Here is a 49,120-nt window from a genome sequence, read left to right as displayed (position 1 = left end):
CAATACAGCAGCGGGGGAAAGTCGAAACTCGGCAGGATCACAAAAGCCGGTGATTCGTATCTGCGAACGCTTCTGGTTCAGGGGGCTCGTTCAGTGCTTATTGGCGCCGGGAAAAGGACTGACTCATTCAGCCGTTGGGTTTGTATGTTGGTTGAGCGCAGAGGGTACTGGCGGGCTGTTGTGGCCATCGCCGCCAAAAATGCGCGGCTGTGTTGGGCATCACTACATTACGGTGATGATTTCCGGCTGTACTCAGTCAACTAAAGCTCGAAGCTGTATAACCATCTGACCTGCAATTCGTTGATGATAAAGGGTTAGACCCCGTGAGGCCTATCTGGCTATTGTACAGGATATACGTATCCGCTTAACGAACAAGAACCTCACGCGCGTCTTTCATCAGGGCCCGAATCGATGACGATTCATCATGGCCGTTTATAGTACCGCAGTCTCTCCCCTTTATTTTTACTGAAGAGCAGACAGAAACCATAAATACCGGCTTTGACATGCCGGGGAAGTCCTTATAGTACAATAATTTTCGATATCCAAACTGACCCCAAGTAAGGACGGTCGCGCCTGTGGTGGTTTTATCTCCGTGGAGCGCCTGGCCCCGGCCATAATTGTTAGTTCGATACCCCATGAGTCACGCCTCCGGGTATTGCCAGAAAGTCGGGGGCTTCAGCCATACCTTTGCGCGATAACAGCACTAATCTGTCCTGCGGGGTCGAGACAATTTCATCCCCGTTATCCAGTACGCTGCCCACCAGCGCGAGCCCTTTCTCGAAGTGTGTAGCTTTCTGGCCAGCGCTTGAAACAATCCGTGCAGATGAACCATCGGTATAAGTGACTGCATCACCCTCCACTGCGATTTTGACCATTTGACCGTTGCCTAGATCCATAACCCTGGCGCTATCAACAGCGGTTACGACACCACCTCGCGCAGTCAGGCTTCCCTCGACCGCAACACGCCAGATTGCTGTTACCGGGTGTTGGCGATCCCTTTCAGCGTTCTGCTCAATAATTTGTCGAGCATCCACATCCATTGCGGCCAGATCAGCGTCAGAGAAAGGGGATTTGTCAAAGTCGGCCAGCATTTGTTGAGTTGCTTCATTTGTAAACTGCTTCATCGTTATTACTCCTTATAAAATGTACGGATAAATTCCGAATTGTATACGAAGTAAGCACGAGTAAATTCTGAAAATGAACTGAGGAATCATATGGTTGCAATTTGTTATGTGCAGTTACCCACTTCTGGACAAGTGATAAGAAAAACCTGAAGAGTGATAGCGGAAAATAACTTTCGGAAAAGGAGGTGCGAAAATTCCTGGCTCCTGTCTATAATACTGTATGAATATACAGCACCACGAAGAGCAGAGCATTATGAAACTTATCCCAGTGACACAACAATCACCAGGCCAATTCCCGTTGTTCGTTGAGCCTGTCAGCGCAGGTTTCCCTTCAGTCGCTTCCGATTATGTTGATGAATTTATTGATCTAAATACTCACCTCATCAAACATCCATCTGCAACCTACTTCTTACGAGTAACAGGTTCATCGATGGTAGAGGCACGTATTCACGAAGGCGATCTGGTCATCGTGGATAGCTCACTTGAGGCGAAAGAGGGGGATATTGTGATTGCGACCGTTGATGGTGATTTCACCATTAAGCGGTTGCAGCTAAGCCCGGCTCCCGCGCTACTGCCAATGAATAGCCGGATGTCACCGATCTATCTGAAAGAAGGCGAAGAACTGGCCATTTTTGGCGTGGTGACCTTCATCGTGTACAAGGCCTTGTGATGTTCTGCCTGGTGGATTGCAACTCATTTTACGCCTCCTGCGAGAGAGTCTTTCGGCCCGATCTGGTGAACAAGCCAATTGTATGCCTTTCGAACAATGATGGCATGGTCGTGGCACGTTCAGCGGAAGCTAAAAAATTAGGTATCCAGAATGGTGACGTGTACTTCCAGAAGAAAGCATTCTTTGAAGCTAACGGTGTACATGTTTTCAGTTCTAACTATGCCTTGTACGCGGAGATCTCCCGTAGGGTGTGTGAGACATTATTTAAATTCTCCAGTAATACTGAGGTCTACAGTATTGATGAAGTTTTCCTTTCGTTTGAAGGAATGCAGAAAAATTATAATTTTGATGACTATGGAAGAGAAATAAAGAAAACCGTATTAAAGAGCACCCATATACCCGTGGGGGTGGGCATATCGACAACTAAAACTTTGGCAAAACTAGCAAATAAAGCTGCAAAAACATGGACTAAAACAGGCGGAGTGGTTGATCTCAGCAGTCCAGAAAGACAACGTAAATTATTGCCATATATTGACGTAAGCGATGTCTGGGGGGTGGGCCGGAGATATGCCACCAGACTGAACAGCATGGGCATCAGGACTGCTCTCGATCTGGCCAATGCGCCAACATCGCTTATCCGTAACACATTTGGAGTCGTACTGGAGCGAACGCAGCGCGAATTGAATGGCGAGTCCTGCATAGCCCTGGAAGAGGTGAGGAAGGTTAAGCAGCAGATCATCAGCTCGCGTTCATTCGGCCAGAAAATAGAGCACTACGAAGCAATGCACCAGGCGGTGTGTGAGTATGCCGAACGTGCAGGCGAGAAGCTGCGCGAAGAGAAGCAATACTGTCGCTGCATAACGGTTTTTATTGGCACAAGTTACTATTCGAAAACGGCCCCTTACAGTGGCCAGCAGACAGTCAAGCTGGAAAACCCCACCGCCGATACCCGGGAAATCATTGCGGCTGCGGTCGCAGGGCTCCGGCATATCTGGCAGGAGGGATACCGATACCATAAAGCCGGAGTGATGCTATCTGACTTTTATGATAGCGCCACCAGCCAGCTCGATTTGTTTGGTGAGAACCGACTCTTTGCCAATGGTGAAGCGTTGATGGGCGTGATGGATAGAATTAACCGGTCAGGTCGGGGGAAATTATGGTTTGCGGGCCAGGGCATCGACAAAGACTGGACGATGCGGCGGGAGTTATTGTCACCATCCTATCTCACTAACATTAATGAAATCCCTCGCGTCAGGATTGGCTAATCAGCAGTGAAAACTTCATTCGTCATCGATAAAATTCGTCTGTAAACAAAACGAACTTGATATACTCGGTTTCGCTTGTTATGAGTATGTATGTACATACAGTCCTCCGTGCAGCGGAGGGAGTTTAGAGCCCTTTTTCGGGGATAGAAATGAATATCTCAACAACTTTCCAGACGCTGGAGAGCGAGATCACACAACTTCGTGGAGTGCTGGGTTCCCGGCTTCCGCTCAAGGCGAGTGTCTGCGTCCTGCCAGCCGTTGCTGATGGCGAAGAAGATATGGCCATCGAACACATCATGCCTGAGCTGAAACAGGGACACGATGCTGTCCATGCTGCCTGCGCGGCATACGCTGACCTGCATATCAGGGATGGCTATTCGCAGAAGTCCGCTCGGCGCACTACCGGCGTATTATGGTACGACAATACAGATGCGGAATTCTCTCAGCTGGTTACCCGTTTGGTGACATCCATCAACCAGCATAAAGAGAGCATTCAACGCCACATCATCGAAAACTACGGTGGTGATCGCCGACCGGAATACATGCGCTTCAACGCGCTGCATAGCGCCTGCCCTGGTGTCATGACCCTGCATCTCTATCGGCAGCTGCGTATGTTTGATAATGCTAACGTCAATCTGGTCAGTTTCGGCTGGAGGCAAAAGACGCTTTTTAGCAGGGTTAACAAAATCGAGTTGCTCCAGAAGATGGGCAAGGACATCGAGGAAGATGAAGATAAATCAGTCAGACTCAACTCGTTGATTAAGGCTATTGCGCGTGTACCGGAAGAAAAGCTTCGCTTACGCCGTCCGGTTAAAGTGCATCCAGCTGCAAACATCGCGATGGCTGATCCTGAACACCCCGACCAGATACTGCGTCTTTCTGCCGCTTCATCTATGCCGTTCATTATCATTCAGGATGAGCACGTGAAAATTCGGCCATTGCCAGAGTTCGTGGCCAATGAAGTAAAGCCGAGGAGTAACCGCCTCAAGACAGATGTGATCGGTATATTCCACGGCGAAAGTATCGAAATGATTCTCTGACCACACCGGCCAAAGGACTGGCCGTATTCCCCCCTCATAATTTCGTCACTCGCCGTCCATGCCATACCCTGAAACTAATATTGAAAATTCATTATGTTCAGCAAGGAATGTGGCGTGAAATACTTTGAATGTGCGCTCAGGTTCAGAATCGCCCCAGGTGACGTGTATGGGATCCACCAGCAACTGGATAAGGTAGTCCAGGAACGTTCTGGGTCGCGACTCCCATACACCTTCTACTCTCGCAAACAAAGTGCCTCCGACACCCAGGTTGTTCTGAGAACGGCTGTTGCACTCGGGCTCCCTGGCGAAGTCATGAAGGAAATCATGTTTGTGTCTGGCCAGAAAATTCGAATCTGCGGCTCGCTGGCCACTATTCGACGCGAGGAAGCTGGAGGCCGGAAAAGAGAGATTTGTCCACCTGCCCATGAACTCCCGGATTATATCCACTATCACCTGGAACGGGCCGGAGTGATCTGTGGACGGTTACGTATCGTTCGAAGCACCAAGTTCCATATTATTAAGCCCGGGAGCGTTGGCCGTACATCCCACAAGATCATTGTACCGATGAGCCAGTACGATGCTGAATGCGTGATTGAAGATGTCGGCGCACTTGAACAGGCATACGCTTTCGGGATCGGCAGAAAGCGGATATTCGGCTTTGGCTATATGAACAGCATCGAAGTGCTTTCCTGAACAGGCCATTAAGCATAGTTATTATCTGAATTTCAAACCGACTCGCAAACTTACGGCATTAACACTTCTGATACACCCTTTAAATGCTGTAAACTGTTGTAGCCCTTACTAAATCGTAAGAGTGGGGATTTGCAGCCCCGACTAATGACACGCCGTTCATGTACTTGAACGGTTCGCACTCGCTCGCCTGTTTTTTGTCAATGGTGGGTCGGGGCGTGGGAGCCTTACGGCTCGCCAGTCGTCATTAGCTGGTACTGCAAACCATGTTCCGATTCACCACCAAAGGAAATGGAGATGGAAAAACAGGACTGGCATAAGGCAGACATCATAGCTGCGCTACATAAGAAAGGTTTGTCACTTGCCTCACTGAGTAGGGCTAACGGTCTTTCAAGCAGCACTCTGGCAAATGCACTGACACGTGACTGGCCTAGAGGCGAGATCATCATCGCTAATGCAATTGGTGAAGAACCTCAAGAAATATGGCCAACCCGATATTTTGATAAGGCAGGAATGCCGATCAAGAGAATCATAAGAAAACCGGTTTAAATGAAAAAGGCTGGCATTTTTGCTGGCCTTATATACCTCCTGGCTCTGCTACTGAAACCACTAACACCGATCAAATGGTCATCAGCGAAATACCCCGTTCATTTCTATTGACCTCTTTACCTCCATGTAATCAAATTGATGGAATAATAACGGTTACGAGAGACAAACTGATGACGGTGTTATCTGCCCCTGAAATGCGCTTTGGAACCAAACAGGATGTTCCCTTTATCATAGCGGTGATTCGCGACGGTATGCGGGATGGGTATTTTAACTTTGATGATGATGACGGACTGTCTCAGTTCGAAAGTCAGATCTCAGAAGCCATTGCCAGGCGGGAACGGGGAGAGAATTGCGCCGATTTCTTGTTTGTCTTTGATGCTCAACATAATGGCGCAGCGATAGGTTTTGCCCTACTGACGGGCAAAAATGGTGCAAATGGACTTGCTTCACATCTGGAAATCAGGATGTTTGGTGTTACCAGGAGTCAAAGACAAAAAGGATTTGGGCGCTCCATGTTGCAAAGTATTCTGGATGCTACTCCCGGCCATAAAGTGGAGGCATCCTGTCTTCCTGCATCAGTTGTCATGGCCAGGATGCTGACTAATGCGGGTTTTCACGTCAAAGAGATAAGCCCGTTTGGAAAGCGTACTTTCAGACGCTAATGTAAAATTCAGATAAAAAAACCGGCTGACGAATTCAGTCGGTTTAGTAATCCTGCAAAAGGATGCTGGACAGCGACGGACGACTTCAGAGCTGTGGCAATGGCCCCTGGTTATCTTCAGTCGCAGCCTGGTCTTTATCCGGGGTGGCCGTTGCAGTCCGCGAGGCATCAAATGAGACCGTTGGGTCGCTGAGAGTCAGGATGCCAGTGTCTTCAACTTCTCGCGTTGTCAGCGTAAGCTCAGATTTACTGTCATCACACTTATTCGTTTTCTCCGCCAGTGCCTTGCACCAGATATAACGACCTCTCTGGGCATCAGAGACTGAAGGCTCTCCATATTTCTCGATCGCCGACTTCAGTAAGAGATCAGGGTTGCTGAATGAAAAGCGGATTTTGTAAGCCACCGGCTCAATGGGGTCAACTGCCGTATCGGGGATAAAATAGACCACCGTCTCCTGGTGAGCATCTCCCCAGAAAATACTATTCAATGAGTTGTTACTGTAGCGCTTTTGAATTTCTTCACCAGCAGACTGGCCAAGTTTGTCAGTGATAGCAGTGATCGCTTCAGAAGCTGTCATCCGCAGGCTTACCGGCCCTATAGAAAAAGACATAACATCAAAGCTATTCAGGGGGGTAATGGTGCTTTCTGGAGCGGTAGATGAATCGGGTACGTCATCACTGTACAGACTGTCATCCCCCGGAGAAGGCGTTACAGGTGCTGAATTTTGGATGTCAGGTGTGTAGCTGGGATCGGGAGCGTATAGGCCCATTGTATCATTCTGTACAGCAGAATATACCGAAGCGGTCGGCAGGACGGTAAGGAGCGCAAGGGCGCAGTATCCAAGGTATCTGGTCATATTCACCTCGTCAGTAGCAGTTGTCCTACTGTAACAGCGCGAGGTTTGAGAACATCATGGAAATGGGGTCAAAGCGGGGCGAAAAACAAGCCTGATTCACATGGCTTACGTAGCAGCATGGAGATCTCCTGAAGTCGGAGAAAATGAGTCAGATAACGCGAATATCGAAAATGGAACGAAGTACTTAATTACCTAACAGGAGGTACATGTTAACCTGACGAACATTGCTTACTGCCTATTTGTAGATTCAGGCTACAGGGAGAATCCAAGTGCCAAACTGCATACCCCTTAATCCGGTATTACCTAAAAACTTCGACGATACACCTAATGAAAAGCGCTCAAAGTCTCAGCTTGATGCCTGGTGGGATCATCCATATGGCATTACTTGCCCGGACGGGAAAATCACTGTTCGATGCCTGAATGGAGGAGCTTGGGATCGTTCGACAGTGCTGGGAGTAGCGGACAATTACGAAGAAGCCTGCGAGCTCGCAGAGCGCGAGCAATCAGCATGGGTCAAACGCCGTGCGGAGCCAATATTCTACTATAGCGGTGAAGCTCCATTCAGAGCGATAAGGGATGCACAACGTCCTGATCAGGAGCAGACCTTTGTCGCGTCTTTTGACACGCAAGATGAGCTAATCAGCTGGCTTAATAGTCAGAAAACCAGTTAATACCAAGTCTGGAAGTCTGCTTCTCAACAAACTTCCACATTTGATTATCAAGCTCCCCATAATTTGGGTTCAGTATAAACATTCCATTACGTTCTATTCCCCTCATTACATTCATCTATCCGTAAATTTCGTTAGCCAGCACATCGGGGTGATACTGATGTCAGGTAAACAAAACGGATGCAAAAATGCAGACATGTTCGGAAGTCCTGGCGGTTGAAATATTCAATCAAGTTGGACGTGAGGCAGCTATTGCTCAATATAACTTAATTTGTGAAATAGCCCAGCGACGTTACGAAGACAGCCTGGCCAAATATGGTTCCGTGCCAGCTGGTTTCACCGCGCTCAATTTCCTCCATCCGGCAGAACTTCAGGAGCGTTACATCCTGGGGTTGGGAATTCAGCTTTGTATCGATGAGCAGCATGAAGCCAGGGAACGGGTTTTAGCTCGCTGCCTGGCAAGAAAAAGGGCCGCATAAACAGGTGATAAAACAACTCAGCTATAGCTGAACACGCACTAATTGGCTATGTTAACAAAACGAACAAGGTGGCGATTATGTACAGTGAATCTATCGATCGTGCTATCAGTATCCTCAAGGACGCGGGCGAAAAAATCGGTATGGAACTGGGTAGTAATGTGACATCTCAGGAATCAGAACTGCTTGAGGATGCGCTGGTGGGCCTGACTAAAGTTAAAGGGCAACTCTGCGGTAATCACTCCTTAACTGATGTAAAAGCGGACGTCGTGCCTTTTAGTCTCAGTTCGACGAAGAACGTCGATAGCCCGCATTAATTAACAACCACCAACTGGACGGAAGGGATATGACTGAAGACAACGCCGGTAGTGTTTCTGGAAAAGCACAGAACGCCCCAAAAGCAAATGCCCACCTGGACAGGCTCTTTGATTTCATTGTGACAGAAATCAAAGAGCAGGGTGCAGCACCGTCTTACGAGCAGATCTGTTCTTCTCTGGGGTATTCAAAAGGGCTCGTTTCCCGGCGTATCCGGCAGTTGCATGACCAGGGACGAATCATTATCGATGGTGAAAGAAAGTCTATGACGCTGCGCGTAGCGAAAGGACAAGGTCATGATGACATTGCCGAACTCCCGGACATGACCAGTGACAGGAAAGCAATCATCACGTATGTCAAAAAATACATGAACAGAAATGGTGGCCGTGGGCCATCAGTTCACGCAATAGGGAAAGCGCTCGGCTTCTCGAATAACAAGGCGCGTAGACATGTGGACTATCTCGACGAAGTAGAGAGGGTACGTTACAGCCCTCATCTTAATGAAGTAATCGTTATCAATCAGGGTGATTACGTTAAAATTACCCAGGACAACGATGAACCACCGAGCCCGGCAGAAGGTTAGCCATGATTCGCATATGGAGAGAAGTTGTAAACGTAAAGGTTCAGGACGGGAGCCGTAACGGACGAATCTGGTTTCTTGAACTTTCGTGTGGCCATCATGCTGTCAGACGTATACCTCGATTACGTCTGCATAATCTGACGCAATTCGAACGACTTGAGCCACCAGCTAAATGTCACTGTGTATTGTGTGAAATAGATGCTATTGCAGGACAAAAATAGCAATAAACACAACATAAAAGCCCTCAATTTGTCCCCATTGTTTTTAGCCTGACAGCATTGGTACTGATAGCCTAATCATATTTAAACGCATAACCCTATGGTGGACATATGAAAAAAGCTGTTTTTGGCCTTTTAGCACTATTGCCCTTCATAACCAGCGCAGAATCGATCGATCCGAACGATTTCTATGCTCAGCAGCCTTCTCAAAACTACCAACAACCTGCTGCCAGCGAGCAACAGGACGATGCTGACAATTCCAGTGACCAGACAGCTGCGATCGTATTGAACCTGGAAAGTTACAAACCGCTGGGGAATTTTGTAGTCCCCCAGGGAGTAGAACGCCCATTCATTGGTCTTATTAACAGCAAAATTTTCATACTGTCTGAGCAACCAGATAAACGCTTGGCTGGCCTATGGATAGGTCGTAGTCAGGATGGTCGTGAAGCACTTTGTGGTTACCTGAACAACAGTATGCAGGTCAGAAAATGTTATTACATCTTATATCGTGAGTAAAAAATGGGGCCGTAGCCCCATTTATTTTAATGTTTGAATGAGGGTATAAAGGGTATTACTGGATTTGTTCCTAGCGAAGCTAATTCGTTAGGCGCAAGATAACGTCGCAGTTCAGTAATCAATATATCAACTGATTTATCCCAGCCATCTCTCACAATGTTTAGAATGTGCCGAGCTGGATAATGTGTTAGAAAAGGATGGTTGGGGCCAAATTTATTAAGGTGTTCAATAGTACCTATTGCATCGAGATAATCTGTAACAAGATGGTGTTCTGACTCAAAAATAGCGACAAATTTATAACCATCAGCAGCGTTTACCCACTGGCAAGTACAGTCATTAAGCTGAAATTGATTAGAACGTTTTTCCCCCTTGGGTTTAGGATTGACTCCAATACCAAAAGACAAATACAAACCTTTCCTTCCCCAGAAGGCCGGTCTCTTCAAGTCCTGACCATTGTTTCCTTCGACCTCTCCAAGAATGCCAAACAAAGTAGCTGATTCTTGGTTAGGATTCGTTCTCATACGGAAAAGAATGCATAGATCTGCAAACTTTAAGCTATTATAAACTGAATTATAAAAGACATTCTCATGGCCAAGTAGATAAGGATTATGCTCTACCGCAAAATTAGTGCCACTTCTAAAGTCACGGCAGCTAATGAATACACCAAACTGGCTCATATTAGCGAGGATATCGACATTGCGATAATCAGACAAATTAATAAGTATAGTATTTAAGACTTCTCTACCTTCATAACTCATCAGATAGTGGCAGAGCAAATTTTGTAGACCGAAGTTTCTGAACTGATCTTTAATTAAAGAAAAATATCCTTCACCAGCTAATGAAACTAGGTTTCTCATTGTTGGTGTATGTTTCCCCATGAGAGGGGAATTAAAACGTACCTTCATCCGGTTATTATCATAAAGGGTTTCAATAATTGAGCAAAAGTGCATCGCCCAATACGCGTTGTTATCACCAATTAAACCGGGTTTCACTACAGTAGTTTTAGAAAAATCCATTCTGTCTCCAAAGCAGTAATCAGTCACTCATAACACGATATTTGCAGTGAAAGTTATATCTGTAAGCAAATTTCGTCAGCTGTTAGCGTCGTATTAGGCTTAGTAAAAAGCCGGAGGTAGATATGCCTAAAGACGATGTTGCAACAATCATAATCCAGAATGGGTTGACGCATAAAGTAAATGTGATCTGCAAATTCAGCGCACAAATCGACAATCAAATGTTCTCATTCATCATCCATCGCACATTAAGCGTATGTCGATATGCGCTTGTCTGTAAGGCAACAGGCCAAAGAATTGCAGTTCTTGATACCAGTCGAGTAAAGGCACTTGGTATGGAAGCAGCAGGTAAACTAGCGCTATCAGATCTGGCCTCATCATTAGGCGAGACTAGACTTGCTGCGATTCTGACAAATTCACTTCAGAGCAGGAGCGCGGCAAGTGAGTGATTTAATCGACGATAACTTTATTATTCCTGCACTGAGTAGCATAGCAGGCATCACCACGCCACTATCAGGACAAACGTACAGGAACGCTCCAGATATCGACATATCTTGCTATGACGTGATAATCATTTGCCTTAGCGGCGGAAAAGACTCCATAGCCTGCCTTCTCCACTTAATTGACATCGGGGTCGATCTGTCCAGGGTGGAACTCTGGCATCACGATGTTGATGGCCGCGAGGGAAGTACTTTAATGGACTGGCCATTTATGGCCGACTACAACCGCAAAATAGCTTCAACATTTCAGATACCGTTGATGTTCTCCTGGCTTCAGGGAGGAATGGAAGGTGAGATGCTGAAAGAGAATGGCTACAGTCGCCCGCAATGTATCGAAACCCCAGATGGATTAATAATCGCGGAACGTGATATCCAGCGAAGCACTCCCGCCACGCGACTTCGGTTCCCTCAGCAATCACCAAGCCTTAAAACACGTTGGTGCTCATCAGCACTAAAAATTGATGTTGGTCGGCGAGCACTCACAAATCAGAGACGCTTTGACGGAAAAAAGGTGCTTTTTATTACGGGGGAAAGGAGAGCGGAAAGCTCTAATAGATTCAATTACTTACAACTGGAGCCACATACCAGCAGTTGCAAAAAAAGACAAGTTGATGCCTGGAGGCCAGTACTTGAATGGTCTGAAGAACAAGTCTGGGAGATTTTAGCAAAACATCGTGTTACAGCCCCAGTACCGTATCGTCTTGGATGGGGTCGCAGTTCATGCTTAACGTGTATATACAACAGTGCTCGCATATGGGCAACCATCAAACATTATTTCCCCGAGCGTATTCACGCAATGGCCAACTATGAAAACCGCTTTGGGGTCACTATCAGTCGTAAACGAATAAATGTTCTGGATCTAAGCCAGAATATTTCTCCTATTAATATCACGGATGAGGAAGCGCTGCTGCAAGCGGTAAATCCGGTCTATACATTGCCCGTCATTAACATGTCAAAAGAATGGGTGCTACCTGGTGGGGCGTACAACCGGGAGAAATGCGGGTCAGACTAATTAGCCATCAGCGATTTATAGCTGAGATTTCGTCACCTGAATATTACGTGGAAAATAGATATCAAATAGCAACATTGATACAGGCTTAACCGCCTCTGAAGGAAATATTATGACGATGGTAACGGCCAGAAATTGTACTGAAACACGGTTCAACCAGTTATGGGATGCTCTGCATGAAAAAAGCAGTGCGGAAAACGAATCCTTGTTTCAGCAAGAATTGCATCGCTGCCGCAGTAAACGTCAGCGAAGTAAACTGGCCGGGCGATTCGCCGGTGCCTGGCAAACCTTATTCGATGCCTTCTGTGAAGGTCGGGTCTTCTGCTCACTTCTGGACTCGGTTATCCACCAGGAGAGTATCAGCGAATGGCAGGTTGAAGAGTTAATCTCATTCACTTCTGCCCAGATGTCGACTCTATACAAAGGGTAGAGGTAGATATGGGACAAAGAAAATGTGCAGCAGCGTTCCTGCTCGCTGAAGAAATGTACCAGATACCAGCGACCAAATCGGTGATACTTGCCCGGGACCTGGAAGAAAGAGGGTTGTATCTCCGCGCTGCCAGGCAATGGGGAGAGGTCATGTTTGAACATACCCAGTGTACTGAGTACATTGTTGAACAACGGGAACGTTGCATTCGGTTATCCAATTCTCGCCATGAAGACCGTATCAGACAGCATGAGCAGGCAAGTGATCTTCAATATATTCACAAGCATATTAATGATGTATACACACGGATGGGACTAAAAGACGATGGTGTCTTTAATACCGCCTGATTTGTCGACCTTTTCCGTTCATTAAAAAATGAAACTGAGGAGAATGAGCGCACTCTTGACTGATTTTGACGGAGGATTACGTAAGTGGTTAAACAAAGTTTATTTGACCTTATAGGAGCTACCACGGGCCCAGAGCGAGATCTGTTGATCGTAAGCCTTCAGTCTCTACATCGTGAACGAGTAAGCTCATACAATGCATTGTGTACAGCCTGCTCAATCTCTGGAGATAAAGTCCCGCCAATGTCTTTATTCGGCATAGACGAGGTTACTGATGCACTACGCCGGTTAGGTGCATTACCGATCAGATAGTTCTTCAAGTAGTCAGGGTGAACAGGTTTGAATTGATACAAACGGCCTATGCTGAAGAGGAACAGAGATAACTGATGAAAACAAACGAAAACCTGCTGAACAGCATTGGAAAAAGTATTCGAATGTGGCGAGATAACTGCTTCCCTCCATTTCAGCGAGCGTATGGAACATGGTTATTGGTTCTGGTTTCGGTTAATGCCGGGATATGGTTTTACATAACCTCTGACTGGTCTGTACAGTTCGTCGGCAATATAGCAGGGCTCTTGGTTTTCCCAATGCTGGGTCGAAAGGTTTTTACAAAACGCGCCAGATCTTGGCAAGAAGAACTGGATATTAAGCTGGCAAAATACAAACCGCATAACATAGCTGCATGGAGGGAGTTGCAGGCTTATGCCTTGGAATCCAATACGCTATCTTCACAAATTGTTGAACGGTGGTATTTCAAAGAGCGGGAATTTATCAAGACGGCCCAAAAAGGGAAGCCGGGTAGTTCTGAACTCAAATTTCTCAAGAATAATACTGGATCAAAGCCTTAAGGAATCTGAGAGCCGGTGCGTAATGCAGAACCCACAGCCGAAGGGTTTTGGGAGTTAAACTGATACAGCTTTTACCGTGAGGTGGGATTTATGTCGAATGTCTTGCAGAAAGAAAACATCATCATGTCTCTGCCTCATCGTGACTGGAGTTGTGAAGTCATCGAGTGCCGATTAAAAGTGTGCCCCGTACCTGACGAACTCGACAGGGGGAATAACATCTTTTTCATCGTGGAAGACCTTTACCAGCTACGCGAGAACAGTGAATCACTTAACGTGCTTGGACAAATTCTGGCGAAACGTTTCCCACACATACCACCAAAAAGAATGCACCTTGTGCTGCACCGACGTGATGTGCAGAAAGCTCATGGAGTAGCCATCCACCTCTACCGCTTCATGCGTAGCGAGAAAGAAAATAACCGTAGTATTTTCATTGGTCGTAACCCTACTGAAGTTTCCCAGAAGACGGCATACGCCTCGATGTGCATTTTCTGACCACCAGCTGTTGAATCGTCACAATAGCCGACATAGTCGGCTATTTTTTTACGCTAAGAAAAACCATTTATGCCCACAAATTGCGGTTGAAAAAGCTATTTATTTTTGGGTGCAAAACGTCCTCATTCTCACTGTAACAATAAATTTCAACATGTGATTATAGTGAGAGTCGAAGCTGAAACATGAATGGTGGCTACATATGCATGATCTCCAGAATTCGTTAACTAGCAAAAATACCAACATTATCCGTGCTGAATTTGAAAATATGCTTTCTGCGCGTGGAACATCTATCGTGCGTTTTGATACCAACGCAGGGGCGAACAGCGGCGAGTATATAGGAAAAGGAATTCAACGTGAGTGGGTTGGGTATTTGCTAAACCATACGAGTTCTGGCCATACGGTCAAGGCATTTGAACCGGTGTATTCTATTCCTTTAAAAATCAGGCCAGACCTTCAATCCAGAAATATTGCAGACCACCAGACTAAAGTAAAAAAGTTATTTGAAAGTTATGATGAAGCGTATCTTACAGCCGCTATAGACTCAGAAGAGTATTGCAAGCCATTCTGGGTTTATCAGAATGCAGATGACGGTCATTACTCGATCAGTACTCGCGGTTTCAAAAATGCAAATGCACCTGCAAGCATTCCGAGCGATAATCGCATTGATATCGCTCAGATGAAAATGGGATATCCCATGCTCGATTATTGCCATAACATTATACCGTCCTCAGTCGTGCGATTAGGATTTAATGGGCGAGTGTTTACGCAAGGTAAGTATTATTACACCAATGAAGAGGTTTTCAGTTGGTTGTCCCGGAACCCGGATAGCGCAGTTTTCATTACGTTCCCAAAAGTTAACCAGACTGATAGATCTGAATTGATGTCAATTATGAAACGAGAATTCCTGAATTCGTGGGGTTTATTCTCATATTATCGCTGGCTGGGACGCAGCACCGCATTACTGGCATTGAGCCCGGTCAGTTCTAATGCTTCTGTTAAGTTAAGAAGTAGCAATGCACACTTCTTCAAAAATGCAATGCTGGCTGTTAACACGATCATTCCTAAAGGTAACGGAATTTCGTAATCGGAATAGTTACCGTTAGAGTGATTTAAAGATCGATTCATTCTGGAAATTGAACGAAGAAAATTTAATGGGAGTAACTATGACTGCACTACGCCGTATCTCAACAGAACCAAGCTGGACTCCAGTTGGCATCCGGGGCGAAGGGTTACCGACTAAAGCAGGTGTATACCGTTTTATTGTTCCCCGGGAAGCCGATAGCTCAGAACATATTGAGTTTCTGGCGTTAGTGCGCTGGCGTAAACACGGTGTTCATCAACTGTTATTTCCCACCTTTGAATACATCGTATGCGACGAGAATATCGTGCTCCCAGAAGGCACATGCTGGCGTGAACGCGAACCGTGGGATCCAGATACGCTGGGGGAAACCGAGTTCATCATCGTTCCTGAAATGAGCGCGGGTGCTCAACGCTGTCCGTTCTGCAAAGAAGTTCCGCGCATCGTTGGTGATAAATACAACTTTGAGTATAAGGAAAACTACATCACGAAAATGCCTCACCGGTTTAACCGCCTGTGGTTCAGCTGCTGTAAATGGGTTGCTCCTGTGCCCACTTCTGGGATTCAGTCACTGATTACGGCCTGGAACAAAATGCTCGGGTCATCCCGGTAGGAGTAATGATGAAATGTGCGTACCTACGAAAGTTTCTGATCATTGCTTTCATAACCGGCATTAGCGGATGCCAGAGTCTCGGAATAGGGTTAAGCCTGGATGAGCGCTACCAGAAGGCTTATCAGAAAGTACTGGCTGACCCTAATGACGATAACATTAAGACTTTCATGAAACTCAGCCAGGAAAAAGGCGAAAGAGACATGCAAGAGGCAAATTCGAAAGCCGCAGCCGACACTCGTGAAAGCGATAAGGGGTTTACTGAGTATTTTAAATCATATGGCAACGATGGATTTAAGCGGGCCAGACAATAAGAAAGAGGTTATATGTCATTACAGCAATCGCATGAAAATCTGGAGTTCCTGAAGGGGGCGGTCTGGTGCGCCGCAAAACTCGTTCAGGAAATTGGCGATTCAAAAGGTGCAGCTATTCTTATCACAAACTTGCCGGTTGGAATTTTCCCTCAATGTAGCGAAAGGGATTTATTTGTTCTGAGGCAATATGTCAGGAAAGATCTGCCACTTGGTATTGATGCCGAATATAGCGATATCAGGCCGGTCTTAATTGATTATCTGGGAGAGCCAGTAGACCTTCCTGAGTGTGAACTGGATAATTATGAACCGGCTCCTGGTGAAATGCTCCGCTGGGGAGTAACTGGAGATCTCAGTTCCGGGACACGATGTGTGCTGGTGGATAATCTTGCTTATCTCGCTGAAGCAATTGGTATCAGCAACGCACTAAGGCAACAGGCCGCAGAGTCAATCCAGCGCACCCTGTGATTAGTGAGTCGCCCCGAATTTCGTAAGCAGCATAAATGCCCTTAATCTTTATCCTACATATTTCAGGTTGTTGGGGTTTACCATGTACAAAGACCATTTTCCACAAGCGTGTCCTTCATCGATAAAAGAGGGCCAGTCATGCTGGCGGGTATTTATTGATATGGACGTAGACAACCCGTCGAAAATAAAAACCAGCGTCGAATTAATAGAAGTTGGCGTAAAAACAATTCGAATGAAAAAGAATGCGGCAGAAGGCAGTGAAAAAACTGTTTTTCTTGTGGATAAAATCCCTGGAATCACATTTATCAAAATTCGGCCTAGCGACAAAAAGCCAAGCGTCTGGAATACAAGCATCAGCAGTTTCTATAAACATGACGTGGAAATCGGGAAAACATTCCCCGTTGGTATCAGAACGACTAAAAGCGCTGCGTTTCGTACAGCAACAAAAAAAGTTGAACAGAGTATGCAAGAATACACTGATACTATAGCTAAGCTTGAAAACGACTATGTTAAGAATGAGACGGAGATTGCTGAGTACAAAAATGAACTCGCTGCTTACCAAACAATACTCCAAACCCTAAAACGTATGGCAAAAAGGCATCTCAAGCAATAATACATTTCGTCTCTTTTCAGGTAAACAAAATGGAAACACAATGTATTTTCATTGCAGGTTTCAAAAATTGTTTCACTCTGGGCCATACATGTTTAGTATGGGGACATAACAAAGAGAACGCTGGCGAGTACGCTGGCATAAAGATCACCTTTCCCGGCCTGGCCGGGATTTTTTTTGTCTGATGTGCCGTCCTTCTCACCACAAACTTAATATCCTGACTATTTTTATGGATGTGCAGTGCAATTATTTAACGAATTACCATTCGTCACCAGACCGGACAGGCTGATAATAATGTCATCCGATACAGAGCTGGGGAGGGTGTATGACTAATCGTGGCTATAGCAAAGTAATTATCGAAGGTACTGTAGGCCGTGAGCCTGAAATCCGACAACACCCTACCCACGGCATCTACGCAAAGATTTATGTAACAACATCTGAGTCCTCAATGGAGGATAAATCTGGTCTGGAGAAAATTACGGAAGAACACTATCAGATCATTTTGCTTGGTCAATTTGCTGATGTGGCCCGCAATCATCTTCATGTCGGGACAGGAGTGTACCTGGAGGCCCAATTGCGTACCCGCCTAATCAAGGAGGATGGTAAAGAACGCTTCTTTATGGACGTACTTGTCAACCCCGTGAAGGGGCATGTTCTTCGCAAAGTCAATGTAGGCGGTAATAAACTGGTGAGTCGTCACCTCCAGCAGAACCGTGGGCAGGATCACCGGCAGAATACCAGTTATAGCCGCAGGCCACAAAACACGAACGCGAGGCCAGCAACACCACGCAACTCGCCCCCAACAATGGAAAATTATTATTTGGGAAATCAGGATGAAGTTCCAGGAAGCACTGGTGCTTATGGAACTGAGATAGCCTTTTAATGATTAGCAGCATATCTGTTTTAATTTGTATCATAACTAATGGGGAATTATTGCCGTGAATGAATTCAATAACGCACTCCAGACGATACTGGAAAATGGGTCTATGTCATATGGCCAGGCTGCTATTTATGCCGGTGGTGCAATTTGCGTTGCGGCCCTTTTTTCGGCGATACTCAGAAGTGGACTACTGGTAATTTTGGGAATTGTCTCAGGCTTTTATCTGTTCAGTCTCAACACTCCAGACAGTACACTGGCGTATACTGCTGCTGCCTCAGACCGTCTCATCGAGCAGGTTAAAGCTGTCGGTGGATGCGCCACTAGACACATTGAGGATGCGCAAACTCTGGGTATCATCATAAAAAATGGCGATGTTATCGAGATAGCAAAGCAGTGCGGTATTATAAAATAATAACCGTAGCATATTATGATTGATGAATGCCTGAATGGTAATCTGCTCGCGGATTACCATTATTTTTTGAGATGTCTTATAGAACTTATCTAAAATTACATACGACTGTCATGACAGTATAAGGTCTTTATGAAAAACGTCGTCAAAACTTTACTACCCTCAGTGAACACTGGTGATCAAGACGAAAGCGTAAAATCGGATACGCTGACTGGCACTACTAAACCCTGCGACCACGGACTGGTTCATAATCATCTTTTAGGGCAGGAGGCCTGTTACTATGCCAAACACTAACGACTCGCTGACAGGACTCAACGTCGAGCTCGTTGGTGCATCGAAACAAGAGTTTACTCTCCTCACTGAAAACCATCTGATGCGCCGCATCATAGTGGCTTTATCTGAGTTAATGCGTAACGCGGAAGGCGTGATGATTGATTCTCATGTTTACCCGTGGGATCAAGTTCTCCCTGCTGCGATGGACATTCCATCATCCAACGCTTCTGATGAAGAGATACAGAACTGGATGATCAGTGCCTGTAAGGAGTGGCAGTGCGAATACAATCGCCGGGTTCAGTCGTTTACCGCATCAGAAGTAAAAAGCAAAAGCGACACCGAGAACGATAACCTATTCCTGCTGAATATCACCAACCTAGCCCATATGCTGATTGACCGGTTACTGCCGTTTGTCAGTATCGAGGAGATTAATCATGAGGATCCAGATTTACTCCCCCAAGTTATTGATATCGTGAATTATATGGTTGGTGTTATAAATGGTACAACCAGCACACAACAAGTCAGACAAGAATTGTTTACTGCCGGTGCTGATGACGCAGTATTTGCACTCAAACTAAAGCACAAAGAGCTAACCAGCCGGGGTGAAGATGCTGGATGGCTTGAAGAGGCAATGAAGATAATCGAAGAAAACAAACGCCAATCCATCGACTTTATGCAGCGCAGCTAATCGTTCCCATAATAAAAGGGTAATGCTATGAGTAAACATCTGTACTGTATTAAGGGTGTTTTAAAACCCAGGAAATTTTCTGTAAGTCTGATAAGAAATAAACTTAGCTCATTTGGTTTAAGGGGAAGTACTCTTCGTAGCGAAACCGCTCGCATTCTTGCCGGGCCAATAGATGGTATTAAGGGTACGTATCCCTTCGGCTGGTCAGAAGAACATTTTGACCGCAGGATGAAACGCATATTCATTCGCGCCGGTAATGCTTCCAGACTTTCTGATAATCGTCCATTTGCATTAAAACGACGCAGCGCTTTAACTATCAGTAAAAAGTATCTTTCTGTGTAACCACCAGCAGACGAGTTTTACTCGTCTGCCTGGCCCCATGCCTCTAATCTTCGCACCCGAAATGAAGTTGCCTGGAGTTCTCCTGATGAAGTTAACTCAAATGAAACTGTAAGATCGTTTTTGTTCCGGTACTTCCATACATAGCCATTTTGCTGCAATGTTTTGAGTGACTTACGTAGGTTGGGCTCAGCTACATCCTGGCTGTCTGGAACAGAGTTAATAAACCCCAGCAACCTGGTGAATGGCACTATCGCAGTGCCTTTTTCTTTGCACAAAAGAAGAAGTACCAACGCATCCTTCTGAATACGGGAAAAGCGCTCCAGGCGATGTTCAGTACCATCTCCCTGCATATTGGCATTGTTCATAATCAACCTAATCATATGGGATATGATTAAGGTTAAAAAACACCCCCCGTTTTGTCACCCTTTTTTTTTCTTACTCACCACTTAAAGCAGTAAGCTCAGTTCGATAAATCTGAATTAAATAAGGCGAGGTTATATGAAAACGAAATTATTGCTGGCGCTAATTGCGGGATCGACTTTCTGCATCAATATTGCTGAAGCCAATATTCCTCTTAGAGCAGATGGAAGTCCAGCAGCGGGGCAGACACCAACTCAGTTCATTCAGCTTAAAAATGAATGTCCTGAATGCGTCATGGTCGCAACTGATGTAGTAAAGATGCGTAGCGATAGCTGTAAACAGCAGGCATCCATCGATTCTACAATCCTACAGGATCCTGTTTACGCATATCTCAACAGTATCCGTCTGGTAGTTGCCGGGAATGGTGGTTATGCAAGTCCAATCTATACATCCGCCCGTCAGGTCGTAGCGTCAAACATCAATTGCAGTGATGCAAACGACTGGGTAGCGAGAAGTAAAACGGTAATGGATAACACCTTCAAAACGCCGTAAACAATCCCTGAATATTTCGTTGCAGTAATGCTATCCCGTAGTATGACGTTAAAGGCGGAGCTTTGAATCGGGAAAAAATAACTACTGCACTTAGAGGTATTTATATGGGTCGTCACTTTACTGGTCTGATTGATAGTTCGCAGCAAAATTTTACAATGCCAATCCGTCCGTATGGACGGAGCCGCATGGCTGCAAAATTAAAAGGAATCTCCCGATTGAAAAAATCTGAAAAGCATGACGATGAATATCCTGATGAACTCTGGAAATTTATGAGTCCTTCAGAGAAAGCTAAATTTCTGGTCGCGGATGTATTTTCACGCAGTAGTAAAGACTCTTCCGCCATTCAACCGGGAGAACATAAGCAAAAGGAGCATGATAATGAGCACTGATAATTTACTAGCAGAACTCACTTCAAAAACAGGCCTGACAGAAACGGAACTTAATCGGCAGGCATTGATTATCGGTTTGATGGCATTGTGCCACCCGGATGCTATTGCCGGTGATTTGGTGAGCGCGGCACTTACGGGGTCATACTCAGATAGTACTGATAAACTACTTACCCGTGGTGATAACGCATCAGACAGTGTGTTGATGTCCATGCGTATCTTACTTCACCGGTTGAGTAAGTATGAAGGGTCTGATGGCAAAGTAGGTCAGATCAATAAAATGATGCACCGACTCGGCTACTTTAAGGCATCCGATGTGTTACGCGAGGCTCAATAAAGAGGCTCAATTTATGTTCACCATGACGAATTTCGCGTCCAATATTCTTGACATGGTTTTTCTATCAGAAATGGAAGGGGAACTCATTTATATAAAAGCGCTTAGCGGCGTTACTGGTTACGTTCCTCAGATCCATCTTTTCCGCCTCCAGCTTATCGCATTTGATATAGGTTGGTACTACGAGTACAGATTGAATTCAGGCAACCTCATTATAAAGGAAATTGTTGAGGCCATCACATCTCTTGGATGTGCTTTAAATGAATACCAATGGCAGTTCGCGTTTGAATTAGGTTATCGCCGTCACCACAAATAAACTTCATTTTTTCATAATTTGCTATTCGTCACTTGATTGACCGGGGGTACGATTAATTTAACACGGATAATTATGGGAGACAGTAAAATGACAGACGCATCTACAATAGACGCAGTTCAACCAAAGGCAAGACGCTTATCATTTAAAGAGCTTCCAGGGTTTGATATTTCTGCTGAAGCACTTCTCAAAATTATCGAAATGCCGTGTATGGTTATTCGCCGGTCTCCTGCAATGAAAGTACTGGAGATGATCACGCTGCGGTTACGTGGGGATTGTCTTTCTGCCCTTGGCATTGACTTAAACTCTGCCCAAATTACCAGTAAAGGGACGGTATCGGGGGGCAATGGTGATATGGACGTATCAGTACCTGCAACACAACTCTTTTCTTTAATCCGCAACATGCGCGGCGAAGATGAAATTAACGTCCGCTTCCATGCGGCAAAAAACCATCTTGTCATTCGCACCGACAAAAACTCCTATAACATCCCGGTTTGCTTAGACCATATACCCGAAATTCAGGCTGAGACGCTGGAACATAATTACAGCGTTTACTTTCCAACGCAGATGCTGAGTCAGATTATCAAGCGTGTCAGCCACGCTGCGGCTCAGAACGATGTCCGCTTTTATATGAATGGGGTCTACCTCGGTATCGATAATGGCCAATTTATTGCTGTAGCCACTGATGGACATCGTATGGCCGTCAGTTCTCATGATATCGACTTCAGCGATGACGTGGGCGATGAGATTCAATCTCCGACAGCTCCTACCTCTATCAGTAACACGAATGCAGGTGTGATTTTACCCAACGGGGTTTTCCCCGTGCTCCATAAAATCCTGAGCGGTAGCCAGGGTCAATTCAAAATTGACTACAGCAACCGTAACCTGACATTTACGCTCGGAAGCCATACAGTCATTTCAAATCTTGTCGATGGCCGTTACCCGGACTGGAAGCGCGTGGCCAGCACGGTAGCCAAAAATACTGAACTGTTTAAGGTTGATCCTTCTGAACTCACCACCGCACTAAAACGCGCAACCCCATTGCTTAAAGAGGGCTCGCCAAACAACACCAGTGTTTGTGTGATGTCATTCAAAGACAACGCCCTACAGCTTAAGTCGCCCGGCTCAAATGCAATCAGTTGCAAAGAGGTGATGGACATTGCGAAAGAGGCAGGCGAGCCCGAAACAATTGTTGATATCGGTATGAATGCCGATTACCTCCTGGAATCACTGGCAAGCCTGGGGGCGTGTTCGGAAGAAGGAGAAGCCGCACAGATTGCTTTGCGTGATACAACGACCGGCATATTGATTTCAGTAAACAAAAACAATTACGACATCATCATGCCTGTCCGTGTCTGACAAAACGCTCTCGTTTTGTCGGCCTTTTCGAAATAGCCAATTTCATGGGCGTGATAACGTTAAAACAAGCTTCCTGACGGGATGGCTATATGCCATCTCGCTCCCATTGGTCGCGATCACTGCGTCCTAATATTCTGGAGCCAGAATGAAATGAAAAGCGTTCTGAAGTGGGTAGGAGCCAAACACAACATTATGGCAAGTCTTAAGCATGTACTACCGAAAGGTGGTCGGCTTATTGAGCCCTTTGGCGGTTCAGGCGCTGTAATGATGAATACGAATTACCCAGAATACATTTTGGCCGATATTAATAGCGACCTGATCGATACATACCAGAGTATTTTTAAGTCGCCTGAAAAGGTACTTTCTGAGCTTAAACGCCTTTACTGTCTCGGGCGTTCTGAGGACGCCTATTATGAGCTGCGAAGCCAGTTCAATAATCATGATAGTGCAAGTGACACTCAAGCTGCTCTGTTTATCTATCTGAATAGGTTTGGCCATCGCGGACTATGCCGATACAACCGGAAAGGCATCTTTAACGTCCCCTGGGGTTATTACGCCAACCCCTATCTCCCAGAGACAGAGTTATACGCAATGGCTGAGAAAATGTCCTCAGCAACTTTACTTTGCGCCAGCTTCCAGACCACGCTATCAATGGCCCGCCCGGGTGATGTGGTGTATTGCGACCCACCATATGTTAATCCCGGCAGATTCACGGCTTACCATGCCAGCGGTTTTACACCCGCTATGCAGATTGAGCTTACCAAACTGCTCCAGTTGCTGCCTGAACGCGGGGTTCATGTCATCGCATCATGCCACGATGCGCCTGATATTCGTGAGCTTTATCAAGCCTTCGCTATTCATGGTGTGACTGCCCGGAGAAGCATATTTAAAGGCAGCGGGGATGGGAAAAAAGCTTCAGAAATCTTCGCGGTCAAATTAGCGGATAACTCGAAAAAGGGAGCTGCGGCATGAAACGCTTCCATTGTTCTGAAAAGCTGCATAACCCAGAGACTGAGAAATTTTGTCAGGATATCGCCGAACAATATCGGACAGCACCTGATATTGCCGTGGCGCAGTTTAAACAAGTGCTGAGCTCTAAGCCTCTAACTTACTGGGAGTGTGTCGTGATCCGCGAGCGTGTCTCTGACCTTATTAAAATTAATCAAGCAACAGCTGAGGGCCACGATGAGCCAATTTAAACCCAAAAGCCTTGTAGTCTACCGCATCCAAAAAGCTCTGGAATTAGACAAGCTGGATGAACAGTTAAGTGAGTTGAAATACACTCCCTGCGGGCCTAATGATATGGCACGGTCAGGATGGATCCCGCCATTGGGTGAAGATGTCGAGCTGTTAAAGCATGAGTCGAATAATCTCATTCTTCTGACTGTTAAGCACGAATCGAAAATACTTCCTCCCGCGACCATCAAAGAAATTGTGCGAACCCGGGTTCAGAAACTGGAGAAAGAGCAAAACCGCAGGCTAAAGAAAATGGAGATCCAGGCCGTCAACGATGCCGTGCTCGCTGAGCTCATACCAAAGGCTTTCAGCAAATACAGCACTACAAACATTTGGGTGGATACTAAATCACGTCTACTGCTTGTTGAGACCACCAGCCATAAAAAAGCAGATGATGTAACAGCTTTGCTACGTAAAACTATTGGCTCACTTCCAATTATCCCATTCACGCTGGAAACGCCGGTAGAACTGACGTTAACAGAGTGGGTCAAAACAGGAAGTCTGCCGCCTGGCCTAGCTTTATGCGACGAAGCCACGCTCAAAGATGTGCTCGAAAACGGGGGGGTCGTTACAACAAAACGCCAGGATTTGATATGTGATGAGATCGCTCATCACATCGAGGCCGGAAAGCTTGTGACAAAGGTTGCACTGGGCTGGATGAACCAGATGTTTTTCATCCTGAATGACAATTTCATCTTTTCACGACTGACCTTTACGGAAGAACTTATTGAACAGAACGATGACATTTCGCCAGAAGATCACGCCCAAAGATTTGATGCCGATTTCGTTTTGTTTACCTCTGTTGTTATGGAGGTTCTGGACACAATGATAAAAGCCCTCGGGGGTGAAAGCCCAGGACTCATCACAACGCCGTCAGACGAACAACAAGGTGTCGCGGCAGAAGCCAAACAACCAGAAAAAACCTTCCATTAAAGGGCTGAGAGATGATTACAGCTACAGAACTCCAAGAGTTATCACGCCAGGTTGAAAATGCTAACATTGCCCGAGCCCTGGCAGTTAAAGAGTTGGTTAAAGAGACAAGAGATCGTCAGTTTTCATTGTGGGCGCTATTTATTGGTCTCTTCAGAGAGACACCGGCGCGAAAAAAGCTGAACGAATGTGAATTGCATCTTAACCTGCTGCTGCCAAAATGCAGGAGCATCTTTCTTCAATACGTAGTTATGTCCTCGTTGGAAGAAATTTCGAAATCACCAGATTGTGAGATTTATCAGCATCTAGTCAACTGCTGGAAAGAAGCTCAGATAAAATATAACGAGTCAGGCAGACGACTCAAACTTGCAGAAAATGCCCGTGAACTATTAAAAACAGCAAAGGATGAATGTAATAGTGCTTCCACAACTGAATTTCTGGATATGGTTACTACCAGTAAAGCAATATCCATACTTTCAGCAATAGACACATCCTCTGCGAGTAGTTCGTTAAAGAGAGCTATGGGTGCGCTTAAGCGATTAGCAGATGAAATGCCTGCCCGGCAATCACCTATTGATTCAAATTTACCAGATGACACGCTTGATCTGTTTGTCGATCTGACTATAAATCCTGTTATCGATATTCTCTCCTGGTTAAATATTGAAAAGCTGGATAATGCCGAAGTGCAGTGCAGCAAAGCCTTAAAGAAACTTCAGACGTTATTAGGACAACTGGGTGCTGAGCATGATTTGAGAACTAAGGATTATCAATCTCAATTAGATACGCTTAAGAGAATTGAACAACCATACATCAAAAAGGTGATGCGGCATATACCCGAAAATATGAAGTTCAAGGAGCCTGAGTATCTCCAGACTATAGGAATGAACCCATGACTCTAAAATATATAATCGCTCTCGCAATATTTCTGACATTTGTGTGCTTTGCAGCTTTCATACTTATCTACGCGAGTCGAACAAAACGAGAACAACAACAAACTCAGCAACCTTTGGACGAGCATGATCAGCAGGCAGATATTAATGCCGATGCCGACGAGAACGCCGCACTTGATGGGTTGAGCGAGTACTTCATCAAAAAAAATTCGATATTGCCAAAAGTCCTGATGGATCTTTATGTGCGCTTGAGTGCGGTGTTCAATGGTCAGTACATTATCGCACCCCAGGTGCTTGCCCGGGACTTAGTAGAGCTGGAGCTCGAAGATGAACCGGTTGCCCCGGTTGACGTACTTCAGGCGCAACAGTACGCAGATGAATTCGTGTTCGATTTTGTTCTCTCCGATGCGCATACCGGGGAACTAGTGCTAGCAATGATCAATGAAGATGCTATCAGCGCTCAGCCTGAAGGAGAGTTCATTATTGCCCTTTTTAAAAGAACTCACATTCCTGTCTTTCGCTATGAAACGTTGTCAGGCTTGGACGATAACGCCCTGGCAGTCAACATCGCTGAATCAATAGACGATGGCCGATTCTCTTAGTTCCACAAGGAATTTATTATGTCTCTGTCAAAAAAACAAAGAATAGTACTGAGGGCTAAATTTGGTGGTCGATGTGCATATTGTGGCGAGGTACTGAAAGAAAAAGGTTGGCACGCTGATCACGTAGAACCTGTGCTAAGGAAATCCGTCCAGGATATGCAAGCTGCGGCCAGAGGGAAATTTAAGCTTAAGGCTACCGGTGAAGTGTTTAATGAAAGTGCCAACTGCTTAGAAAATCTTTTCCCAGCCTGTGCGCCCTGCAATCTGCTCAAAACAACATATTCACTGGAAATGTTCCGCAAACAAATAAGTTTACAGGTTGAAAGGGCACGGAAGAGTAGTATGAATTTCAGAACGGCAGAAAGATTCGGCCAGATAAGCATTGTAGAGAAACCCATTGTTTTCTGGTTTGAACAGTATTCAGAGAAAAATGGTGCTATCAAATAAACGACTAATTTAACATTATCATGGCGCGTATCGCGCACTGCTTCGTCAAATATTCAGCCGTGATAATATTGTTTAGTAGGCCCATTACGGAGCGTATATGACTAATCATACAAACTGGACTGGAGACCTGACCGAAGGCGCAACTATATTTGTAGCCACACCAGATGGCCAGCTCAGCAAATGTAGAGTCGAGTCCGTTCGAGACCGACATTTCTCGGTCGAGGGTATTGAACGTGAATTCGATAAGTTGAATGCCTGCTCAGTTGATGGGTTACTACACTCTTACCCCGACGATTTCGAGTCGAGGGAGTTATTTGGTCTGTGCCAGCAAAAAAACAGGCTCAAGTCTCTGCAAATTGATTCATTATCGTTACAGCAAGTCCAGTACATGCTGGCTGGCCTGGAACTTGCCAGGAAGAGATATGGATACCAGTACCGAGGCAGCAAAGCCGTAGATACCAATCAGAAGGGTAGACTGGCCATGAGCATTGATGATTCGCTTCACCCAATTCAGATCGCTTATATACTGGCAGGTTTAAAATTATCTCTCCTTCAAACAGAGGTGAACCATGACTGCTAACCAACGTAAACGTCCTTCGCGTAACAATCGAGCTGTCCAGTTAACGTCCGAGCAGCTGGTAGAAGCGAAGACGCTTGACCTGAAAGCCCACCATTCGTTTAAAAACCTTATGGGTCTTGCTGCAATCAGTGTCGTGGTGTTTGTCTGTCTTGGCTCCTTGATCCATAAACAACGCTCAGTAATGAACGAATGGGACCTGGGTGAAGTGATCAGAGGCGTTGATTTGAAAGCCGGAACCCTCGCAAAAAACAACTTTTTCATCACCAACAAAGGGCAGTTTGAAGCAAGTGGCGTTACAGTGTCACTTACGGGTACAAAACTGAAATTACAGCAGCATCAGGACGGAAAATATTACGTTTGTAATTCTGCAACAGGTGATTGTGTTCTGGTATCCGATGTACAAGCTGAAAAAATTCGTGACCAGCTGTAGCGAGGGGAAAATATCGGTTACTGTCACCGGTAACCGAAGGAACCTTCGTATATGTCACGACAAGAAGCCGCAACGCAGTTATTTATGTCTGCACCACCAGCAAGTATTGATGTCGTTATTGAGCAGCTGGAAAGGGACGCTCAAGCAGCCGGTATCGATATCCATACAATCTCTGTAATGGCCAGCCTGTTACGTGATCGAATAGAAGCATACAGTGACGTGCTTAAAATCGAGCCTGAGCGGGTGATACACGCACTTGAGGTACTGCGAGGTACGGAAGTGCCGTGGGCTTTTTACACTCCGTCCAGGCTACCTGAGCTTGAAGATGTTCATTGCTGGGAAACTCCTCACGATTTTGACCAAGACCTAGGTGAACACCAGCTGCGGCGCTATATTTGCCCTAAATGCGAGCATGAATCAACCGACCCAATGCGCTGCACGGCTGGCCATGCTCCTGGAGTTAACCAGTATCCTGAAAGCTGTGATGCCACTATCTGGAATTCGCCCGATTCTTGGGATAGTATTAACCCTATAATAAAATTAATTATCAAATCTACGTTCCTGGCTGACCTGACTGTTCATACAATCTTCTATCCGAAAGGGTTGAAGCTTCCTGAAATTCAGGACGTTGAGTAGTCTGCTTCGGGCTCTGTGATCTGATAGTTATATATACCTCATTTAAGACCCCTTACTGGGGTCTCTTTTTTTGGACTTCCGCCGTGCTATGTACTTCACGGTATCCCCAAATATCCCGGCTTATGTAGTTCGTCGATTTGCTTCGTCACCTGCCATACCTGTCTCATAATTTCTCTATTTGGAGAAATCTGATGAACCTACCGACAGCTGTATTAGCGAATAACGATGAAAATGAATCAGACGTCCTCAGCCTTTATGCTAATCCCGTAGACAGTCAAAGTGGCCTCATTGAACATGACGGCTTTCAAAAACTAAATGCCATGCGCGATCTGCTGGTGGAATACAACACAACACTGAAGCACATGCAGGCCATGTATGATGCAGTGATGCGGAACCGGCATGATGAAGCATGGCGCATGTTCTGTGATTCTTGTGACAATTCCATCAAATATACGCTGGCTGTAGAAAATTTGTTCTGTATAGAACGGGCCCGCTGTGCTCTCGATGAAAAGTACTGGCAAAAGCTGCTCGATCTGACCGGCGTAAAACCATTTATGCCCACCGAAAGATACGATGACTGGAACGAAGGATTGAGGGCATGGCGAAAATCATCAGAATCAAATTTTGAGAAGCTTAAGCCTGTACCCTTCAACGAAGAAAGTATCTTTTCTACCGCATTCGCATTGAATGAAGAGAAAAAAGACTACTTCGCCCAGATGGTTCATGGTGTGTTTGAAAAGCTCTCCGCTCTGCATAAGACTAACCGTGCCCAGGGCTTCAGCAACAAACTCATCATAGCCAGCTGCTTACCAAGTAGAGATAACCGCAGATCCTATGACTATCTCAACTATTTTAATGACCTTCGTAAGGTTATTGGACTGATGTATGGACGAAGCGGTGCTGAGGATGTGAATTCGGCTGCGGTCAAAGAGTACATGATGAGTAACCCTGGCGAATGGGTAAGTATTGATAACGATAGTCTTAAAGTGAAGGGGTTTATTAACGGCAATGTGCATATCCTGATTGAGGAGGAAACTTGTGACAATCTCAATCTGGTACTATCCCATTTAATGCCAGGCTGCATTCCTCTCGATCGCCGATACACCACCGGCCATAACTCCGCAAGAACTGTAAAAACCAATGAATATCGGTCGCAGTTGATATCATTCTCTGCTGTTAACTCCTTAATATCATATGCCACTGACCATTTGAACGCGGGCAAACACCTGTCACCGGGGCCGCACACTTTTATCCTGCGGGACAACCAGTCTGTTAGTGAGAAAAAAGAACTGGTGAACATATGGGAGTCATTGGGTGCTGTCAGAAGATATAGAGAAGTATATGACTTTGACTTTAGCCCCGTTGAAGGTAAGCGTGCAGTGAGAACCGTATTGACGAAGTGAAGCTGGTCAGGCAGGCAGAGTAACCCGCCACGGGAGCAGAGCACCCACCCGGTTCACAGGCCAGTCGGCGATGACATCAAGTACATGATGCAGATAGCGTTCCGGATCCACGCCGTTTAATTTGCACGTCCCGATAAGACTGTACAGTGACGCACCGCGCTCACCACCATGATCCGAGCCGAAGAACAGCCAGTTTTTTCTCCCCAGACTGACCAGTCGTAGGGCGTTTTCGGCAATGTTATTATCCACCTCCACCCAGCCATCTTCTGCATAGCGGGTCAGCGCCGGCCACTGGTTCAGCGCATACCCGAACGCCTTCGCCAGTTCTGAGTGCCTTGAGAGGGTTTTCTGTTTCTCCCGCAGCCACCCCTCCAGTGACGCCAGCAGCGGCAGCACTTTTTGGTGCCGGACTGCCTGCCGTTCCTCTGCTCTTTTACCTCTGAGCTCCGACTCGATGGCATACAGCTCGCCGATCCGTTTCAGCGCCTCCTCCGTCAGGGCTGACGGGGTACGGACGTGAACATCGTGGATTTTTCGGCGGGCATGGGCCCAGCACGCGGCTTCCTTTATATGGCCGTCGCGGTAGAGCTCGTTGAACCCGGCGTAGGCATCAGCCTGCAGTACGCCACTGAAGCCTGCAAGATGGGTCTGAGGGTGGATACCTTTTCTGTCCGGGCTGTAAGCGAACCACACTGCGGGGGCCAGCGCTGATCCGGCGTTGCGGTCGTCTCGAACGTACGTCCATAAGCGCCCGGTCTTCGTCTTCTTATTGCCCGGCAACAGCACCGGGACAGGCGTATCGTCAGCATGGAGTTTGCCGTCGGTCAGGACATAGTGCTGAAGGGCTTCATCCAGCGGTGCCAGCAGACGACAACACGCATCCACCCAGCCCGACAGTACAGAACGACTCAACACTACACCCTGGCGGGCATAGATCTCCGACTGGCGATACAGCGGTGTGTGCTCTGCATACTTTGAGGTCAGCACTCGGGCCAGCAGCCCCGGTCCGGCGATCCCCCGTTCGATGGGGCGCGAAGGAGCCGGGGCCTGAACGATGCGATCGCACCGACGGCAGGCATGCTTTTCACGGACTGTCCGGATAACCCGGAAGGCGCTGCGCATCAGCTCCAGCTGTTCGGCGGCATCCTCACCCAGGTAACTCAGCGAACCACCGCACTCCGGGCAACACGGCTCAGTCGGCAGCAGCCGCTTCTCATCCCGTGGGAGTGACTCAGGGAACGGTTTGCGGGTGCGGGTCTGACGCAGCGGGCGCTGCACTGCCGGGTCATCCACCCGGCCGGTCAGCGTATCGCTTTCCTGCTGCAGCAGGTTCAGGTCAGCTTCCATTTGCGCGATACGGCGGGATACCTTTTCGGAACGACTGCCGAAGTTCATCCGGCGCAGCTTATCCAGTTGCGCCTGCAGATGGTCTATTTCGCGTTCCCGGTTGCTCAGCTTTTCCTGCAGGGCGTGGATCAACGCTTCCTGTTCGGCCAGGCGCTGTTTCAGCAGAAGGATGTCGTCAGAAGAGGTATCGTTCATAATCCTGTATTTTACCAGGCTTATTCTGCGACAACCAGGATAAAGAGCGCTACAACATGGTCAGGGATGTCAGTAACCGCTTTGGCTGTCGCCAGTCGATACCTTCCATCAGCATCGCCAGTTGCGCCGGCGTCAGGAACACTTTGCCATCGCGGGCTGAGGGCCAGGCGAAGCGACCACGTTCCAGTCGCTTTGTCAGCAGGCACAGACCATCGCCGGTGGACCAGAGCAGTTTTACCTGACTGCCGCTGCGTCCCCGGAAGATGAAGACGTGGCCGGACATCGGGTCATCTTTCAGCGCGGTCTGCACCTTTGCGGCGAGGCCATTGAAGCCGTTGCGCATATCGGTGATACCGGCAACCAGCCAGATTTTTGTGCCTGCGGGAAGATTTATCATACCGGCCCCCGCATCAGTTCGCGCAGGACAGTGCTCATGAGTTCAGCAGAGGGATGAGTCAGTGTTATTTCTCCTCCCCGACATTTTATGTGGCAGGTAGCGGGAGGAGAGCAGGATGGTAGTTCGAAGGTTGGGAGAGAAGAGCCCGCCTGAAGCTGCACGGGTATCAGGGCAGGAAGCGACGATGAGTTTTTTCGGGGCCGACAGACCCGCCCTTCACGCTGCCAGAGCCTTATCCATTTAAAGAGCAGGTTATCATTGACGTCATGTTTCCGGGCCAGTGCGGCAATACTGCCTTCTTCTTCAAGAGCCAGCCTGACCAGTTCCATTTTGAATTCAGGGGAATAGTGTTTCCGGGGAAGTCTTTCTTTAGCGCGCATGAGGTGTCCACCTGCAAAATAAGTGGGTGCTTAAGTTACAGGATCCTGGATTCGGGACCAGACGGTACTCAGACGACGCTTACCGTTGAAGCATTCAAACTTCTGGCATTACATGGTTCTATACCTGACCGCTATACGCACCAGTTCTATGCAACGGTCGGAGAACTCCAGAAACGAGCAATTGATGAATGTATGGTGGCTTCAGGTATGCGTTTGCTGGAACCGAATATCGGTCTTGGTGCGCTACTGAAAGGGTTACCAGAGGGGGTGGATGTTACTGGTTTTGATATACACCCCGCAGCTGTTGCAATTACTGGCCTGCGCTGGAACGTCACCCTTAATGATTTTCTATTGGTCAAGCCTGAAAATACCGGCTTGTTTGAAAGAATTCTGATGAATCCTCCATTTAGTGACTCACGCTGGATTGCACATTTTCAACATGCGATGAGATTCCTGAAACCGGGAGGACGCTTGATAGCAATACTGCCAGGGAGCGCAAAGGAGCATCTTTTAACCCGAGAAGCTGGGCCCGGTTACGACATCAATATTCTGGGTTGCTATGACAACGCCTTTGAAGGAACCGCAGAATCCATAAAACTTTTCTCCGTTGATGCCCATGAATAGTGGGGAAAGGAAGAGCTGGTCGAGTTAATTTCGTCACCCGTAACTGAACAGAAAAAATGAGATAGAGAAAAAGCCGTCAGTTTGTCGATGTTAAATGCTATTCAAATTTTTCAACATGCGACAATTGAGCCAACTACATGAAGAGGAAACACAATGTCAGCATTTCTCATCAATAAATTATCTTTCGAAGATACCAAACAAATAATGTTGTCCTCCATGAAAACAATGGCATCTCTTCATGGTATTTTGGCAATATTCTTGCCGATAATTGCTGGTGGTGGACTCCTGACACTCATCATGAAAAATGTGACAATGGAGGGGCTTGCATTTTTTATCTTACAGCCAGTTGTACTCACCCTCTACCTTACGGCTATCTTATGCCGATATCAAAGCTCAGAGCTAAGATTGAATATCTGGGAAGAACTACGCAACTTTATCGTTGTGTTAGTTTATGCATTATTCCTGACCGTACTAATGATCGTAATATTGTGGTTAGTCAAATTTATGATTGCTTCAGCGGTTGCGGGTGAAACCAACCATGTTGAATATAAACAACCAACATTAACAAGCATTAGTCTGGCTTACTCCAACCTAATAGTGTATTTCAATATGTACGCCCTTGCCACTTTGAGCGTATTTATCGCTACGCCAATGCTCGTTTTATTCATACCAACAGTTACGCGGTGTAAAGGTTCTCTGCTGAAAAGTATACCAGTCATTTGTAAAAGTACTTTTATGAATATTGGGCCGTTGTTCGCATTTTCAGCTATCTCTGGTGTTGTTTTACTTTCGTGGTCATACTTTTCGCTCAGGTATGAATGGTTAATCCCGGCAGCAACTATACCTCTGGCCTACTTATCAATATTGAATTACCAGCTGTCTGAAGCAGCATTGCCTCGTAACCAATAAAAAGGAAACCTGTGATGAGAAAAATAATATTAAATGCGGTTGTTTGTTTATTTGCAATTAATGCATCAAGTTTCGCAATATCAGCGGAAAGCTCTCCATCTCGTGACGAACTGAATGACGTGATGAAAGTTCATGCTTCCGAGATTGCTGCTGTTATCGCATGTAAAGACTACCTCGAAAATGGCGAGGAACGTTTGACTGAAGCGAAATCAAAAGCTGGCCGTGTACTGGGTAAGATGGTAGGCAATCAAGCCAAGGGTAGCGAGTATGCTAGTCGGATTCTGGTAACTGTTAACGAAGCTAAGCCAGATGAGCAACTGAAGGCTGAATTCGACAAGGTCAACCTTGACCACTCAGTCCGCGTTGCAAAATGCGCTCAGCTAGTAGCTGGTAATGCCGCACGTGCGGACGATGCTGATATCAATTATCTGAATTAAGAGGCTAGCAATGGCGAAGATCAGGATCACTCATCGTTATGACATCAATAAAGACATGTTCTATGGCGTAGAAACTAACCAGCCATATGAAAAGGTTGTTCAGAGGTTAGCTTATCTCCAATTGATTCATTCCACGTTGCCTGATTTTCCCTACATGGCTAATTGCCTGGAACAGGCCGATGCAGTAGAACTCTATTGTCGAATCTTTGGTGGTATTCCTTTAAACACAAATCAACATTATACCGCAGAGATTGATTTATATAGGAACTGGGAAATAGATACACGCGAACTCGTTAATGACATTAATTGCCAAAATTCAATTGCCATTTCCGGCTGCGTAGAAAAAATATTTAAATACATTGTTGAAAACTCTGTTCAGATCTATCAGCTCACAAAAGAAGCTTATAAATTAGGGCAGGGCATGACTAATAATGAAAAAGAAGAAATGGCTCTTTTACTGATTTATATGGATTGGCAACTTCAAAGGATGGATCGTGTTTTAATGGGAGAAAAAATTCAAAAGGAATGGGATTGGCACGATTTTGAGGGAAGGTTGATTTCAGACATTTCGTATACACACACCGGACAACCTGACCTATACATCCACAAAGATTAATGTCATTGACGCACAAGCTGAATATATTTCGACCTTGCACAAATAGCAAACAAACACATTAGAAAGAATTAACCATGCATCTATAATGGATTCTGTTAAGCATAAAATATGGGTAGTAATAGATCCGTTATTGAAAATGTAAGACATGCTGGTAGAGTAAAACGAATGATAACCGTTTACCTTCTCTGTTCTGGCGGATGCCAGTTTATGGATGTGCATACTGGAACTATTTGAAATATGTAGGTAGAGGGATCTACTTACTATGTAGTGTGATTAAAAATATTCTGTTTTCTATGTGGTCAAAAAGTTCAGTATGAGTGATATATGATTGATGATTACAAAAGCTTCCTCAAAAACCCCGGGAATTTACCGGAACTAATTAGTTACTCTCCGTCAGGCAGACCTAGCTTAACGAGACGAGTTGAAGATCGCCTTAAATGCGCCCTTATCCTCGGCTACCTCAAGCCCGGTGATAAGTTGGTAACAAAAAACATCGCCGATGCTATGAAAATGAGCGTCACGCCCGTCCGTGAAAGCCTGATACGTCTGTCTGCCAGTAGTGCTCTTGCTTTGACTCCATCACATGCCTTTTTTGTTCCCATCATCACCAGTGAGCAGTTCAACGAGTACATGAGAATGAGGCGATTGATTGAGCCAGAACTGGCAGAAAAGGCCGTACTGAAAATGGATGCCAATGGCTTTGAAGAATGCCTGTCTTTGTGCCAAAAGCTGCGTTCCGCATATGAACGTAGGGATGTTTATCTGGCGCACCAGCTAAACCTCACTCTGCGGCTGAAGCTTTACATATACGCCGGTCTGCCTGAGTTTTTCAAAATTGTAACCCAACTGTGGATTAACCTGTGGCCAACTCTGAGTTACACGTTCGAATCTGACTCGGAGGATAAATGGCCAATATTTTTCTCGTCGCTTGAACTCGCTCTTTCAAACAGGGATGCAGGGGCAGCAGCAGATGCCATTAGAGAGTCACTGGATAAGGGGTTGCGGATCTATCTCAGCTTGTTAACCGAGCAAGGTGAGTAAACCGGCTACTAGTAGCCGGTTCGGATTCAACGTTTGAGGGTTTGCATCATCAGGGAGGGTTTAGGAATTGGTTCTTTCTGCTCAGCAGGCTTATCCGAATCAATGATGGTTGTTGCTCGGATACCTGTGGCCTGGGTTTCCACTGGTGAAGAATTCCGTTCAACGGCAATGCCCAGCGTTTGCGACAGAATGTTGCTCAGCGTTTCGGCATTAAACGATGTCGTGGTTTGTGCGGCCAGCAAATTTATTAACCGAGGGTCGAGCTCATGCAAGGCAGACGCAATTACCAGTGCCTTACGGTAAAATTCCCCCCGGGATCGGCGGGGTAAGCGCTCCATAATATCAAGAGCTTTACCGTCTTCTGGATTATTGCCGGGGCGGAGCCAGACGAGTAAACGTTTATCTTCTTCCATCACATAACCTCGTTTAGACGCTTGCCATTGCTTTGACGAGCGCGAGCTGCGCGTCAGGCGCTTTGATGACATCCAGCTTAGGGAATAGTTCGACAATATGAGAATGGATGAGCTCAGCACCGCCCCCGGCCAGTATGATTTTGTGGACGCTGTTCTGACGACGTATATCAGCTGCAACAGCTTCGGCCAGATTTTTCGACTCAGAATCGATAACGTCAATGATGGCATCAATTTTAGAGTGATCATTGACCGCAGAAGCAATCAACGCTCTATCATGACGGTTTTTAATGATGATATCCGCAATGGCATAACTACTTGGAGACTGGGCATCCTGGAGCGCAGCCATAACAGCTTTTGTCACTCGTGAAACGCCAACATCGCTGTTGCCAAAGATATCAGATATGCCCTCCATTGCCCCCTGAATGATGGCCAGGTCTAGGGTTGTTCCCCCCAGATCGACAACCAGGGTTCGTGTAAGCTGCGTGGTTGTTTTAGGATCAATCAGATATTCAGCCGCAGGTACTGATTCAGGCATTACGTTAACTTTTACAACATGAAAAGTTTCGCCATTATTCAGGGTTATTGGGCCCATAACGTTGGCCTTTTTCTTTTCAATATTAGCTTCGTTCAACTGCGCATCGCTCGTGAAGAACATGGCCACCGGCAGTGTCACTGTAAGTTCAACATCCTGTGGCTCAAGACCGGAAGTCAAAAGGGCATGATGAATTGCTACGCGACTTACAGCGTCGAACTGGAAAGAGGTATGCGTTGTTGTAATTGCAGATGTTGAACCAATGTCGTGAGTAAATTTCCGCCCATCAATGAGATAGTTGTAGATAGTTTTACCACCAAATGCGAGTGGAGTAGCCCAGCCTTCGCGGAAGGCGTTCTGCGAAACATGAGTTTTGATTTCACCATTCTCAATCCAGGCAAGTTTTACGTTCGTTGAGCCGTCATCACAAGCGATGTTCATCATGGTATATACCTCATTAAAATGTTCAAAAGTATCAAAAATCTCTGCCATTTTAGATAGTAAGCCATCCTGAAGCAAGGAATGCGCACCTGTAGCGCACGTTTAATGTCCACAAAATGACTATGAAAAGTGAATTACGAGTGAGTAAAACAGGAACGATTCTATCGGATTGAAATCTGGCGGGGTAAACGAGAAAGAGGGATGTATACGTACATGCAGAGGTCGGTAGCCCTGGAACACCAACGGAAAAAGTAACAAACCACCCGAAAAATGAACCAGTGCCACCAGACTAAATTGTGACAATCGATAGCCAATACTGCAAGAGAACCTAAGAATAAAAGGTATCGCTATATGACAGCTCAGTCGGTAAAATCGAGGAAACCATGTCGGATCACCATTGTAGTTTCTGGTTAGTTCAATAATGAGGTATCCCCAATGACATCCATTCTGCTTACTTCTGATTCTGTTGATGGGTACACTTTTTGTATTTCTACTGATGGTAATGGATGTAAGCTGTCAGTCAGGCCAGAATACCGGCGCAATGGCACACAAACTTATGATGGCTGGTTTCCCAGATACTACTCAAAGCCTCAGTATGCTAAAGCAGCGTTAACAAGGTTCCTTGGAGAATCTGTTAACTGGTCACCACGGACGGGGCTCAGTTAGTCACAGGATACGTAACAGCCTGAGTCCGAGGATACCAACAAGTCAAGAGAACCCCCTGATAAACCCTTAACAATCAACACCTTACCTTGGTGCGCTTAATGTATTGAACATGTTAAATGGCTGCATGAAGTGCAGACATTTAGCCTTCAGCGATGAACTTTCAGACAGTTAATATCGTCTCTGATGCAGCAACATCACTGAAACTCAGATTTTACAGATTGCCCTGATGTTTATTTGTTAAGTATATAGTGCAGCTATTTATAGCATTATCATCATTTTACAGCAATGCAGTTAATGAAGGGATTCCTGATTTCCCACTGAAGCCTGAGCCAGTTCAGGTAGGATACATAAATCTGTGTATCACCCTCCGTCATGTAACTGTTTCGCTGAATCTTTCTGGTCAGGGGATAGAATGCCACCGTACCATAGGGTGTTTCTGAGATAATGATTTTAGTATTCCCGTTATATGCAATTTCATAAACAATATTGTTTTTCTTAAGTTCATCCTCCGTATCCATAACTATTTCATTTCGTATTTTATTCACTTCGTGATAATGCTGGCTCAGTATCTTCATTGCTGAGCGTCGTAATGCTGCTTCCTTTGCATTCTCCATTGTACTGATGAAAGAAACTGTGTCCGGGGAATAGAAACGACGATGTGAAAAATCTTTATCCAACTCATATTCTCCGGGGTTATTTTTCCAGCGGGCATAGCCATTAAGTTTTGGAAGGTCATCGCAGAAATGCTGGAAGTTATGCCATCTTTCGCAAACCGTCACTCCCTTATATCCTTTAAAATATTGTTTCCCTTTAACTGTCATGTAGCACCTTGCCAACATATTATGCCAGAGAATGAACGCTCTTGTTCTCTGATGGCTTCGGGTGTTTTCAATTGTGGAATGCTTTCCATTTCCAATATATCCCACATCATAATAACGGGGCTTCATCAACAGTGTTATTCGTTCATCTTCTGAGGACGGGAACGCGTCACCTGAGACTGCACCTGATTTAATATGCGTACCGTAGGCCTCTTTGATTATGCCGCTGTCTTTAAATTGCACAACATAATATCCGCGTCTTGATTTATCTTCGGAGCGACCAAGAACAGAGCATTCACCATTATGCTTCGTGGTAAATACAGCACCGGGAAATAACGTGTTATGGTTGTAGTTCTGGTGGTATCTCTTGTTTCGAAAAAGCGTCATTTAATATTTCCTGAGTAAAGAATTGGAGGGAGAAAAAGAATCGGGTCGGGTCCTGTTTTTCCCCTTTAACTTCTGTCAGGCCAGCACTCCGGGTGGAGGTCAGGAATTAAATTTAAGAATCCATTCAAAAAAATAAAATTTAAAATAATACAGACAATGCAATGTGACAGGTATCGTGTCGTTCTGTCAGCAGTAATCTGAGGTTGTCACAAAGCAGGCTCAGCACCCTGCCTTATCATGCACTGGTGCGCTCAGAATGCGCTACAGGCACTGTAAATACGGGTCAGGGCAGGGTGTGCAGAGTCTGTCTGATGGCAGGATTCCGGCATATGCACCACTGTTCATTTATACAGTTAAATGAAATTAGTGCAGATTGTGACCGGAGGTTGCACTGGCGTGATTGTGGGCTGTTTCAGGGCTGAAGTATGGCTTTGCACCGACTGCATTCCCCTGATGGCCTGTAGCGCGTTATATGCTTCTGGTTATGCTGATGTGCTGTGCCGGAATCACCCGATAGGGTGGTAAAATAAAAATAAATATAATCAATTTACAGATTCAAATATCCATGCTACCATCGCCAAATCGCCAACCGGGGTTAAACCCTTATTATGATATATTTATTCTTAATCGGTTTTCTGTACTTACTCTGAACCTCTCAATATTATCCCAATATTAAGCCCTCCGCAGGAGAGCCATACGGCTTGAGTTAACAAAGAATCAGAATAAAAAAATAAGAATCTCCACCAAAATGAAGACCCTTACATGTCAGCATCAGAGAAATATCAGCAATCTACTTTATCAAAGTCTATCCTGAAATCATCTTTCATGGCATCGGCATTATTCATTTGCTTTCCATTTCTTAATAACTGAAGCTCTTTGAGTATTTCCTTCTGAATGTCCGCCTGAGTAAACAGAACTGTTTTTAGCTCATAGGATGTAATGCTTTTGATTATCCATGCAGCACAGACAACGGTGATAATGATTTTTGCCGTATCAAAGCTGATGAAAGCATACCCCTGAAGTATCGAATACCATGACGGGTTGTCAGTTCCAATAAAATAGAGCCAAATCAGTATGGTTATTGTAAGATTGATAGCGAGCGTTAATTTTGAAAGATGTTTTGTCAAAAATGAACTGTTCATTTTTTTGTATTCCTTTTTAGTTTTGTTTTCCAGTGTTGCATCCGGCGCGATATGCCTGAGTAACTTCAATATGCTCGGCTCGTTCCATTCCTCGTAAGTTTTCCGTCTGTTTATTAAATTTCTTTATTTTCTTCTCACAGACGGAATTGCGATGCTGTATTGCGTCCCTGGCTCCGGTTATACATGCGCCATAAATAACATCCGGGTTGGCAATTCTGGAAAAATTTGCGTAAGAATCACATGTAGCAGTCACTCTCATCTGCATCTGTGATTGCGTAATCGCCAGTGACTGATTTGCAAATAACAAACCGGCGATTGATATCAATAAGGGAAGGGTGGTTGAATTTTTCATTCAGCACCTCCCTGTAAAATACAATCAATTCCCATTGCATCAGTACCCCAAAGCTTGATATCCGGTTCACCACCTGATGCACCCTGAGTGCTCATATCCAGAGCAAGGATATAGAAACTGTTTTCATCAACATCAAACTCGTAGTTAACAAGTGGAGCGCCACTGGTCTGATACACCGATTGCTGAATATCCTGAATACGTTTTTGTGAGATGAGCTTGCCGTGATGCAGTAACTTTATGACGCCAGCGTCTTTCATGTAGCTCATGAATCCACTACTGGCACTACCGGTAACGTGTCGCTCAATGCTCCAGCCATCATGACAAACAATATTGTCTGCCATTGCAGTAACCGGAATGGTCATACTGGCGGCAAAGGTAAGGATTGGTATCAATCGTTTCATTCGAATCAGGTCCTAAGAAAATTATCAGGACGCCCGGTAATCTCAGTGAAGGCCGCAAGACATTTCAATCGTTATGCGCAACAGAGAGTACGGGCAACACAGCCAGCACAAGGATGACCATAAAACATCAGATTCAGCCTTTATCTACGTTTGTCAAAGCAAGTTTAAAATGTCACCTCTTTGTGCAAGATAGAAAGGGCACTTTCAGCCTATGTAATCATATTAATGTGACTGCTGCGTTATCCCACTCAACCAATTAATAAAGCAAAAGTTAAATATGAAAGACTGGAATAAAAATATAACGAAAACATCTTAATATGGAAATATCTGTGTCAACGGGATCTTTAGTTATTGAATATCTGGTTCTAAATAGGTTCTACATTCAACGGGAAGGGAAACCAAATATCTATATGTTTTTTATAAATACCATTACGTGGCAAACAACAATCTGCATATTTTTTTAAAGAATCTCCACATGGACAAATATTTTCTGGCGATAATACTCCATCATGTTCTTTCGCCTTAAATCTCCAGGTCGTAATATTGAAAATTTGATGTGGGGATTGTATGTATTTGACAACACTAATTAAAGTTGAATAGTTATAATGATCACCATCATTGGAGAAAAAAACACTACATTTGTTAACGGGATTACTAACTATGTCATAAGTAATTAATTCAAAATCGATCACTTCATCAAAGCAAAGAACTCCATTATAAAGTTTATTTTTAACATGACCACAATCATTAATAAAACTACGGGTTGTATTACATACTGAACATTTCACTTCTTTTATTATTTCACGAGAACTACCGAAGATTTTATATGGGAATAACGCCTGCCAATTACATACCATTCTCGCTAAGAAGTTAACACCATAGAAATTAACCTCAGGCAGAAACTCATTATTTTCTTTAATATGTATTAAATCTATTTCTATCCTTTCAAGTTCTACCCATGCTTCATAAAAATCACCTCTTGTAAGTAAATTAATGACTTGAATATATTTTAAATGGGCTAGTAAAATTGTTTTGTATAAAAACAATCTGTTTGATTCATTATTCAAGCTCAAGGATTGAGCTTTTTTTAACTCAGCATTAAGATAATCAAGAATAGCACTATCTTCTTGAGTAATACACATCCAACGCTTTAACTTTTCGTGAATATTCATAATATCTATATAGATTTTTATTTGATTTTGTTAATTACTTTTAAAACATCGTCTACTTTTCCAGAAACAGTGTATTTCACATGTTTTCCTGATTTATTTTTTTTAATTATAGAGACTTTAACGTCTATATCTCTAGTTCCAAAGTTATCAATTTTTTTCTGAATATAATTTGAAACAAGATTTACTAAAAAAGGTATCATTACTGATGTGGCAAAGAAAGTGCCTAACGCTAACGTTATACTGTTTAATTGCAGGTACGAAACACCATTAGAATCTCCGTACACTTTAACATTAGAATGTGATTGCTTGGTGAACTGGAAAAAATCCAGTGCATTACCTCCAGTAATTTTTGAACTATCAAAAACGATCGCAATCTCATCATCTTGAGGTTCATATGAAGAAATGATTTTTACCTCTTCATCTTCATCACTCATTTCACTCAAAGTAATGGGGTTCATTCTCAACTCCTTGTTTTATATTTTTACATTCAAATTTTACTATACGACTGGTTAATTGCTCCTGTCCAACACACACCAGAGTTCATATGCTTAGCATACAAGGGACCAATGCCAGTAGCGACAGGCTAGTGTGTCAAAAAACCACATGAAGATCAATCTCCTGCGGAAAATTTGGCCGCAATTAGTTTCATTGTCCTTTCCATGCCTTGATAAACTGTCGCATCTGTAATGTTTAACCTTGCGAGTTCCTTAAGTATTCTAGCTTTGTTTCTGATCACTATTTTTTCTACTTTAAACTCTTGCATAGCATCATCAGGGTTTGAAACTAAATCGGGATAAACAGCATTATTCCCAAATAATAAGAATGCACCTGACTGTGATGACATCCTTTCATTATTATTTCTTCCTTTAACGAAAATTAACCTTTCCAAATCTGATGGTATAATTACATCTTTAAAATAAGGTTTTTCATCTTTAATGTAATGTATGAGTTTTTGACAAGCTTCAGTTTTATTGAAAGCCTCCTTGTCCATTTTACAATCCAGCTGATCTTTCAGTGTTTGACTTAGCATTGATATATTTGATATGCAACTTACTGTATCAGAGTCAAAGAATTTTATACGATCCCTTTTTGTTTTGAAAATAATAACATGTCCATCAACCTCATTTGTATTTTCATTATTACTAATGTCGCAACAAGCGAAATACAGAGCGATTAGTGGATTTGATGTTATATCCAACAAACGAGTTGGTAGTCCGTAGTGTTGCATCCTTACTAACTTGTCTAGCATTGTTTTATCATCAACAAACTCAGTTGGCCTTGCTGTTAGGGCTTCACGGACTAAATTTGATTCACTGTGCAAATGCTTGAAGTTACCTTTTTTGTTTTTCCTGAAAACTGATGGAGCCAACTCGTAAGATACATCAGAATGTCCACGATAAAATATTTCTGCATCTTCTTCATGATCTTGTTCTAAAACACGCGCCATGAAACTTTGAACATTATCTATTATTGGGTAGTTATCAACTTCATCAGGAAGTGCTTCAGTAGGAGGAAGTGGTGTACTTCTTGTCGTTATATTTAGAAGTGCTAATGTTTGATTTAAATCACGTGCTTTTATTCCCCAGTGAGTCCGTTTCAGCCCATATGCACCTAATTCTAAAGCTGTTTGATATAACTCTTTGTTTATCACTACGACATCATCTTGTGAGTGAGTGATTCTGAAATCAAACTCAACATTTTTGTTAACTGTTCGTAGATTTGAAATTACACCAAGTCGCAAAGTAATGTATTCAACATTGTCTCGGGAATAAAGTTCTGACATAAAAAGCGTAGGTAATTTCTCAATATAAGATAATGCTTTATCATTCAAAGGCGTTAACTTCAACCGGATGTCATCAGAGGTGCCTTCTAACATACGTGATATAGGAAAATCACAACTCCCACTAACCCGTTCATACATGGGCCAATGTTCAAAATAGTCAGGTTCTCCGCCCATAATTAGATTAAACATTAAAACTAAATCCTTATATTTTACTTAATGAATTATTTACAATCCAATCAATTGCGCCAGAGGTGCGAATCCAAGGCTTTATATTATGATTCACATAATAAATGGCTTCATCCATTCCACCTAACGTGATATATCCACTGTTAGACTTGATCTGTAATCTGCACTTCGATAACAAGCCGGGGATGTGTCTATTAGAATCAATCGCAGCTTTAGCGATATCATCGGCATCCGGGGATGACTGTCGGTAGGCGAGTAGGGCGCGTGTATACTGAAAAAACGAACGCATATCCCCAGGATAATCGTCCAGTAGCAAGGCCAGATCATCCACCATTTCAAGCTCAAGGTAATAGTTCGCTAATAAATGACGAATCCCCTGGTTATCGTTCGGGTTGAGCTTCAGCATTTCGCGGCTATGAGCCATAGCCGGATAAAAATTACCAGACTCCCATAAGGCCTCAGCCAAAGCTGCTTTTGCTCTCATATATGGACGTGTTTCGACAAATCCCCAGAAACGTCCTGCGAACTCCTGAAAATCCTCGCCAAGTGCAATGCTGGCTGCGTACAAAGCAGTCTCCAGCTTCCCGATTTTTGACTCAGGAGGTTCTTGAGATATCTCGCAGTAGAATGAGTATGCGTCAGCACAGAGCGGGGATTTCTTGATAGCTTTTCTGATGAGTTTCAGCACAACTTCCAGGTCATCATTTTCCCAGGCATCGAACATGAACTCCTGAGCCGCAACCAGATCTAGATGTAATTGCTCAGAGCTGACAGCAGTTTTATACAAATCAACGCGCTTTGTAGTCGGGAATTTAATCATCTCAAGTATCCTTTTGGGGACTCACTGTTCCGGTACTTTGCAGCACTGATGGTCGATTCTATCGCTTTGAACTTGCCACAAACAAGCTCGGGTCTGCCAGAACGGGATTGATAGCCCGGAGCTGTTCCTGGATGCGCACCTGAGCCTTACGGCTGGGCGATTTTTTGCTTCGTTCCCGTTTGCCTTCGCTTTCCCGCTCATCCTGTTTTACCTGAGCCAGTCGGAGTACAGTCCCGAGACGTTTGTTATCAACAATCTGCCCCTGGTCGACACAGGCCAGCTTATCAAATGCCTGGCACTTAAGGCTCCGGTGCCCATAGAGGAAGGCGAGGGTGCCATCGGGATAATCCAGTACTTTAATTTTTTCACCGGCAAGACGGCTATTTTCTTCTGTGGTGTCCATGAGATAAAGGATCTTATCGTACTGGAAGGTCAGTGATTTCGACACGGTACGAACATCATGCCAGGCAAAGATGTCTCTTAATTCATCGGGGCTTTCCTGCACCGGACGATGCAAATCTTTGGGGAACTTAGCCGGTCGTGAAAACCGGCTGTTAAAGTCAGCGATGAAAGTGGCAAGCCAGGCATTTGCGGCCTCAATGCCGGTTATACCTTCCAGACGCATTTCTTTGATCAGCCGATCCTGAAGTGTCTGATTCGCACGTTCCACGCGGCCTTTAGCTTCAGAGCTGTTGGCACAAATAAGCTCGATTGCCAGGTCATAAAGCACACGTCCGAACTGGGTAACGGTGGTATTGCGTTTCTCCGGACCACTGACGCGAAATATTGCGTGTTTGTCACTGTACAGCGATACCGGCTTCCCATGCTGCTCGATGTATTCCCGGGTTGCCAGCATGTAGTCAAAGGCTGTTTCTGACTCGCTGAACCGCAAATGCATCAGACGCCCGGTGGCATCATCGATAAAGACCAGCAGGCAGCATTTTGGCGCACGGCCTTCAAACCAGTCATGGTGGGAGCCGTCGATCTGGATAAGTTCACCCAGACAATCACGCCGATGTCGGGGTTGATAAACCCGTGACTTACGGCGAGCATGCGGGACCCAGAGTCCGTCAGACGTCATCCAGTTGCGGACGGTCTCGATTGAAAGCCGGATATTATGGCGCTCTCTGAGTTTTTCTGCGGCCAGTGTGGGCCCAAAGTCACTGTAGTTTTCACGTATCAGCGTGAGTACTCGTAGTTTGAGAGATTCGGTCAACCGGCGGTTGCTGGGCTGGCCGCGTTTGCGGCTGACAAGTCCTTCAGCACCAGAAACTCGGTAACGATTGATAAGTCGTTGCGCCTGACGTTCTGAAATGCCAAGCTGTGATGCTGCATCACGACGGCGTAGACGCTTTTCACAAACTGCCTGTATCACCGGTAGGCGGTGGATCTCTTTATCTGACATGGTCACCAACATGCGTTGAGCCCCTTAGAATTGCATTCAGTTTAGCTTACTCTAAGGTGACGTTTCTATCTGGATAAAAAGTGACATTACTAAATGGTTCTAACAATCTAAGTGCGCATAATGAACCTTATGTTGAATTATGGTTAAGTAGTCGATTTTATGGTTGGAAGTGCCTGTTTGCAGTAAAATGCAGTTCATTACCTTTAACCACTGGAACTAGACATGGCTAATGAAGATCTCCCCTCTGGGTGCAAACGCTGTAAAGGATGCAATCAGGTTAAACCCTTCGAAGAATTCGGTAAGGAACTTAAGGGTAAGTTTGGCCTTAAAAGTAAATGCAAGTTGTGCATTAGCGATAAAAACAGAAATTATGCTGCCGGTTCCGGTGCAGGTGTAAAACTCCAAAACAATAAAAAATACCAGACCGAGCATAAGAGTGAACTGGCAGAAAAGATGAGAGTAAGACGGGCAAAGAAAAAATTTGGAGATAACTATGAAGCATATCTAGCATCTTTAGAAAGGATTAAAAACCTCTGATAATTACATAACAACCTTAGCCAATAAGACACAAAGATTATGTATTGTTGCTTTTATTTCAAAGCATCAACTTTATTGAAAAGTTACGCTATACACTGTGCAATTTATTATGCTGATTTAATTTGGTGATTATATGAGTTGTCATGACAGAGACATCAATAAGATCCTTCAATCATTCACTCACTTAATGGTTGAAGCAAAAAAAAGCATCTTTCATTCAAAATCAATGAAGGTTCAAGGTCTTCAGTTAGTAGATGAGTTATACATCCGTGCCCGGACGGGAAAAATGTCATACCTCGGTTCGTCGGTACTGGTAGTCGCAACCATTTCAGTGAAGACCCCAGGCAAAGGATTTTTCAGACAGTTACTCTCGAAATTAAAAGAAGCAGCTGAGACAAATAACTACATCTTAAAGGTTGAGAATGTCATCAGCACCGAACTTAGGGAGTTTCTTATCAGAGAGGGTTTTTCATTTCCTGGTGAACGGTGGATGTGCGGTTCCGGCTACTGGGCTCCATCATCACTTAGGCTTAATGACCAATTAAGCACCCTCCCCGTCTAATATGAGGCCGTAAATGTTCATAACCCCTGAAGTTGCTTATGTCTGCGAGCTGTTACATAAATATGATGTACTTCCACTCGAATGTGATGGTCATACTATGGTTGTAAGTTGCCTGCTAGATAGATTCTGTATACCGCACCAGCGCATCGTTGGAGAAGTAACGTTGGCTGGAACTGGCCAGATAATTCGACCTCATCTGTGGATAGAGTATGACGAATACATAATAGATTACCGCCTCCGCATGTGGGCAAGGAAAACCGAAGATAATGTTAGTCTAGTGCCTCATGGCATCTTTATCGAAGATAAAAGTCAGGCAATTTACACTGCTCAAAGAATTGCAAATAAAGCCATGATATCAGACTCGATAATTGATTTTATGACAGATGGGTTATGGACTAAGATTCTCCTAGAAATCCCTGGTAAAAAAAGAATTACATAAAGCAGGAGGATTAAGTTTGTTCATAAAGTTTTTCTTCACTGACACTCAAAGCAAAGATGTCTTTTTCCAAGCACCAATCTTAGAAAATATTTGCTTTTCTACTGACTCAAGTTGGTTCATTAAAAGATGATAGTCAGGAGTCTCAGCTCCAATGTTCCCTTCCCACTTTAGAATCAATTCACTTACCTTCCCTTTTAATGTTGCAAGGAGAACAAGCTGTTTCTTCGCGAATACAATCTCTTCCTGATGTATGTTTTTCTTTGCCATTGTAGTGTAGGTTCCATATCCATGTTGATTTATGTTAAGGATTACATTTTATTAACAATATTTTTATTGATTGTAAACACAAATCTCAATGGAATAGCATGAATTAAAGTCATCACGACCATTTTACCTAGTAGTATCAGCATGATAGTAAGTGAAATCAGATTATAAAAAGCAGATAGTCATATCGAACAAAAAGATAATTGAAATAAAACAAAAAACCATCACTGTTAAGTGATGGTTAATGATTTCAATATGGAATTATTTAGTAATCAAACAAAATAACCAGGATTATTAATCAGATCACTTTGTTGAGTACTATGTGCCATTTCAACAAATTCAGACACGCTTGTAATTTCATTGAGTGTGGTGATTGCGAATAATCGAAAAGAAAACTCTTTATTACCTTTTCTTGGGTAGATGTTCAGAAAAAAATTCAACTTTTGACCAACCGGACACATACTT

The 49,120-nt window shown here is 44.8% G+C and carries 70 protein-coding genes (1 of these 70 only partly in view); 50 read left to right on the top strand and 20 right to left on the bottom strand.

The window, feature by feature from the left end:
• Positions 1-264 (top strand): transposase (locus SK32_RS25440; RefSeq protein WP_143188226.1); only part of this gene is annotated, 264 nt, incomplete at its 5' end.
• A gap of 356 nt (positions 265-620) precedes the next feature.
• On the opposite strand, the gene SK32_RS21905 is transcribed toward SK32_RS25440, so the two are convergent.
• Complete coding sequence (locus tag SK32_RS21905) at positions 621-1,124, bottom strand: hypothetical protein (RefSeq protein ID WP_007372141.1); 504 nt, start codon at positions 1,122-1,124, stop codon at positions 621-623.
• A gap of 253 nt (positions 1,125-1,377) precedes the next feature.
• On the opposite strand from SK32_RS21905, the gene umuD reads away from it, so the two are divergent.
• The 6 genes from umuD to SK32_RS21875 all read left to right on the top strand — a co-directional run bounded on the left by umuD (position 1,378) and on the right by SK32_RS21875 (position 6,000).
• Entirely contained in the window at positions 1,378-1,794 is a 417-nt protein-coding gene (gene umuD / locus SK32_RS21900) for a translesion error-prone DNA polymerase V autoproteolytic subunit (RefSeq protein WP_008786793.1), read from the top strand.
• Positions 1,794-3,059: a translesion error-prone DNA polymerase V subunit UmuC gene (umuC, locus tag SK32_RS21895; RefSeq protein WP_009652912.1), complete on the top strand. Its 1,266-nt coding sequence runs from the start codon at positions 1,794-1,796 to the stop codon at positions 3,057-3,059. Before umuD ends, umuC begins: the two co-directional genes overlap by 1 nt.
• Before the next feature lie 149 nt (positions 3,060-3,208).
• A complete protein-coding gene (locus tag SK32_RS21890; protein WP_007372144.1) occupies positions 3,209-4,099 on the top strand; it encodes a DNA replication terminus site-binding protein in 891 nt (296 codons plus the stop codon).
• Positions 4,100-4,411: 312 nt separating this feature from the next.
• Positions 4,412-4,792, top strand: a complete 381-nt coding sequence (locus tag SK32_RS21885) for a type I-E CRISPR-associated protein Cas6/Cse3/CasE (RefSeq protein ID WP_127649377.1) — start codon at positions 4,412-4,414, stop codon at positions 4,790-4,792.
• Between the two features lie 288 nt (positions 4,793-5,080).
• Positions 5,081-5,338 carry a helix-turn-helix domain-containing protein gene (locus SK32_RS21880; protein ID WP_001333498.1) on the top strand — a complete coding sequence of 86 codons (258 nt, stop codon included), beginning with the start codon at positions 5,081-5,083 and terminating at the stop codon, positions 5,336-5,338.
• Between the two features lie 170 nt (positions 5,339-5,508).
• Complete coding sequence (locus SK32_RS21875) at positions 5,509-6,000, top strand: GNAT family N-acetyltransferase (RefSeq protein WP_000217395.1); 492 nt, start codon at positions 5,509-5,511, stop codon at positions 5,998-6,000.
• Between the two features lie 85 nt (positions 6,001-6,085).
• Here the strand turns inward: SK32_RS21875 and SK32_RS26540 are convergent, their stop codons facing one another.
• The gene (locus SK32_RS26540) at positions 6,086-6,769 is read right to left on the bottom strand and encodes a hypothetical protein (protein WP_008786796.1); all 684 of its coding nucleotides are present in this window, start codon (positions 6,767-6,769) and stop codon (positions 6,086-6,088) included.
• A 356-nt stretch (positions 6,770-7,125) separates the two neighbouring features.
• Between SK32_RS26540 and SK32_RS21865 the strand changes: the two genes are divergently transcribed.
• The 5 genes from SK32_RS21865 to SK32_RS21845 all read left to right on the top strand — a co-directional run bounded on the left by SK32_RS21865 (position 7,126) and on the right by SK32_RS21845 (position 9,629).
• Positions 7,126-7,527, top strand: coding sequence for a hypothetical protein (locus SK32_RS21865; RefSeq protein ID WP_008786797.1), 402 nt, complete (start codon positions 7,126-7,128; stop codon positions 7,525-7,527).
• 185 nt (positions 7,528-7,712) lie between these two features.
• Positions 7,713-8,003 (top strand): hypothetical protein, encoded by a 291-nt coding sequence (locus SK32_RS21860; protein WP_007372147.1) that lies wholly within the window; start codon positions 7,713-7,715, stop codon positions 8,001-8,003.
• A gap of 77 nt (positions 8,004-8,080) precedes the next feature.
• Positions 8,081-8,317: a hypothetical protein gene (locus SK32_RS21855; RefSeq protein WP_007372148.1), complete on the top strand. Its 237-nt coding sequence runs from the start codon at positions 8,081-8,083 to the stop codon at positions 8,315-8,317.
• A gap of 29 nt (positions 8,318-8,346) precedes the next feature.
• Positions 8,347-8,898 (top strand): LexA family transcriptional regulator, encoded by a 552-nt coding sequence (locus SK32_RS21850; protein WP_007372149.1) that lies wholly within the window; start codon positions 8,347-8,349, stop codon positions 8,896-8,898.
• A 326-nt stretch (positions 8,899-9,224) separates the two neighbouring features.
• Positions 9,225-9,629: a hypothetical protein gene (locus SK32_RS21845; RefSeq protein WP_008786799.1), complete on the top strand. Its 405-nt coding sequence runs from the start codon at positions 9,225-9,227 to the stop codon at positions 9,627-9,629.
• Positions 9,630-9,655: 26 nt separating this feature from the next.
• Here the strand turns inward: SK32_RS21845 and SK32_RS21840 are convergent, their stop codons facing one another.
• Positions 9,656-10,645, bottom strand: a complete 990-nt coding sequence (locus SK32_RS21840) for a hypothetical protein (protein WP_007372150.1) — start codon at positions 10,643-10,645, stop codon at positions 9,656-9,658.
• 122 nt (positions 10,646-10,767) lie between these two features.
• Here SK32_RS21840 and SK32_RS21835 point away from each other — a divergent pair, with 122 nt between their 5' ends.
• From SK32_RS21835 to SK32_RS26140, 15 genes are all read left to right on the top strand, one after another.
• Positions 10,768-11,091, top strand: a complete 324-nt coding sequence (locus tag SK32_RS21835; RefSeq protein ID WP_020996132.1) for a hypothetical protein — start codon at positions 10,768-10,770, stop codon at positions 11,089-11,091.
• Complete coding sequence (locus SK32_RS21830) at positions 11,084-12,154, top strand: phosphoadenosine phosphosulfate reductase domain-containing protein (protein WP_007372151.1); 1,071 nt, start codon at positions 11,084-11,086, stop codon at positions 12,152-12,154. The genes SK32_RS21835 and SK32_RS21830 overlap by 8 nt, the downstream gene beginning before the upstream one ends.
• 109 nt (positions 12,155-12,263) lie before the next feature.
• Positions 12,264-12,581: a hypothetical protein gene (locus SK32_RS21825; protein WP_020996134.1), complete on the top strand. Its 318-nt coding sequence runs from the start codon at positions 12,264-12,266 to the stop codon at positions 12,579-12,581.
• 8 nt (positions 12,582-12,589) lie between these two features.
• Positions 12,590-12,925, top strand: a complete 336-nt coding sequence (locus SK32_RS21820; protein ID WP_008786801.1) for a PerC family transcriptional regulator — start codon at positions 12,590-12,592, stop codon at positions 12,923-12,925.
• A 383-nt stretch (positions 12,926-13,308) separates the two neighbouring features.
• A complete protein-coding gene (locus SK32_RS21815; RefSeq protein WP_009653863.1) occupies positions 13,309-13,770 on the top strand; it encodes a hypothetical protein in 462 nt (153 codons plus the stop codon).
• 90 nt (positions 13,771-13,860) lie between these two features.
• Positions 13,861-14,262, top strand: a complete 402-nt coding sequence (locus SK32_RS21810; protein WP_020996135.1) for a hypothetical protein — start codon at positions 13,861-13,863, stop codon at positions 14,260-14,262.
• 199 nt (positions 14,263-14,461) lie between these two features.
• On the top strand, positions 14,462-15,346 hold the full coding sequence (locus SK32_RS21805) for a hypothetical protein (protein WP_007372154.1): 885 nt from the start codon (positions 14,462-14,464) through the stop codon (positions 15,344-15,346).
• A gap of 79 nt (positions 15,347-15,425) precedes the next feature.
• Entirely contained in the window at positions 15,426-15,953 is a 528-nt protein-coding gene (locus SK32_RS21800) for a hypothetical protein (protein WP_007372155.1), read from the top strand.
• A 5-nt stretch (positions 15,954-15,958) separates the two neighbouring features.
• Entirely contained in the window at positions 15,959-16,264 is a 306-nt protein-coding gene (locus SK32_RS21795) for a hypothetical protein (RefSeq protein WP_032941601.1), read from the top strand.
• Positions 16,265-16,276: 12 nt separating this feature from the next.
• The gene (locus SK32_RS21790) at positions 16,277-16,729 is read left to right on the top strand and encodes a hypothetical protein (RefSeq protein ID WP_007372157.1); all 453 of its coding nucleotides are present in this window, start codon (positions 16,277-16,279) and stop codon (positions 16,727-16,729) included.
• A gap of 82 nt (positions 16,730-16,811) precedes the next feature.
• On the top strand, positions 16,812-17,342 hold the full coding sequence (locus SK32_RS21785; RefSeq protein ID WP_007372158.1) for a hypothetical protein: 531 nt from the start codon (positions 16,812-16,814) through the stop codon (positions 17,340-17,342).
• A gap of 322 nt (positions 17,343-17,664) precedes the next feature.
• Positions 17,665-18,222: a single-stranded DNA-binding protein gene (gene ssb / locus SK32_RS21780; protein ID WP_008786804.1), complete on the top strand. Its 558-nt coding sequence runs from the start codon at positions 17,665-17,667 to the stop codon at positions 18,220-18,222.
• A gap of 55 nt (positions 18,223-18,277) precedes the next feature.
• On the top strand, positions 18,278-18,631 hold the full coding sequence (locus tag SK32_RS26145) for a hypothetical protein (protein ID WP_154050669.1): 354 nt from the start codon (positions 18,278-18,280) through the stop codon (positions 18,629-18,631).
• A gap of 277 nt (positions 18,632-18,908) precedes the next feature.
• Positions 18,909-19,589, top strand: a complete 681-nt coding sequence (locus tag SK32_RS21770; RefSeq protein ID WP_007372161.1) for a hypothetical protein — start codon at positions 18,909-18,911, stop codon at positions 19,587-19,589.
• A gap of 27 nt (positions 19,590-19,616) precedes the next feature.
• A complete protein-coding gene (locus SK32_RS26140; RefSeq protein ID WP_127649449.1) occupies positions 19,617-19,931 on the top strand; it encodes a hypothetical protein in 315 nt (104 codons plus the stop codon).
• Between the two features lie 17 nt (positions 19,932-19,948).
• Here SK32_RS26140 and SK32_RS21765 read toward each other — a convergent pair whose 3' ends face one another.
• Complete coding sequence (locus SK32_RS21765) at positions 19,949-20,296, bottom strand: hypothetical protein (protein WP_127649446.1); 348 nt, start codon at positions 20,294-20,296, stop codon at positions 19,949-19,951.
• Between the two features lie 133 nt (positions 20,297-20,429).
• Between SK32_RS21765 and SK32_RS21760 the strand changes: the two genes are divergently transcribed.
• The 15 genes from SK32_RS21760 (at position 20,430) to SK32_RS21690 (ending at position 30,389) form a co-directional block, all read left to right on the top strand.
• Positions 20,430-20,843: a hypothetical protein gene (locus SK32_RS21760; protein WP_007372162.1), complete on the top strand. Its 414-nt coding sequence runs from the start codon at positions 20,430-20,432 to the stop codon at positions 20,841-20,843.
• A gap of 62 nt (positions 20,844-20,905) precedes the next feature.
• Positions 20,906-21,232 (top strand): hypothetical protein, encoded by a 327-nt coding sequence (locus tag SK32_RS26535; RefSeq protein WP_223227020.1) that lies wholly within the window; start codon positions 20,906-20,908, stop codon positions 21,230-21,232.
• The gene (locus SK32_RS21750; RefSeq protein ID WP_032951317.1) at positions 21,222-21,566 is read left to right on the top strand and encodes a hypothetical protein; all 345 of its coding nucleotides are present in this window, start codon (positions 21,222-21,224) and stop codon (positions 21,564-21,566) included. The genes SK32_RS26535 and SK32_RS21750 overlap by 11 nt, the downstream gene beginning before the upstream one ends.
• A 13-nt stretch (positions 21,567-21,579) precedes the next feature.
• Entirely contained in the window at positions 21,580-21,879 is a 300-nt protein-coding gene (locus SK32_RS21745) for a hypothetical protein (protein WP_009653866.1), read from the top strand.
• An 87-nt stretch (positions 21,880-21,966) separates the two neighbouring features.
• Positions 21,967-23,235, top strand: coding sequence for a DNA polymerase III subunit beta (gene dnaN, locus SK32_RS21740; RefSeq protein ID WP_223307982.1), 1,269 nt, complete (start codon positions 21,967-21,969; stop codon positions 23,233-23,235).
• 150 nt (positions 23,236-23,385) lie between these two features.
• Positions 23,386-24,207, top strand: coding sequence for a DNA adenine methylase (locus SK32_RS21735; RefSeq protein ID WP_007372165.1), 822 nt, complete (start codon positions 23,386-23,388; stop codon positions 24,205-24,207).
• Positions 24,204-24,434: a hypothetical protein gene (locus SK32_RS21730; protein WP_007372166.1), complete on the top strand. Its 231-nt coding sequence runs from the start codon at positions 24,204-24,206 to the stop codon at positions 24,432-24,434. The genes SK32_RS21735 and SK32_RS21730 overlap by 4 nt, the downstream gene beginning before the upstream one ends.
• Positions 24,421-25,404 carry a recombination-associated protein RdgC gene (rdgC, locus tag SK32_RS21725; protein WP_007372167.1) on the top strand — a complete coding sequence of 328 codons (984 nt, stop codon included), beginning with the start codon at positions 24,421-24,423 and terminating at the stop codon, positions 25,402-25,404. Before SK32_RS21730 ends, rdgC begins: the two co-directional genes overlap by 14 nt.
• An 11-nt stretch (positions 25,405-25,415) precedes the next feature.
• Positions 25,416-26,294: a hypothetical protein gene (locus SK32_RS21720; protein WP_009654998.1), complete on the top strand. Its 879-nt coding sequence runs from the start codon at positions 25,416-25,418 to the stop codon at positions 26,292-26,294.
• Positions 26,291-26,893, top strand: a complete 603-nt coding sequence (locus tag SK32_RS21715) for a hypothetical protein (RefSeq protein ID WP_223226832.1) — start codon at positions 26,291-26,293, stop codon at positions 26,891-26,893. Before SK32_RS21720 ends, SK32_RS21715 begins: the two co-directional genes overlap by 4 nt.
• 18 nt (positions 26,894-26,911) lie before the next feature.
• On the top strand, positions 26,912-27,340 hold the full coding sequence (locus tag SK32_RS21710; RefSeq protein ID WP_032951321.1) for an HNH endonuclease: 429 nt from the start codon (positions 26,912-26,914) through the stop codon (positions 27,338-27,340).
• A 97-nt stretch (positions 27,341-27,437) separates the two neighbouring features.
• Positions 27,438-27,920, top strand: a complete 483-nt coding sequence (locus SK32_RS21705) for a hypothetical protein (protein ID WP_032951323.1) — start codon at positions 27,438-27,440, stop codon at positions 27,918-27,920.
• Positions 27,910-28,350 (top strand): hypothetical protein, encoded by a 441-nt coding sequence (locus tag SK32_RS21700; protein WP_223226831.1) that lies wholly within the window; start codon positions 27,910-27,912, stop codon positions 28,348-28,350. Before SK32_RS21705 ends, SK32_RS21700 begins: the two co-directional genes overlap by 11 nt.
• Positions 28,351-28,401: 51 nt before the next feature.
• Positions 28,402-28,986 (top strand): hypothetical protein, encoded by a 585-nt coding sequence (locus tag SK32_RS21695; protein ID WP_032951326.1) that lies wholly within the window; start codon positions 28,402-28,404, stop codon positions 28,984-28,986.
• A gap of 191 nt (positions 28,987-29,177) precedes the next feature.
• A complete protein-coding gene (locus tag SK32_RS21690) occupies positions 29,178-30,389 on the top strand; it encodes a DUF4942 domain-containing protein (RefSeq protein ID WP_163190390.1) in 1,212 nt (403 codons plus the stop codon).
• Between the two features lie 6 nt (positions 30,390-30,395).
• On the opposite strand, the gene tnpC is transcribed toward SK32_RS21690, so the two are convergent.
• The 3 genes from tnpC to SK32_RS26770 are packed head-to-tail and all read right to left on the bottom strand — an operon-like array spanning position 30,396 to position 32,657.
• Positions 30,396-31,931, bottom strand: coding sequence for an IS66 family transposase (gene tnpC / locus SK32_RS21685; protein WP_001000406.1), 1,536 nt, complete (start codon positions 31,929-31,931; stop codon positions 30,396-30,398).
• Positions 31,932-31,980: 49 nt separating this feature from the next.
• The gene (gene tnpB / locus SK32_RS21680; RefSeq protein WP_000609174.1) at positions 31,981-32,328 is read right to left on the bottom strand and encodes an IS66 family insertion sequence element accessory protein TnpB; all 348 of its coding nucleotides are present in this window, start codon (positions 32,326-32,328) and stop codon (positions 31,981-31,983) included.
• Positions 32,325-32,657 carry a transposase gene (locus SK32_RS26770; protein ID WP_050586387.1) on the bottom strand — a complete coding sequence of 111 codons (333 nt, stop codon included), beginning with the start codon at positions 32,655-32,657 and terminating at the stop codon, positions 32,325-32,327. The genes tnpB and SK32_RS26770 overlap by 4 nt, the downstream gene beginning before the upstream one ends.
• Here SK32_RS26770 and SK32_RS25420 point away from each other — a divergent pair.
• The 5 genes from SK32_RS25420 (at position 32,595) to SK32_RS25845 (ending at position 36,335) form a co-directional block, all read left to right on the top strand.
• Entirely contained in the window at positions 32,595-33,332 is a 738-nt protein-coding gene (locus SK32_RS25420; RefSeq protein ID WP_229044693.1) for a class I SAM-dependent methyltransferase, read from the top strand. The genes SK32_RS26770 and SK32_RS25420 overlap by 63 nt on opposite strands.
• Before the next feature lie 153 nt (positions 33,333-33,485).
• Positions 33,486-34,241 carry a hypothetical protein gene (locus tag SK32_RS21670; protein ID WP_009654999.1) on the top strand — a complete coding sequence of 252 codons (756 nt, stop codon included), beginning with the start codon at positions 33,486-33,488 and terminating at the stop codon, positions 34,239-34,241.
• A gap of 14 nt (positions 34,242-34,255) precedes the next feature.
• A complete protein-coding gene (locus SK32_RS21665) occupies positions 34,256-34,678 on the top strand; it encodes a hypothetical protein (RefSeq protein ID WP_043016719.1) in 423 nt (140 codons plus the stop codon).
• A gap of 10 nt (positions 34,679-34,688) precedes the next feature.
• Positions 34,689-35,294 carry a hypothetical protein gene (locus tag SK32_RS21660; RefSeq protein ID WP_043016718.1) on the top strand — a complete coding sequence of 202 codons (606 nt, stop codon included), beginning with the start codon at positions 34,689-34,691 and terminating at the stop codon, positions 35,292-35,294.
• A 324-nt stretch (positions 35,295-35,618) separates the two neighbouring features.
• The gene (locus SK32_RS25845; protein ID WP_080940394.1) at positions 35,619-36,335 is read left to right on the top strand and encodes a GntR family transcriptional regulator; all 717 of its coding nucleotides are present in this window, start codon (positions 35,619-35,621) and stop codon (positions 36,333-36,335) included.
• 26 nt (positions 36,336-36,361) lie between these two features.
• Here SK32_RS25845 and SK32_RS21645 read toward each other — a convergent pair whose 3' ends face one another.
• From SK32_RS21645 to SK32_RS21600, 11 genes are all read right to left on the bottom strand, one after another.
• Positions 36,362-36,748 carry a plasmid partitioning/stability family protein gene (locus tag SK32_RS21645; protein ID WP_009652914.1) on the bottom strand — a complete coding sequence of 129 codons (387 nt, stop codon included), beginning with the start codon at positions 36,746-36,748 and terminating at the stop codon, positions 36,362-36,364.
• 13 nt (positions 36,749-36,761) lie between these two features.
• Entirely contained in the window at positions 36,762-37,799 is a 1,038-nt protein-coding gene (gene parM, locus SK32_RS21640; protein WP_009652920.1) for a plasmid segregation protein ParM domain-containing protein, read from the bottom strand.
• An 860-nt stretch (positions 37,800-38,659) separates the two neighbouring features.
• Positions 38,660-39,592: a hypothetical protein gene (locus SK32_RS21635; RefSeq protein ID WP_045269653.1), complete on the bottom strand. Its 933-nt coding sequence runs from the start codon at positions 39,590-39,592 to the stop codon at positions 38,660-38,662.
• A 782-nt stretch (positions 39,593-40,374) separates the two neighbouring features.
• Positions 40,375-40,734 (bottom strand): hypothetical protein, encoded by a 360-nt coding sequence (locus SK32_RS21630; RefSeq protein WP_045269654.1) that lies wholly within the window; start codon positions 40,732-40,734, stop codon positions 40,375-40,377.
• A 16-nt stretch (positions 40,735-40,750) separates the two neighbouring features.
• Positions 40,751-41,086, bottom strand: coding sequence for a hypothetical protein (locus SK32_RS21625; RefSeq protein ID WP_045269657.1), 336 nt, complete (start codon positions 41,084-41,086; stop codon positions 40,751-40,753).
• Positions 41,083-41,487 (bottom strand): hypothetical protein, encoded by a 405-nt coding sequence (locus SK32_RS21620; protein ID WP_045269655.1) that lies wholly within the window; start codon positions 41,485-41,487, stop codon positions 41,083-41,085. The genes SK32_RS21625 and SK32_RS21620 overlap by 4 nt, the downstream gene beginning before the upstream one ends.
• 365 nt (positions 41,488-41,852) lie before the next feature.
• On the bottom strand, positions 41,853-42,659 hold the full coding sequence (locus tag SK32_RS25405) for a hypothetical protein (protein ID WP_016239971.1): 807 nt from the start codon (positions 42,657-42,659) through the stop codon (positions 41,853-41,855).
• A 17-nt stretch (positions 42,660-42,676) separates the two neighbouring features.
• Positions 42,677-43,117 (bottom strand): hypothetical protein, encoded by a 441-nt coding sequence (locus SK32_RS21615; protein ID WP_016239970.1) that lies wholly within the window; start codon positions 43,115-43,117, stop codon positions 42,677-42,679.
• A 152-nt stretch (positions 43,118-43,269) separates the two neighbouring features.
• Entirely contained in the window at positions 43,270-44,631 is a 1,362-nt protein-coding gene (locus tag SK32_RS21610; protein ID WP_000482601.1) for an FRG domain-containing protein, read from the bottom strand.
• 13 nt (positions 44,632-44,644) lie between these two features.
• Positions 44,645-45,448, bottom strand: a complete 804-nt coding sequence (locus tag SK32_RS21605; RefSeq protein WP_000589340.1) for a hypothetical protein — start codon at positions 45,446-45,448, stop codon at positions 44,645-44,647.
• A 58-nt stretch (positions 45,449-45,506) separates the two neighbouring features.
• Complete coding sequence (locus SK32_RS21600) at positions 45,507-46,853, bottom strand: ISNCY-like element ISLad2 family transposase (RefSeq protein WP_076611902.1); 1,347 nt, start codon at positions 46,851-46,853, stop codon at positions 45,507-45,509.
• 222 nt (positions 46,854-47,075) lie between these two features.
• On the opposite strand from SK32_RS21600, the gene SK32_RS21595 reads away from it, so the two are divergent.
• The 3 genes from SK32_RS21595 to SK32_RS21585 all read left to right on the top strand — a co-directional run bounded on the left by SK32_RS21595 (position 47,076) and on the right by SK32_RS21585 (position 48,391).
• Positions 47,076-47,390 (top strand): hypothetical protein, encoded by a 315-nt coding sequence (locus SK32_RS21595; protein ID WP_009652923.1) that lies wholly within the window; start codon positions 47,076-47,078, stop codon positions 47,388-47,390.
• 133 nt (positions 47,391-47,523) lie between these two features.
• Positions 47,524-47,952, top strand: coding sequence for a hypothetical protein (locus SK32_RS26530; RefSeq protein ID WP_032155219.1), 429 nt, complete (start codon positions 47,524-47,526; stop codon positions 47,950-47,952).
• A gap of 13 nt (positions 47,953-47,965) precedes the next feature.
• The gene (locus SK32_RS21585) at positions 47,966-48,391 is read left to right on the top strand and encodes a hypothetical protein (RefSeq protein ID WP_016241518.1); all 426 of its coding nucleotides are present in this window, start codon (positions 47,966-47,968) and stop codon (positions 48,389-48,391) included.
• 45 nt (positions 48,392-48,436) lie between these two features.
• On the opposite strand, the gene SK32_RS21580 is transcribed toward SK32_RS21585, so the two are convergent.
• A complete protein-coding gene (locus SK32_RS21580; RefSeq protein ID WP_048213849.1) occupies positions 48,437-48,658 on the bottom strand; it encodes a hypothetical protein in 222 nt (73 codons plus the stop codon).
• 269 nt (positions 48,659-48,927) lie between these two features.
• On the bottom strand, positions 48,928-49,120 hold the 3' end of the coding sequence (locus SK32_RS21575) for a hypothetical protein (RefSeq protein ID WP_007372203.1). 314 nt of this gene lie beyond the right edge of the window; only the last 193 of its 507 coding nucleotides appear in the window; its start codon lies beyond the right edge, outside the window; it ends in the stop codon at positions 48,928-48,930.

Origin of the sequence: Citrobacter sp. MGH100 (assembly GCF_001034465.1) — a bacterium.
In the GTDB taxonomy this organism is placed as follows: Bacteria; Pseudomonadota; Gammaproteobacteria; order Enterobacterales; family Enterobacteriaceae; genus Citrobacter; species Citrobacter youngae.
The sequence above is the reverse complement of the archived record's forward strand: the minus strand, read 5'-3'. Positions and strand labels throughout refer to the sequence as shown.

Excerpts from the sequence above, each read along its gene's own strand:
- SK32_RS21905 (WP_007372141.1), bottom strand. The coding sequence starts at position 1,124 with ATGAAGCAGTTTACAAATGAAGCAACTCAACAAATGCTGGCCGACTTT.
- umuD (WP_008786793.1), top strand. The coding sequence starts at position 1,378 with ATGAAACTTATCCCAGTGACACAACAATCACCAGGCCAATTCCCGTTG.
- umuC (WP_009652912.1), top strand. The coding sequence starts at position 1,794 with ATGTTCTGCCTGGTGGATTGCAACTCATTTTACGCCTCCTGCGAGAGA.
- SK32_RS21890 (WP_007372144.1), top strand. The coding sequence starts at position 3,209 with ATGAATATCTCAACAACTTTCCAGACGCTGGAGAGCGAGATCACACAA.
- SK32_RS21885 (WP_127649377.1), top strand. The coding sequence starts at position 4,412 with ATGAAGGAAATCATGTTTGTGTCTGGCCAGAAAATTCGAATCTGCGGC.
- SK32_RS21880 (WP_001333498.1), top strand. The coding sequence starts at position 5,081 with ATGGAGATGGAAAAACAGGACTGGCATAAGGCAGACATCATAGCTGCG.
- SK32_RS21875 (WP_000217395.1), top strand. The coding sequence starts at position 5,509 with ATGACGGTGTTATCTGCCCCTGAAATGCGCTTTGGAACCAAACAGGAT.
- SK32_RS26540 (WP_008786796.1), bottom strand. The coding sequence starts at position 6,769 with ATGGGCCTATACGCTCCCGATCCCAGCTACACACCTGACATCCAAAAT.
- SK32_RS21860 (WP_007372147.1), top strand. The coding sequence starts at position 7,713 with ATGCAGACATGTTCGGAAGTCCTGGCGGTTGAAATATTCAATCAAGTT.
- SK32_RS21855 (WP_007372148.1), top strand. The coding sequence starts at position 8,081 with ATGTACAGTGAATCTATCGATCGTGCTATCAGTATCCTCAAGGACGCG.
- SK32_RS21850 (WP_007372149.1), top strand. The coding sequence starts at position 8,347 with ATGACTGAAGACAACGCCGGTAGTGTTTCTGGAAAAGCACAGAACGCC.
- SK32_RS21845 (WP_008786799.1), top strand. The coding sequence starts at position 9,225 with ATGAAAAAAGCTGTTTTTGGCCTTTTAGCACTATTGCCCTTCATAACC.
- SK32_RS21840 (WP_007372150.1), bottom strand. The coding sequence starts at position 10,645 with ATGGATTTTTCTAAAACTACTGTAGTGAAACCCGGTTTAATTGGTGAT.
- SK32_RS21835 (WP_020996132.1), top strand. The coding sequence starts at position 10,768 with ATGCCTAAAGACGATGTTGCAACAATCATAATCCAGAATGGGTTGACG.
- SK32_RS21825 (WP_020996134.1), top strand. The coding sequence starts at position 12,264 with ATGACGATGGTAACGGCCAGAAATTGTACTGAAACACGGTTCAACCAG.
- SK32_RS21820 (WP_008786801.1), top strand. The coding sequence starts at position 12,590 with ATGGGACAAAGAAAATGTGCAGCAGCGTTCCTGCTCGCTGAAGAAATG.
- SK32_RS21815 (WP_009653863.1), top strand. The coding sequence starts at position 13,309 with ATGAAAACAAACGAAAACCTGCTGAACAGCATTGGAAAAAGTATTCGA.
- SK32_RS21810 (WP_020996135.1), top strand. The coding sequence starts at position 13,861 with ATGTCGAATGTCTTGCAGAAAGAAAACATCATCATGTCTCTGCCTCAT.
- SK32_RS21805 (WP_007372154.1), top strand. The coding sequence starts at position 14,462 with ATGCATGATCTCCAGAATTCGTTAACTAGCAAAAATACCAACATTATC.
- SK32_RS21800 (WP_007372155.1), top strand. The coding sequence starts at position 15,426 with ATGACTGCACTACGCCGTATCTCAACAGAACCAAGCTGGACTCCAGTT.
- SK32_RS21795 (WP_032941601.1), top strand. The coding sequence starts at position 15,959 with ATGATGAAATGTGCGTACCTACGAAAGTTTCTGATCATTGCTTTCATA.
- SK32_RS21790 (WP_007372157.1), top strand. The coding sequence starts at position 16,277 with ATGTCATTACAGCAATCGCATGAAAATCTGGAGTTCCTGAAGGGGGCG.
- SK32_RS21785 (WP_007372158.1), top strand. The coding sequence starts at position 16,812 with ATGTACAAAGACCATTTTCCACAAGCGTGTCCTTCATCGATAAAAGAG.
- ssb (WP_008786804.1), top strand. The coding sequence starts at position 17,665 with ATGACTAATCGTGGCTATAGCAAAGTAATTATCGAAGGTACTGTAGGC.
- SK32_RS21770 (WP_007372161.1), top strand. The coding sequence starts at position 18,909 with ATGCCAAACACTAACGACTCGCTGACAGGACTCAACGTCGAGCTCGTT.
- SK32_RS26140 (WP_127649449.1), top strand. The coding sequence starts at position 19,617 with ATGAGTAAACATCTGTACTGTATTAAGGGTGTTTTAAAACCCAGGAAA.
- SK32_RS21765 (WP_127649446.1), bottom strand. The coding sequence starts at position 20,296 with ATGAACAATGCCAATATGCAGGGAGATGGTACTGAACATCGCCTGGAG.
- SK32_RS21760 (WP_007372162.1), top strand. The coding sequence starts at position 20,430 with ATGAAAACGAAATTATTGCTGGCGCTAATTGCGGGATCGACTTTCTGC.
- SK32_RS21750 (WP_032951317.1), top strand. The coding sequence starts at position 21,222 with ATGAGCACTGATAATTTACTAGCAGAACTCACTTCAAAAACAGGCCTG.
- SK32_RS21745 (WP_009653866.1), top strand. The coding sequence starts at position 21,580 with ATGTTCACCATGACGAATTTCGCGTCCAATATTCTTGACATGGTTTTT.
- dnaN (WP_223307982.1), top strand. The coding sequence starts at position 21,967 with ATGACAGACGCATCTACAATAGACGCAGTTCAACCAAAGGCAAGACGC.
- SK32_RS21735 (WP_007372165.1), top strand. The coding sequence starts at position 23,386 with ATGAAAAGCGTTCTGAAGTGGGTAGGAGCCAAACACAACATTATGGCA.
- SK32_RS21730 (WP_007372166.1), top strand. The coding sequence starts at position 24,204 with ATGAAACGCTTCCATTGTTCTGAAAAGCTGCATAACCCAGAGACTGAG.
- rdgC (WP_007372167.1), top strand. The coding sequence starts at position 24,421 with ATGAGCCAATTTAAACCCAAAAGCCTTGTAGTCTACCGCATCCAAAAA.
- SK32_RS21720 (WP_009654998.1), top strand. The coding sequence starts at position 25,416 with ATGATTACAGCTACAGAACTCCAAGAGTTATCACGCCAGGTTGAAAAT.
- SK32_RS21715 (WP_223226832.1), top strand. The coding sequence starts at position 26,291 with ATGACTCTAAAATATATAATCGCTCTCGCAATATTTCTGACATTTGTG.
- SK32_RS21710 (WP_032951321.1), top strand. The coding sequence starts at position 26,912 with ATGTCTCTGTCAAAAAAACAAAGAATAGTACTGAGGGCTAAATTTGGT.
- SK32_RS21705 (WP_032951323.1), top strand. The coding sequence starts at position 27,438 with ATGACTAATCATACAAACTGGACTGGAGACCTGACCGAAGGCGCAACT.
- SK32_RS21700 (WP_223226831.1), top strand. The coding sequence starts at position 27,910 with ATGACTGCTAACCAACGTAAACGTCCTTCGCGTAACAATCGAGCTGTC.
- SK32_RS21695 (WP_032951326.1), top strand. The coding sequence starts at position 28,402 with ATGTCACGACAAGAAGCCGCAACGCAGTTATTTATGTCTGCACCACCA.
- SK32_RS21690 (WP_163190390.1), top strand. The coding sequence starts at position 29,178 with ATGAACCTACCGACAGCTGTATTAGCGAATAACGATGAAAATGAATCA.
- tnpC (WP_001000406.1), bottom strand. The coding sequence starts at position 31,931 with ATGAACGATACCTCTTCTGACGACATCCTTCTGCTGAAACAGCGCCTG.
- tnpB (WP_000609174.1), bottom strand. The coding sequence starts at position 32,328 with ATGATAAATCTTCCCGCAGGCACAAAAATCTGGCTGGTTGCCGGTATC.
- SK32_RS25420 (WP_229044693.1), top strand. The coding sequence starts at position 32,595 with ATGTTTCCGGGCCAGTGCGGCAATACTGCCTTCTTCTTCAAGAGCCAG.
- SK32_RS26770 (WP_050586387.1), bottom strand. The coding sequence starts at position 32,657 with ATGGAACTGGTCAGGCTGGCTCTTGAAGAAGAAGGCAGTATTGCCGCA.
- SK32_RS21670 (WP_009654999.1), top strand. The coding sequence starts at position 33,486 with ATGTCAGCATTTCTCATCAATAAATTATCTTTCGAAGATACCAAACAA.
- SK32_RS21665 (WP_043016719.1), top strand. The coding sequence starts at position 34,256 with ATGAGAAAAATAATATTAAATGCGGTTGTTTGTTTATTTGCAATTAAT.
- SK32_RS21660 (WP_043016718.1), top strand. The coding sequence starts at position 34,689 with ATGGCGAAGATCAGGATCACTCATCGTTATGACATCAATAAAGACATG.
- SK32_RS25845 (WP_080940394.1), top strand. The coding sequence starts at position 35,619 with ATGATTGATGATTACAAAAGCTTCCTCAAAAACCCCGGGAATTTACCG.
- SK32_RS21645 (WP_009652914.1), bottom strand. The coding sequence starts at position 36,748 with ATGGAAGAAGATAAACGTTTACTCGTCTGGCTCCGCCCCGGCAATAAT.
- SK32_RS21635 (WP_045269653.1), bottom strand. The coding sequence starts at position 39,592 with ATGACGCTTTTTCGAAACAAGAGATACCACCAGAACTACAACCATAAC.
- SK32_RS21630 (WP_045269654.1), bottom strand. The coding sequence starts at position 40,734 with ATGAACAGTTCATTTTTGACAAAACATCTTTCAAAATTAACGCTCGCT.
- SK32_RS21625 (WP_045269657.1), bottom strand. The coding sequence starts at position 41,086 with ATGAAAAATTCAACCACCCTTCCCTTATTGATATCAATCGCCGGTTTG.
- SK32_RS21620 (WP_045269655.1), bottom strand. The coding sequence starts at position 41,487 with ATGAAACGATTGATACCAATCCTTACCTTTGCCGCCAGTATGACCATT.
- SK32_RS25405 (WP_016239971.1), bottom strand. The coding sequence starts at position 42,659 with ATGAATATTCACGAAAAGTTAAAGCGTTGGATGTGTATTACTCAAGAA.
- SK32_RS21615 (WP_016239970.1), bottom strand. The coding sequence starts at position 43,117 with ATGAACCCCATTACTTTGAGTGAAATGAGTGATGAAGATGAAGAGGTA.
- SK32_RS21610 (WP_000482601.1), bottom strand. The coding sequence starts at position 44,631 with ATGTTTAATCTAATTATGGGCGGAGAACCTGACTATTTTGAACATTGG.
- SK32_RS21605 (WP_000589340.1), bottom strand. The coding sequence starts at position 45,448 with ATGATTAAATTCCCGACTACAAAGCGCGTTGATTTGTATAAAACTGCT.
- SK32_RS21600 (WP_076611902.1), bottom strand. The coding sequence starts at position 46,853 with ATGTCAGATAAAGAGATCCACCGCCTACCGGTGATACAGGCAGTTTGT.
- SK32_RS21595 (WP_009652923.1), top strand. The coding sequence starts at position 47,076 with ATGGCTAATGAAGATCTCCCCTCTGGGTGCAAACGCTGTAAAGGATGC.
- SK32_RS26530 (WP_032155219.1), top strand. The coding sequence starts at position 47,524 with ATGAGTTGTCATGACAGAGACATCAATAAGATCCTTCAATCATTCACT.
- SK32_RS21585 (WP_016241518.1), top strand. The coding sequence starts at position 47,966 with ATGTTCATAACCCCTGAAGTTGCTTATGTCTGCGAGCTGTTACATAAA.
- SK32_RS21580 (WP_048213849.1), bottom strand. The coding sequence starts at position 48,658 with ATGGCAAAGAAAAACATACATCAGGAAGAGATTGTATTCGCGAAGAAA.